Annotated in this window: 49 protein-coding genes and 1 pseudogene (1 of these 50 running past the window's edge); 26 read left to right on the forward strand and 24 right to left on the reverse strand. The window is 60.0% G+C overall.

Features of this window, described 5'->3' with window-relative positions; translation table 11 throughout:
• The 3 genes in view from ACA063_RS13245 to ACA063_RS13255 are tightly spaced (at most 2 nt apart) and all read left to right on the forward strand, a layout consistent with a single transcriptional unit that may run on beyond the window.
• Positions 1–107: the 3' portion of a hypothetical protein gene (locus ACA063_RS13245; protein WP_497666231.1), read on the forward strand. Its footprint begins 16 nt before the window's first position; only the last 107 of its 123 coding nucleotides appear in the window; its start codon lies off the left edge, out of view; the stop codon is at positions 105–107.
• Between the two features lie 2 nt (positions 108–109).
• Positions 110–1372 carry a HAMP domain-containing sensor histidine kinase gene (locus tag ACA063_RS13250; RefSeq protein WP_497666232.1) on the forward strand — a complete coding sequence of 421 codons (1263 nt, stop codon included), beginning with the start codon at positions 110–112 and terminating at the stop codon, positions 1370–1372.
• Positions 1369–2007, forward strand: a complete 639-nt coding sequence (locus ACA063_RS13255; protein WP_497666233.1) for a response regulator — start codon at positions 1369–1371, stop codon at positions 2005–2007. Before ACA063_RS13250 ends, ACA063_RS13255 begins: the two co-directional genes overlap by 4 nt.
• 170 nt (positions 2008–2177) lie before the next feature.
• On the opposite strand, the gene ACA063_RS13260 is transcribed toward ACA063_RS13255, so the two are convergent.
• Together ACA063_RS13260 and exaA are read right to left on the reverse strand one after the other, a co-directional pair.
• Complete coding sequence (locus ACA063_RS13260; RefSeq protein ID WP_497666234.1) at positions 2178–2825, reverse strand: pentapeptide repeat-containing protein; 648 nt, start codon at positions 2823–2825, stop codon at positions 2178–2180.
• 335 nt (positions 2826–3160) lie between these two features.
• The gene (gene exaA / locus ACA063_RS13265; RefSeq protein WP_497666235.1) at positions 3161–5053 is read right to left on the reverse strand and encodes a quinoprotein ethanol dehydrogenase; all 1893 of its coding nucleotides are present in this window, start codon (positions 5051–5053) and stop codon (positions 3161–3163) included.
• A gap of 254 nt (positions 5054–5307) precedes the next feature.
• Here exaA and pedF point away from each other — a divergent pair, with 254 nt between their 5' ends.
• From pedF to ACA063_RS13325, 12 genes are all read left to right on the forward strand, one after another.
• Positions 5308–5769: a cytochrome c-550 PedF gene (pedF, locus tag ACA063_RS13270; protein WP_497666236.1), complete on the forward strand. Its 462-nt coding sequence runs from the start codon at positions 5308–5310 to the stop codon at positions 5767–5769.
• Positions 5770–5772: 3 nt separating this feature from the next.
• Positions 5773–6651 carry a substrate-binding periplasmic protein gene (locus ACA063_RS13275; RefSeq protein ID WP_497666237.1) on the forward strand — a complete coding sequence of 293 codons (879 nt, stop codon included), beginning with the start codon at positions 5773–5775 and terminating at the stop codon, positions 6649–6651.
• Positions 6648–7409: a quinoprotein dehydrogenase-associated SoxYZ-like carrier gene (locus ACA063_RS13280; RefSeq protein WP_162440231.1), complete on the forward strand. Its 762-nt coding sequence runs from the start codon at positions 6648–6650 to the stop codon at positions 7407–7409. The genes ACA063_RS13275 and ACA063_RS13280 overlap by 4 nt, the downstream gene beginning before the upstream one ends.
• A gap of 15 nt (positions 7410–7424) precedes the next feature.
• Entirely contained in the window at positions 7425–8363 is a 939-nt protein-coding gene (locus ACA063_RS13285) for a quinoprotein relay system zinc metallohydrolase 1 (protein ID WP_497666238.1), read from the forward strand.
• 321 nt (positions 8364–8684) lie between these two features.
• Positions 8685–10463, forward strand: a complete 1779-nt coding sequence (locus tag ACA063_RS13290; RefSeq protein WP_497666239.1) for a PQQ-dependent methanol/ethanol family dehydrogenase — start codon at positions 8685–8687, stop codon at positions 10461–10463.
• Positions 10464–10903: 440 nt separating this feature from the next.
• A complete protein-coding gene (gene exaC, locus ACA063_RS13295) occupies positions 10904–12424 on the forward strand; it encodes an acetaldehyde dehydrogenase ExaC (RefSeq protein WP_162440234.1) in 1521 nt (506 codons plus the stop codon).
• Positions 12425–12680: 256 nt separating this feature from the next.
• Entirely contained in the window at positions 12681–12752 is a 72-nt protein-coding gene (gene pqqA / locus ACA063_RS13300; RefSeq protein ID WP_010455123.1) for a pyrroloquinoline quinone precursor peptide PqqA, read from the forward strand.
• A 54-nt stretch (positions 12753–12806) separates the two neighbouring features.
• Positions 12807–13721, forward strand: a complete 915-nt coding sequence (pqqB, locus tag ACA063_RS13305) for a pyrroloquinoline quinone biosynthesis protein PqqB (RefSeq protein WP_497666240.1) — start codon at positions 12807–12809, stop codon at positions 13719–13721.
• Positions 13722–13848: 127 nt separating this feature from the next.
• On the forward strand, positions 13849–14601 hold the full coding sequence (gene pqqC, locus ACA063_RS13310; RefSeq protein WP_497666241.1) for a pyrroloquinoline-quinone synthase PqqC: 753 nt from the start codon (positions 13849–13851) through the stop codon (positions 14599–14601).
• Positions 14598–15731: a pyrroloquinoline quinone biosynthesis protein PqqE gene (gene pqqE, locus ACA063_RS13315; RefSeq protein WP_497666242.1), complete on the forward strand. Its 1134-nt coding sequence runs from the start codon at positions 14598–14600 to the stop codon at positions 15729–15731. Before pqqC ends, pqqE begins: the two co-directional genes overlap by 4 nt.
• A gap of 277 nt (positions 15732–16008) precedes the next feature.
• Positions 16009–17172, forward strand: coding sequence for an alcohol dehydrogenase-like regulatory protein ErcA (gene ercA / locus ACA063_RS13320; RefSeq protein WP_162440238.1), 1164 nt, complete (start codon positions 16009–16011; stop codon positions 17170–17172).
• Complete coding sequence (locus ACA063_RS13325; RefSeq protein ID WP_497666243.1) at positions 17156–18883, forward strand: PAS domain-containing hybrid sensor histidine kinase/response regulator; 1728 nt, start codon at positions 17156–17158, stop codon at positions 18881–18883. The genes ercA and ACA063_RS13325 overlap by 17 nt, the downstream gene beginning before the upstream one ends.
• Here the strand turns inward: ACA063_RS13325 and ACA063_RS13330 are convergent.
• Positions 18884–19741 (reverse strand): annotated as a pseudogene (locus ACA063_RS13330) (aldose 1-epimerase).
• Between the two features lie 331 nt (positions 19742–20072).
• Between ACA063_RS13330 and ACA063_RS13335 the strand changes: the two are divergent.
• Positions 20073–21728: an MFS transporter gene (locus tag ACA063_RS13335; RefSeq protein ID WP_497666244.1), complete on the forward strand. Its 1656-nt coding sequence runs from the start codon at positions 20073–20075 to the stop codon at positions 21726–21728.
• The gene (locus tag ACA063_RS13340) at positions 21725–22879 is read left to right on the forward strand and encodes an HlyD family secretion protein (RefSeq protein ID WP_497666245.1); all 1155 of its coding nucleotides are present in this window, start codon (positions 21725–21727) and stop codon (positions 22877–22879) included. Before ACA063_RS13335 ends, ACA063_RS13340 begins: the two co-directional genes overlap by 4 nt.
• Positions 22880–23147: 268 nt before the next feature.
• On the opposite strand, the gene copD is transcribed toward ACA063_RS13340, so the two are convergent.
• Together copD and copC are read right to left on the reverse strand one after the other, a co-directional pair.
• The gene (copD, locus tag ACA063_RS13345) at positions 23148–24008 is read right to left on the reverse strand and encodes a copper homeostasis membrane protein CopD (protein WP_497666246.1); all 861 of its coding nucleotides are present in this window, start codon (positions 24006–24008) and stop codon (positions 23148–23150) included.
• A 3-nt stretch (positions 24009–24011) separates the two neighbouring features.
• Entirely contained in the window at positions 24012–24377 is a 366-nt protein-coding gene (copC, locus tag ACA063_RS13350) for a copper homeostasis periplasmic binding protein CopC (protein WP_497666247.1), read from the reverse strand.
• A gap of 140 nt (positions 24378–24517) precedes the next feature.
• Here copC and ACA063_RS13355 point away from each other — a divergent pair, with 140 nt between their 5' ends.
• Complete coding sequence (locus ACA063_RS13355) at positions 24518–25138, forward strand: TetR/AcrR family transcriptional regulator (protein ID WP_194693300.1); 621 nt, start codon at positions 24518–24520, stop codon at positions 25136–25138.
• A 45-nt stretch (positions 25139–25183) separates the two neighbouring features.
• Here ACA063_RS13355 and ACA063_RS13360 read toward each other — a convergent pair whose 3' ends face one another.
• The 4 genes from ACA063_RS13360 to hydA all read right to left on the reverse strand — a co-directional run bounded on the left by ACA063_RS13360 (position 25184) and on the right by hydA (position 30743).
• Entirely contained in the window at positions 25184–26203 is a 1020-nt protein-coding gene (locus tag ACA063_RS13360) for an RHS repeat-associated core domain-containing protein (protein ID WP_497666248.1), read from the reverse strand.
• A 218-nt stretch (positions 26204–26421) separates the two neighbouring features.
• The gene (gene preA / locus ACA063_RS13365; protein ID WP_497666249.1) at positions 26422–27696 is read right to left on the reverse strand and encodes an NAD-dependent dihydropyrimidine dehydrogenase subunit PreA; all 1275 of its coding nucleotides are present in this window, start codon (positions 27694–27696) and stop codon (positions 26422–26424) included.
• Positions 27697–29064: an NAD(P)-dependent oxidoreductase gene (locus tag ACA063_RS13370; protein ID WP_497666250.1), complete on the reverse strand. Its 1368-nt coding sequence runs from the start codon at positions 29062–29064 to the stop codon at positions 27697–27699.
• A gap of 239 nt (positions 29065–29303) precedes the next feature.
• Positions 29304–30743 carry a dihydropyrimidinase gene (hydA, locus tag ACA063_RS13375; protein ID WP_497666251.1) on the reverse strand — a complete coding sequence of 480 codons (1440 nt, stop codon included), beginning with the start codon at positions 30741–30743 and terminating at the stop codon, positions 29304–29306.
• 551 nt (positions 30744–31294) lie between these two features.
• On the opposite strand from hydA, the gene ACA063_RS13380 reads away from it, so the two are divergent.
• Together ACA063_RS13380 and ACA063_RS13385 are read left to right on the forward strand one after the other, a co-directional pair.
• The gene (locus ACA063_RS13380; RefSeq protein WP_497666252.1) at positions 31295–32779 is read left to right on the forward strand and encodes an NCS1 family nucleobase:cation symporter-1; all 1485 of its coding nucleotides are present in this window, start codon (positions 31295–31297) and stop codon (positions 32777–32779) included.
• 130 nt (positions 32780–32909) lie between these two features.
• Positions 32910–34193 carry a Zn-dependent hydrolase gene (locus tag ACA063_RS13385; protein ID WP_497666253.1) on the forward strand — a complete coding sequence of 428 codons (1284 nt, stop codon included), beginning with the start codon at positions 32910–32912 and terminating at the stop codon, positions 34191–34193.
• Between the two features lie 186 nt (positions 34194–34379).
• Here ACA063_RS13385 and ACA063_RS13390 read toward each other — a convergent pair whose 3' ends face one another.
• The 8 genes from ACA063_RS13390 to ACA063_RS13425 form a co-directional block, all read right to left on the reverse strand.
• Positions 34380–35768, reverse strand: coding sequence for an amidohydrolase family protein (locus ACA063_RS13390; RefSeq protein WP_497666254.1), 1389 nt, complete (start codon positions 35766–35768; stop codon positions 34380–34382).
• A gap of 13 nt (positions 35769–35781) precedes the next feature.
• Positions 35782–37137 carry a nucleobase:cation symporter-2 family protein gene (locus ACA063_RS13395; RefSeq protein ID WP_497666255.1) on the reverse strand — a complete coding sequence of 452 codons (1356 nt, stop codon included), beginning with the start codon at positions 37135–37137 and terminating at the stop codon, positions 35782–35784.
• Positions 37138–37409: 272 nt separating this feature from the next.
• The gene (locus ACA063_RS13400) at positions 37410–38447 is read right to left on the reverse strand and encodes a CobW family GTP-binding protein (protein ID WP_497666256.1); all 1038 of its coding nucleotides are present in this window, start codon (positions 38445–38447) and stop codon (positions 37410–37412) included.
• A gap of 73 nt (positions 38448–38520) precedes the next feature.
• A complete protein-coding gene (locus tag ACA063_RS13405; protein WP_497666257.1) occupies positions 38521–39159 on the reverse strand; it encodes a UbiX family flavin prenyltransferase in 639 nt (212 codons plus the stop codon).
• Entirely contained in the window at positions 39156–40541 is a 1386-nt protein-coding gene (locus ACA063_RS13410; protein ID WP_497666258.1) for a UbiD family decarboxylase, read from the reverse strand. The genes ACA063_RS13405 and ACA063_RS13410 overlap by 4 nt, the downstream gene beginning before the upstream one ends.
• A gap of 385 nt (positions 40542–40926) precedes the next feature.
• Complete coding sequence (locus ACA063_RS13415) at positions 40927–41832, reverse strand: amidohydrolase family protein (RefSeq protein WP_053158646.1); 906 nt, start codon at positions 41830–41832, stop codon at positions 40927–40929.
• 4 nt (positions 41833–41836) lie between these two features.
• Complete coding sequence (locus ACA063_RS13420) at positions 41837–42766, reverse strand: amidohydrolase family protein (protein ID WP_042559644.1); 930 nt, start codon at positions 42764–42766, stop codon at positions 41837–41839.
• A gap of 314 nt (positions 42767–43080) precedes the next feature.
• Positions 43081–43971, reverse strand: coding sequence for a LysR substrate-binding domain-containing protein (locus ACA063_RS13425; protein WP_497666259.1), 891 nt, complete (start codon positions 43969–43971; stop codon positions 43081–43083).
• A gap of 118 nt (positions 43972–44089) precedes the next feature.
• Here ACA063_RS13425 and ACA063_RS13430 point away from each other — a divergent pair, with 118 nt between their 5' ends.
• The 5 genes from ACA063_RS13430 to ACA063_RS13450 all read left to right on the forward strand — a co-directional run bounded on the left by ACA063_RS13430 (position 44090) and on the right by ACA063_RS13450 (position 49834).
• A complete protein-coding gene (locus tag ACA063_RS13430) occupies positions 44090–44554 on the forward strand; it encodes a (2Fe-2S)-binding protein (protein WP_497666260.1) in 465 nt (154 codons plus the stop codon).
• Positions 44554–46758 carry a xanthine dehydrogenase family protein molybdopterin-binding subunit gene (locus ACA063_RS13435; protein ID WP_497666261.1) on the forward strand — a complete coding sequence of 735 codons (2205 nt, stop codon included), beginning with the start codon at positions 44554–44556 and terminating at the stop codon, positions 46756–46758. The genes ACA063_RS13430 and ACA063_RS13435 overlap by 1 nt, the downstream gene beginning before the upstream one ends.
• Positions 46759–46764: 6 nt before the next feature.
• On the forward strand, positions 46765–47655 hold the full coding sequence (locus ACA063_RS13440; RefSeq protein WP_497666262.1) for a LysR substrate-binding domain-containing protein: 891 nt from the start codon (positions 46765–46767) through the stop codon (positions 47653–47655).
• Between the two features lie 239 nt (positions 47656–47894).
• Positions 47895–49391 carry a PAS domain S-box protein gene (locus tag ACA063_RS13445; protein ID WP_497666263.1) on the forward strand — a complete coding sequence of 499 codons (1497 nt, stop codon included), beginning with the start codon at positions 47895–47897 and terminating at the stop codon, positions 49389–49391.
• A gap of 194 nt (positions 49392–49585) precedes the next feature.
• Positions 49586–49834 (forward strand): DUF1652 domain-containing protein, encoded by a 249-nt coding sequence (locus ACA063_RS13450; protein ID WP_497666264.1) that lies wholly within the window; start codon positions 49586–49588, stop codon positions 49832–49834.
• A 695-nt stretch (positions 49835–50529) separates the two neighbouring features.
• On the opposite strand, the gene ACA063_RS13455 is transcribed toward ACA063_RS13450, so the two are convergent.
• The 7 genes from ACA063_RS13455 to ACA063_RS13485 form a co-directional block, all read right to left on the reverse strand.
• A complete protein-coding gene (locus ACA063_RS13455; RefSeq protein ID WP_218437474.1) occupies positions 50530–51297 on the reverse strand; it encodes an SDR family oxidoreductase in 768 nt (255 codons plus the stop codon).
• Between the two features lie 44 nt (positions 51298–51341).
• Positions 51342–52409: a phosphotransferase family protein gene (locus ACA063_RS13460; protein WP_497666265.1), complete on the reverse strand. Its 1068-nt coding sequence runs from the start codon at positions 52407–52409 to the stop codon at positions 51342–51344.
• Positions 52410–52554: 145 nt separating this feature from the next.
• Positions 52555–53520 (reverse strand): 2-hydroxyacid dehydrogenase, encoded by a 966-nt coding sequence (locus tag ACA063_RS13465; RefSeq protein WP_497666266.1) that lies wholly within the window; start codon positions 53518–53520, stop codon positions 52555–52557.
• Between the two features lie 210 nt (positions 53521–53730).
• A complete protein-coding gene (locus ACA063_RS13470; protein ID WP_497666267.1) occupies positions 53731–54171 on the reverse strand; it encodes a hypothetical protein in 441 nt (146 codons plus the stop codon).
• A 101-nt stretch (positions 54172–54272) separates the two neighbouring features.
• Complete coding sequence (locus ACA063_RS13475) at positions 54273–54797, reverse strand: DUF4822 domain-containing protein (RefSeq protein WP_497666268.1); 525 nt, start codon at positions 54795–54797, stop codon at positions 54273–54275.
• Between the two features lie 223 nt (positions 54798–55020).
• Positions 55021–55605 (reverse strand): TetR/AcrR family transcriptional regulator, encoded by a 585-nt coding sequence (locus tag ACA063_RS13480; RefSeq protein ID WP_497666269.1) that lies wholly within the window; start codon positions 55603–55605, stop codon positions 55021–55023.
• A 29-nt stretch (positions 55606–55634) separates the two neighbouring features.
• Entirely contained in the window at positions 55635–56018 is a 384-nt protein-coding gene (locus ACA063_RS13485; RefSeq protein WP_497666270.1) for a tautomerase family protein, read from the reverse strand.
• Positions 56019–56296: 278 nt separating this feature from the next.
• On the opposite strand from ACA063_RS13485, the gene ACA063_RS13490 reads away from it, so the two are divergent.
• Positions 56297–57577 (forward strand): serine/threonine transporter, encoded by a 1281-nt coding sequence (locus ACA063_RS13490; protein WP_497666271.1) that lies wholly within the window; start codon positions 56297–56299, stop codon positions 57575–57577.
• The last annotated feature ends 94 nt before the right edge of the window (positions 57578–57671 follow it).

Raw genomic sequence — 57671 nt, forward strand, 5'->3', positions numbered from 1 at the left:
CGTTGCTCCTGCCGTTCCTGTTGATCCTGAGCCTTATTGGCGTCGACAAACTTCACGGGCCGCGTCCCGTACCGTTGGCAATCATGCCCTCGTTACAGGGGCGCTAGGGATGTCGGCCCTGTGGCGGATCAACCTGTGGGTGTGCGGATTTTTCGCCTTGGTCACGCTGGCTTGTATGGGCCTGTTGGTGCATCAGGCTCTGGCCGATGTGGAGCGCGAGTTGCAATCCGCCGAAGCAGTGGTCGAGTACCTGAGTGAAACCGCCGAGCGCGATCCTGCCAGCCTGCAGCCCAGGCTGACGCGCAGCTTGCGTCATGTGCGGGTGCGCTGGCTGGCGTCGGGCGAAACGGCACGGTTGCCAGAGCAGAACGGGATTGATGGCTGGCTTGGGCGCTTACTCTTCGCTGACGCCCGGCACAGTGCGCGGGTGCTGGATTTGATGGACGGTCGACGGGTGCAGATTGCCGTGGATCCGCGTGATGAAATCGATGAAGTCTGGGATTCCCTGCAGCAATTGCTGGCGTTGTGCGGGCTGGCGTTGTTGCTGAGCCTGTTGACCATTCGCTGGGCCGTACGCCGGGGAATGGGGCTGCTCGAGGAGCTGCTGCGTGCGTTGCAGCAGGTCTCGGGCGGCCAGCTCAACGTGCGATTGCGTGCTGAAGGCGTGCCGGAAGCGCGGCAACTGGCAAGCCATTTCAACCACATGACCCAGTCGCTGGAACACGCCCGTGCCGATAACGCTCATTTGACCCGGACCCTGCTCGCGGTGCAGGAGCAGGAGCGCACGCATCTGGCGCAAACCCTGCACGATGACCTGGGCCAGTACCTGGCGGGTATTCGCGCCCAGGCCTGTTTGCTGCGACTGGTGGCGGATCAGCCGGCAACGGTGGAGCGAACCGTGCGGGATCTGGAACACAACTGCGAACACCTGCAACAGGGATTTCGTGCGCTGGTGCATGACCTGTACCCGGTGATGCTGCAGCATTTGTCGTTGGCCGAGGCCTTTGGTTTGCTGGTGGAACAATGGCAGATGCGCCAGGGCATCGAGTGCCAGTTGCGGGTCGGACTGCAGTTGCCAGCGCTCACCACATCGGACAAAACCCACCTCTATCGCCTGCTCCAGGAAGCCCTGACCAACATCGCACGCCACGCCGACGCCAGTCAGGTGCGGATTCGCCTGCAACATCGTGGCGGGCGTCTGCGCTTGCTCGTTCGGGATAACGGGCGAGGAGCACAGCAGCCGCCGCAGCCCGGTGTCGGCTTGTACTCGATGTTGGAGCGCGCCCGCAGCCTGGGGGGTGAGTTGCGGATTTTCAGTCGTCCCGGCGCTGGTTGGGCGTTGGCTTTGAACATGCCGTTGGAGGTGTCATGAATATTTTGCTGGTCGATGACCATGCGGTGGTCCGTCAGGGCTACGCCAGTCTGTTGCGGGCCTTGCTGCCCGCCATGGACGTGCGTGAAGCGGCGACGGGGGAAGACGCATTGATCCGCGTGCAGGAAGCCGTGCCGAACCTGGTGATCATGGATTTCGGCTTGCCGGGCATCAGCGGACTTGAAACCACCCGACGTTTGCGCCAGCGTCTGCCGCAACTGCGGGTGCTGTTTTTCAGCATGCACGATGAACTGCCGTTAGTGCGCCAGGCGCTGGACGCGGGGGCGTCGGGCTACCTGACGAAAAGCTCGGCCCCCGATGTGTTGATCGAGGCGGTGCGGCGCATCCTGGCCGGCCACGCATACATCGAACAGCCCTTGGCCACTCAACTCGCGTGTCACCCGCAACAGGACGCCAGCGACCCGCGCTTGCAGAGCATGACCCAGCGCGAGCTGGAGATTTTCGTGATGCTCGCCAAAGGCACTCCGGCACGGATGATTGCTGAACAACTGAGCATCAGCGGCAAGACCGTCTCCAATCACCTGACCTTGCTGAAGAGCAAATTGCAGGTCAGCTCCCACGCGGAGCTGGTGCATTTGGGGATTGATATGGGGGTGGTGAGAAAGGCGGGTTGAGCCCTGTGCGATTCTATCGCGCAATGGTCACTCTGTAGCAGCTGTCGAGCCTGCGAGGCTGCGTTCGAATGCGCAGCATTCGCCGTCCATTTTTGCGAGCGCTCCGCACTCGAACGCAGCCTCGCAGGCTCGGCAGCTGCTACAGGGATTTGTTGCAGGGATGAGATGGCTCACTTATCCCAAGTCGTCGGGCAACCGGTGCAGCCCTCCATGTTGGCATCCTGGAAATTCGCGTAATGCTGACGCGAACCGGTCAGGTTGGCCTGCTCCAGATTGCTTTCACCAAACTTGGCCTCCTGCAGATTGGCATCGCTCAGGTTGGCGCTCTTGAGGTCGGCCTTGCTCAACCAAGTCATCTCCAGGTCAGCGGCGCGCAGGTTGGCGTTGTGCAGTTTGGCGCCGGAGAGGCGGGCGAATTGCAGGTAGGCAGCGCTGAGGTTGGCGTCCTGGAACTGCGCGCCTTGGGCGAACATTCCCCAGCCCTGAATCGCCATCAAGGTGGCGCCGGTGAAATCCGCCAGCCGCAGATTGCTCTGTTGCAGGCTGGCCCGCGTCAGGTTGGCGCCTTGCAGCTGGGCTTTTTCCAGGTTGGCGAGGTCGAGTCGAGCATGGCGCAGATCGGCCCCACGCAAGTCCGCGCCGCTGAGGTTCATGTTGCGCAGGTCCTGATTACGCAGGTTCGCGCCCTTGAGATCGACGCCGGGGCACTGGCTATGATCGGTGATGGTGCAACCGTTGATGATGAGCGGCGCGCCGTCGCCGTCGTCGGCAACTACCGGAAGAGTCGCCAGCAATAAAAGCAGGGGCAGGTATTTCATGTCAGGTCCTTGAAGTCGGAAGGGCATGGGAGACACAAAGCCAATGCTGCAATTGAAATTTCTTTGGCAGGTGAGCTCCATTGGCAAGTGAGCTTTCGTGGCAAGTGGGCTTAATTGGGCAAGTGAGCTTTTGTGGCAGGTGGGCTTAATTGGGCAAGTGAGCTTTTGTGGCGAGGGAGCTTGCTCCCGCTGGGTTGCGAAGCAGCCCCCTGCATTCTTCAGTTGTATCGAGTCGCCTGGGTCGCGACTGCTGCGCAGCCGAGCGGGAGCAAGCTCCCTCGCCACAGAAGTGCTGAACACAGGCAAGCCCCCTGCGAGCACAGGGGGCAAACGGCTTACTTCTTCGCCACTTTGCTATCCCAGCTCGGGATCTTGAACACCCAGAACGATCCGCCCTGAGCCACCGGTTTCGTCAGCTCGGCCATGTCGCCACCCCACAACGGCACCGCGCCGCCGTAGCCCACGGTCACGCCGACGTACTGCTCGCCATCCTGTTCCCAGGTGATCGGTGGCGAGACGATGCCGCTGCCGGTCTGGAACTTCCACAATTCCTCGCCGGTTTTCGCATCGAAGGCCTTGAAGAAACCGTCGCCGGTCCCGGTGAACACCAGGTTGCCCTTGGTCGCCAGCACGCCGGCCCACAATGGCAACGCCTCCTTGTGCTCCCACACCACCTTGCCGGTGGTGGGGTTCATGGCGCGCAGGGTGCCGACGTGATCGTCGTACATGCGCTTGATGCGGAAACCCATGCCCAGGTAGGCCGAGCCTTTCTTGTAATTGACCTCTTCGGTCCAGTACTCCTCCTTCCACTGGTTGCCCGGAATGTAGAACAGCCCGGTGTCCTGGCTGTACGCCATCGGGTTCCAGTTCTTGCCGCCGAGGAACGGTGGCGACACCTCCACGGATTTACCCTTGGTTTCGCCCGGCAACGGCTTGGCCGGACGCTGGCCTTCGTTCTCTACCGGCCTGCCTGTCTTCAGGTCGATGTGGCTGGCCCAGGTGATGTTGTCCACGAAGGGGAAGGCGTTCTGCAATTTGCCGTTGTTGCGGTCGACCACGTAGAAGAAACCGTTGCGGTCCGCGTGACCGGTGGCTTTGACCGTTTTTCCGTCCTTGTCCTTGTAGTCGAACAGCACCAGCTCGTTGTTGCCGGAGAAGTCCCAGGCATCGTTCGGGGTGTGCTGGTAGAACCATTTCACCTCGCCGGTACTCGGATCGACGCCGACCTGGCCAGAGGTGTAGAGGCTGTCGTAGTCGTGGGGATTGCCATCCTTGGACGTGCGCGCCCAAGTGTTCCACGGGCCGGGGTTGCCGGCACCGACAATGATGGTGTTGGTTTCCGGATCGAAACTCGCGCTCTGCCAAGGTGCGCCGCCACCGTGGCTCCAGGCTTCGACCTTGCCGGTTTCGGTGGTCGGGTCGTTCGGCCACGACGGCGCCTTGACGTCGCCGGTGGTGGTGCTGTCCTTGCCGTTCAGACGGCCCATGTGACCCTCGACGAAAGGCCGCATCCAGACTTCTTCGCCGGTGTCCGGGTCGCGGGCAAACAGCTGGCCGACGACGCCGAACTCATCACCGGAACTGCCGTGGATCAACAGCACCTTGCCACTGGTTTTGTCTTTGATCAGCACCGGGGCGCCGGTCATGGTGTAGCCCGCCGCGTGGTCGCCGAATTTCTTGTTCCAGACGACTTTGCCGGTGTTCTTGTCCAGCGCGATCAGCCGTGCATCGAGGGTGCCGAAGTAGATCTTGTCGCCGTAGATGGCTGCACCGCGGTTGACCACATCGCAGCACGGACGAATGTTGTCCGGCAGGCGATGGTTGTAAGTCCACAGGCGCTTGCCGGTCTTCGCGTCGAGGGCGAACACCCGGGAATACGAACCGGTGACATACACCACGCCGTCGCTGACGATGGCCTGGGATTCCTGGCCACGCTGTTTTTCATCGCCGAACGAATAGGACCAGGCCGGCGTGAGCTTGAACACGTTCTTGTCATTGACCTGGGCCAGCGGACTCCAGCGCTGGGCGTTGGTACCCATGCCGTATTGCAGCACGTCTTTGGTGGTCAGGTGATCGTTGGCAATGTCTTCCCACGTCACGTTTTGGGTCGGGGTGGCCGGGGCAGTGGCGGCATGACTGGCAGCGCTCAGCGACAGGCTGCTCACCAGCAAAAAGGCTTGCACGGCAAGGGTCAAAGGGGAAAGGGCGGGTAGCGATCTTATTGTCATGGTTGCAGTTCCCAGTGGAGGTTTTGGCCTGCACAGGGTGGTGCTCCCGGCGTGTTGCCGGATACGGAAAAAGTCCCGCTGTTGCCGGGAAAACTTCCCAGGTGGCACCTGATTTGGGTGTGCGCCACAGGCCTTACTACCAAGGGACTAGAAAGCGGCCACCAAAGCAGCATGGGGCTGGCGCAATGCGCTTCCTAAGATGGTTGCCATAGCCTCTGCCAAGAGGTTTTGCGTGCAATCCTGAGGGCATAACAATGACAACAAAACACAACGCCTTGCTTATTGCCGGCTTGATGGCTGGCGTGATCAGCGCAGGCTCCGTCTGGGCGCACGGCAACGTCGTACCGCAAGCGGTGGAAACCCAGGGCCTCACCCCGGTCAAGGATGCCGGCGTCCAGGTCGATGCCGATGGCTGGGCGGCGGTGAACCCGTACCGCAGCTCCCCGCAGCACGATAAGGCCGTGGAAATCGGCTCTTCAGCCTACAACCAGAACTGCGCGGCTTGCCATGGCCTGGAAGCCAAGTCGGGCGGCATCGCTCCGGATTTGCGCATGCTTGACGTCGGTGACGCCGGGGATGAGTGGTTCGTCGAGCGCGTGCGCCACGGCGCGGTGCGTGACGGGCGGGTGTACATGCCGAAAATGGCTGATTACCTGAGCCAGGAAGCCTTGTGGGCAGTGCGCACTTACCTGGACACGGTCCACGTCGAGGAGTAATCCATGCGCCTGCTCGCGGTATTGATCAGTGCACTGTTGCTGTGCTGCCAGACGGCGCAGGCGCAAGTGCGAACCTATGACGAAATGATCGCCGCCGGGGAGCTGAAAGTCGCCGTCTACAAGGACTTCGCCCCCTACAGTTTCGAAGACGCCGGCCAGCCGCGAGGCGTGGACGTCGAACTTGCCGAGGCGCTCGCCAAAGCACTTGGCGTGCACCTGACACTGATCTGGGCACCGGCGGGGGAGAAGCTTGACGACGACCTGCGCGATTACATCTGGCGCGCCAGTCAGCTGCACGACCTGCAATTGGCCGACATGATGATGCGCGTGCCTTACGATCAGGATTACGCCCGCAAACGCAATGATCTGGGTGAGCTGGAAAACGCTCACGTGGTGATGTTCGGGCCTTACCAGGCCGAACAATGGCAAGTCGCTTATGACCATCGTCGACTGGACAAAGTCGGCAGCGTTGCCGTGTTTGAACAGCATCCCATCGGCGTCGAAGTCGACAGCGTACCGTCGTTCTACCTGACCTCGGTGTTCAACGGCATGCTCGCCGCTAAAACCCGCCACTATCCCGGTGTGCCCCAGGCTTTTGCGGCGATGAAGGCAGGCGAAGTCGATGCGGTGATGGCGATGCGTGGCGAGATTGACTGGCAGGTCCACGAAGCTGCCGATCCGCAGGTGGCGTTGGCGCAAAACGCCTACCCGAACATGGGCAAGCAACGCTGGGAGATCGGCATGGCGGTGCACGAAAGCAACCGGCAGCTGGCGTATGCCGTGGAAGAGGCGCTGGAAGGCCTGATTCGCGACGGCTCGGTCAACTCCCTGTATTCCCGTTACGGCCTGCGCTACGACGTACCCGAGATGTATCAACAGTGAACTGGCGAGCGAGTTGCCTGTTAGCCGTCTGGCTGCCGATCGCGGCACACGCGGCGGACATCGACCCCGGCAAAGACCCGGTACCGTCCGTGATGTGGGCGTTCTATCACAAGCAGATGCTGGGCGATGCGCCATTCGTGTTCGATGACCGGGTCAAGCTGCTGGCGCCACCGTTCGCCGAGGACGCGCGGCAAGTCCCGCTGGAAATCGACGCCCGGGCTTTCAAGGGCGACGTGGTGAAAATCCTCGCCTGGGCCGAACTCAATCCCTTGCCGAAAATCGTCGATTTCCAGCCTGTGACCGGCGTGCTGCCCTGGCTGTCGATCCGTATCCGCATTGAACAGGCCACGCCTTTGCGCGCGGCGGTGCTGACCCGGGATGGCCTGTGGCATGTCGGTTCGACCCTGATCGATGCGGCGGGCGGCGGCTGTACCGCACCGAGTGTGGTGCGCACGCAGCCGGGTTGGGAGGAGCACATCGGCGAAGTGCTTGGAGGTCGTTATCCCCGTGGCGAATTCAGTCGCGTGCGCGTGCAGGTGGCGCATCCGATGGACAACGGCATGGTCAGCGGCATCCCGGAATTCTTTATCAATCACGCCGAGTTAAGGGACCAGAACGACCAGGTGCTGGCCCGTCTCGAGCTGTTTCCCGCCGTCAGCGAAAACCCCAACCTGACCTTCGACATCGAAGGGGCAGGGCAGACGCGCCTGTTGCTGCGTGACAACAGCGGCAATGAGTTCGATGCGGCCATACCCTGACCCAAGGAGCGCGCGATGCGCTGGATGCTGTTGTTGTTCATCGGTTTGAGCTGGCCGGCATTGGCCGATCTTGAGTATTCGCTCAAACCCAGGCTCATCGCCCCGGACACCTGGTTGCTGGAAGGCAGCACCGACAATTTCGCCAAGGCCAATGGCGGCAACATCGTCAACACCGCGTTCATTGTCACCGAACGTGGCGTGGTAGTGATCGACACCGGGCCCTCCAAGCGCTACGGCGAAGCCATGCGCAAGGTCATTGCCGCGACCACCGACAAACCGGTGATCGAAGTGTGGCTGACCCACCATCACCCTGACCATGTGCTGGGCAATCAGGCCTTCAGTGATGTGCCGATTGCCGCGTTGGCGGGCACTACCGGGTTGCTGCGTCAGCAGGGCGATGCGATGGCCGAGAACATGTATCGACTCGTGGGCGACTGGATGCGCGGCACCGAAGTGGTGTTACCGACCCGGACGCTGGAGCCGGGCGTGAAAAGTTTTGGGAATCACGATTTACGCGTGCTGAGCCTGGGTGGGCACACGGGCGCGGATCTGGCTATTCTCGACCAGCAAACCGGGGTGCTGTTTGCCGGTGATCTGGTGTTTTATCAACGGGCGCTGACCACGCCAAACTCTCCTGGGCTGGCGGTGTGGCTGGCAGACATCGCGACCCTGCAGGCGTTGCCCTGGACGCTGGTGGTGCCCGGTCATGGGCCGGTGGCCACGGATGCAAAACCCTTCGGGCAGATGCGCGATTACCTGTCCTGGCTCGATCAACTCCTGCGCGACGGCGCCGCCCAGGGCAGCGACATGTCCGAGATGATCCGCAGCCCCATTCCCGAGCGTTTCGCGGGCATCAATCTGAGCCGCTACGAGCTGATCCGCAGCGTCAGCCATCTGTATCCGCGCTATGAGCGCGCGCAGATGAGCCGAGTCGATTCTACTGCCGACAAATAACTCGCTCACACGTCAACACTTGACCCGCTCACCGCAAACTCCTGTAGCAGCTGCCGAGCCTGCGAGGCTGCGTTCGGATGCGTTCGGATGCGTAGCATTCGCCAGCCATTTTGCGAGCGCTGCGCACTCGAACGCAGCCTCGCAGGCTCGGCAGCTGCTACAGGGGGCGTGTAAGTCCTGGTTTGGTCTCATCCGACCCTGTACTAAGGGACTAGCAATCTCAGCACTGCGGGCAATTGTTGCCAGGGCGGCGGCGCCCAAGAATCTGCACCTGACCGGGAAAATTTCCCGGGTATAACAAAAACTGCAGAGGTAGCCGTCATGACCCAACCCGCACGTCGCCAACCCTTCATCTTGAGCGTTCTGCTCAGTGCCATGCTGCTGTCCGGCCAGGCGCTGGCGGGCGTTACCGACCAGGACATCCTCCAGGACCCCAAAACCCCGGACCAGATTGTCACTAACGGTCTGGGCGTCCAGGGCCAGCGCTACAGCCCGCTGGACACGCTTAACGTCGATAACGTGAAGGAACTGCGGCCGGTCTGGGCGTTTTCCTTCGGCGGCGAGAAGCAGCGCGGTCAGCAAGCGCAGCCGATGATCAAGGACGGCGTGATGTACATGACTGGTTCCTACTCACGGGTGTTCGCAGTGGATGCGCGCACCGGCAAAAAACTCTGGCAATACGATGCACGCCTGCCCGACGACATCCGTCCCTGCTGTGACGTGATCAACCGCGGCGTCGCGCTGTATGGCGACCTGGTGTTCTTCGGCACCCTCGACGCCAAGCTCGTGGCCCTGAACAAGGACACCGGCAAAGTCGTCTGGAGCAAAAAAGTCGCCGACCACAAAGAGGGCTACTCGATCAGCGCCGCGCCGCTGGTGATCAACGGCAAGCTGATTACCGGCGTGGCCGGTGGCGAGTTCGGGGTGGTCGGCAAGATCGAAGCCTACGATCCGAAAAACGGCGACCTGCTGTGGTCCCGTCCTACGGTGGAAGGCCACATGGGCTACGTCTACAAGGATGGCAAAGCGATCGAGAACGGCATCTCCGGCGGTGAAGCGGGCAAGACCTGGCCCGGCGACCTATGGAAAACCGGCGGTGCGGCCCCTTGGCTTGGCGGCTACTACGACCCGGAAACCAATCTGCTGCTGTTCGGCACCGGCAACCCGGCACCGTGGAACTCGCACCTGCGTCCTGGCGACAACCTTTATTCGTCCTCGCGCCTGGCACTCAATCCCGACGACGGCACGATCAAATGGCACTTCCAGAGCACGCCTCACGACGGCTGGGACTATGACGGCGTCAACGAGCTGATCTCGTTCAACTACACCGAGGGCGGCAAGGAAATCAAAGCCGCCGCTACCGCCGACCGTAACGGTTTCTTCTACGTGCTGGACCGCACCAACGGCAAATTCATCCGTGGCTTCCCGTTCGTGGACAAGATCACCTGGGCCACCGGGCTGGATAAGGATGGCCGGCCGATCTACAACGAAGCCAGCCGGCCGGGTGCGCCGGGTACCGAAGCCAAAGGCAGCTCGGTGTTCGTGGCGCCGGCGTTCCTGGGTGCGAAGAACTGGATGCCAATGGCGTACAACAGAGACACCGGGTTGTTCTACGTGCCGTCGAACGAATGGGGCATGGACATCTGGAACGAAGGAATTGCCTACAAGAAAGGCGCTGCGTTCCTCGGTGCGGGGTTCACCATCAAGCCATTGAACGAGGACTACATCGGCGTGCTGCGGGCCATTGATCCGAAAACCGGCAAGGAAGTCTGGCGCCACAAGAACTTCGCGCCGCTGTGGGGCGGGGTGCTGACCACCAAGGGCAATCTGGTGTTCACCGGTACGCCTGAAGGGTTCCTGCAAGCGTTCAACGCCAAGACGGGTGAGAAAGTCTGGGAATTCCAGACCGGCTCCGGCGTCCTCGGTTCGCCTGTGACCTGGGAAATGGACGGCGAACAGTATGTGTCGGTGCTGTCCGGTTGGGGGGGCGCGGTGCCGCTGTGGGGTGGCGAAGTAGCCAAACGGATCAAGGACTTCAACCAGGGCGGGATGCTCTGGACGTTCAAGCTGCCGAAGGACCTGGTAGTGGCCAAGCACTAACCAGGACACCATCACTTTTGTGGCGACCACCGACCACCGACCTGTCGCCAGGACAGCCACAGACAGTGTGTCGATCACCAATCTGTGGCCAGGACAGCCATAGACAGTGTGTCGATCACCAATCTGTGGCGAGGGAGCTTGTCGAATCGTCGCACCGTCCCGCTGGGTTGCGAAGCAGCCCCCTGCATTCTTCAGTTGTACTGAGTTGTCTGGGTATACGACTGCTGCGCAGCCGAGCGGGAGCAAGCTCCCTCGCCACAAATACACTCCTGCCACAAATGCGCTCTGCTACTAAGGCCGGATCGCACCGGCGCTTTTTTCTACGACCAAATAACGAGAGTCCCCCTGCCAACGGCGCATTCGTCTGGCACGCGGGGCTCTCTACTATCGGTTCATCGCCTGTTTGCCCGACAGGCATCGACCCAGACTGAGGCCCAATCATGATCTACGCACAACCCGGAACACCCGGCGCCGTCGTTTCCTTCAAACAGCGCTATGGCAATTTCATCGGCGGCGAGTTCGTCGCCCCGGTCAACGGCGAGTATTTCACCAACACGTCCCCCGTCACCGGTGAGGCGATCGCCGAGTTCCCTCGTTCCAGTGCTGCCGACATCGACAAAGCCCTCGATGCCGCCCACGCCGCTGCGGATGCCTGGGGCAAGACCTCGGCGCAGGACCGCTCCCTGGTGCTGCTGAAAATCGCCGACCGCATCGAACAGAATCTGGAAATCCTCGCCGTCACCGAAACCTGGGACAACGGCAAGGCCGTGCGCGAAACCCTGAACGCCGACGTGCCGCTGGCCGCCGACCATTTCCGCTACTTCGCCGGTTGCATCCGCGCACAGGAAGGCGGCGCTGCTGAAATCAACGAGCTGACCACCGCCTATCACTTCCACGAACCGCTGGGCGTGGTCGGGCAAATCATTCCGTGGAACTTCCCGTTGTTGATGGCCGCCTGGAAACTGGCCCCGGCGCTGGCGGCTGGCAACTGCGTGGTGCTCAAGCCAGCCGAGCAGACGCCGTTGTCGATCATGGTCTTCGCGGAATTGATCGCCGATTTGCTGCCGGCCGGCGTACTGAACATCGTTCAGGGCTTCGGTCGCGAAGCAGGCGAGGCATTGGCCACCAGCAAACGCATCGCCAAGATTGCCTTCACCGGCTCCACCCCGGTCGGCGCGCACATCATGCATTGCGCCGCCGAGAACATCATTCCAAGCACCGTCGAACTGGGCGGCAAGTCGCCGAACATTTTCTTCGAAGACATCATGAACGCCGAGCCACAGTTCATCGAGAAAGCGGCTGAAGGTCTGGTGCTGGCGTTCTTCAACCAGGGCGAGGTGTGCACCTGCCCGTCACGCGCGCTGGTTCAGGAGTCGATCTACGAACCGTTCATGGCCGAGGTGATGAAGAAAATAGTCAAGATCAAACGCGGTAACCCGCTGGACACCGAAACCATGGTCGGCGCCCAGGCGTCCGAGCAGCAATACGACAAGATCCTCTCGTACCTGAAAATCGCTCAGGAGGAGGGCGCCGAATTGTTGACCGGCGGCGCGGCCGAGCGTCTGGAGGGTGACTTGTCGACGGGTTATTACATCCAGCCGACCCTGCTCAAGGGCCACAACAAGATGCGTGTGTTCCAGGAAGAAATCTTCGGCCCGGTGGTGGGTGTGACCACGTTCAAGGACGAAGCCGAGGCGCTGGCGATTGCCAACGATAGCGAGTTCGGCCTGGGTGCCGGCCTCTGGACCCGCGACATCAACCGCGCGTATCGCATGGGCCGGGCGATCAAGGCCGGACGTGTGTGGACCAACTGCTATCACCTGTACCCGGCGCACGCCGCGTTCGGTGGCTACAAGAAATCCGGTGTCGGTCGTGAAAACCACAAAATGATGCTCGACCATTATCAGCAGACCAAAAACCTGCTGGTGAGCTACGACATCAATCCGTTGGGGTTCTTCTGATTCCTCAAGAACACTGAAAAACCTGTGGGAGCGAGCCTGCTCGCGATAGCGGTCTGACAGTCAACATCAATGTTGAATGTACTGACCCCATCGCCAGCAGGCTAGCTCCCACACTGGTTTTGGGTGACTTGAAGATTGTGTGACACCCCCTACCAACGCACCCCGCGACTTCGTTCGAAAGTAGCATTCGGCCGCCTGGCCCGCCGTGCATTAATGGCTCTACCGGAATTGCCCGGCACAAGAAGAGGATTGACCCATGTGGAATAAACCCGCGTTTACCGATCTGCGCATTGGCTTCGAAGTGACGATGTATTTCGCCAATCGTTGATGTTCACCCGGCCAGCCGTTGTGTTGGCCGGGCCTGCCTTCTGGAGCATTGCTCATGCACATCCGTGTTCTTGGTTCCGCTGCCGGTGGTGGTTTTCCGCAGTGGAACTGCAACTGCCGCCAATGCACCGGGGTGCGCAACGCCAGCCTGCGCGCGCAGCGAAGGACGCAGTCGTCCATTGCCCTGAGCGACAACGGTGTGGACTGGGTGCTGTGCAATGCTTCACCGGATATCCGCGCGCAGCTTGAAAGCTTCGCGCCGCTGCAACCGGCTCGTCGATTGCGCGATACGGCGATTGCCGGGATCGTGCTGATGGACAGCCAGATCGACCATTGCACCGGCCTGCTGAGCCTGCGCGAAGGCTGTCCGCATTCGGTGTATTGCACCGAGCGCGTGCATGAAGACCTGAGCAGTGGGTTTCCGTTGTTCACCATGCTCAAGCACTGGAACGGCGGATTGCAGTGGCACCCTGTAGCCCTGGACCGTGAACCCTTCAGTATCACGGCCTGCAAGCACTTGCAGTTTCGGGCGATTCCACTGACCAGCAACGCACCACCGTATTCGCCGAATCGCGGCAATCCGCAGCCAGGCGACACCATCGGCCTGTTCATCGAGGACCTGCGCAGCGGCGCCTCTGTGTTCTATGCGCCGGGTCTGGGGCAGGTCGATGAGGAAGTGCTGGGCTGGATGCAGCGTGCCGATTGCCTGTTGCTGGACGGCACCTTGTGGCGCGATGACGAGATGCGCGTGTGTGAAGTCGGGCAGAGCCTCGGCAGTGAGATGGGCCATCTGGCGCAGAGCGGGTCGGGCGGCATGCTGGAGGTGCTGGAGGCGTTCCCGCGCCAACGCAAGGTGCTGATCCACATCAACAACACCAATCCGATCCTCGATGAAGACTCGGCGGAGCGCGCGCAGCTGGATCGGCGGGGGATTGAAGTGGCCTATGACGGCATGAGTATTGAGTTGTAGCGACTGGCCCCATCGCGAGCAGGCTCACTCCCACAGGGATTTGTGCGATGTACCCAAAACCTGTAGGAGTGAGCCTGCTCGCGATGAGGCCGGTCCAGACGCCGCAATGCCGATAAGGAGAACAACAATGAGCATCCCGGCAATGACCCCCACCGAATTCGAACAGGCCCTGCGTGCCAAAGGCGCCTACTACCACATCTACCACCCCTTCCATCAAGCCATGTACGCCGGCCGCGCGACCCGCGAGCAGATCCAGGGCTGGGTCGCCAACCGCTTCTATTACCAGGTCAACATCCCCCTGAAGGACGCCGCGATCCTCGCCAATTGCCCCGACCGCGACGTGCGCCGCGAATGGTTGCAGCGCATCCTCGACCATGACGGCGTTCCCGGCAGCGAGGGCGGCATCGAAGCCTGGTTGCGGCTGGGTGAGGCTGTGGGGCTTGATCGCGCGCAGATACTCTCTCAGGAATTGGTGCTGCCGGGCGTGCGTTTCGCCGTGGACGCCTACGTCAATTTCGCCCGTCGCGCCTGCTGGCAGGAAGCGGCCAGCAGCTCTCTCACCGAACTGTTCGCGCCGCAAATCCATCAGTCTCGGCTCGACGCCTGGCCGACCCATTACCCGTGGATCGATGTCGCCGGCTACGACTATTTTCGGACCCGTCTGGGGCAGGCGCGCCGGGATGTCGAACACGGATTGCGCATCACCCTGGCGCATTACGTGACCGCCGAGGGCCAGCAACGCATGCTGGAGATCCTGCAATTCAAGCTCGATGTGCTGTGGAGCATGCTCGACGCCATGTCCATGGCCTACGAGCTTGAGCGCCCTCCGTATCACACCGTCACCACGGCGCCTGTCTGGCACCGGGGGATTACCTTGTGAGCGGGGTCAGAGCGCAGCCCGGTCCACCGCTGTGGCTGTTGGCCGAGCTGACCTATCGCTGCCCGTTGCAATGCCCTTACTGCTCGAACCCGCTGGACTTCGCCCAACAGGGTGCCGAATTGACCACCGAAGAATGGATTCGCGTGTTCCGTGAAGCACGGGAAATGGGCGCCGCACAGTTGGGGTTCTCCGGCGGCGAACCGCTGGTTCGCCAGGACCTGGCGGAGTTGATCAAAGCCGCGCGGGACATGGGCTACTACACCAACCTGATCACCTCGGGCATCGGCTTGACCGAGCAGAAAGTCCGCGATTTCAAGGTCGCCGGTCTCGATCACATCCAGATCAGCTTTCAGGCCGCTGATGAAACGGTCAATAACATGCTGGCCGGCTCACGCAAGGCCTTCGCACAGAAGCTGGCCATGGCGCGAGCGGTGAAAGAACAGGGTTACCCGATGGTGCTGAATTTCGTCACCCATCGGCACAACATTGACCAGATCGCGCAGATCATCGAGCTGTGCCTGGAGCTGGGTGCGGATTTCGTCGAGTTGGCGACGTGTCAGTTCTACGGCTGGGCCGAGCTCAATCGCCTCGGCCTGCTGCCAACCCGCGAACAGTTGCAACGCGCCGAGCGCATCACCAACGAGTACCGTGAGCGCCTGGAAGCCCAGGGCCACCCGTGCAAGCTGATCTTCGTCACCCCGGATTACTACGAAGAGCGCCCGAAGACCTGCATGAATGGATGGGCCAACCTGTTTCTCGACATCACTCCGGACGGTACCGCGCTGCCCTGCCACAGCGCCCGACAACTGCCCGTGGAATTTCCCAACGTGCGCGAACACAGCATCGAGTACATCTGGACCGAGTCCTTCGGCTTCAACCGCTTTCGCGGAGATGAATGGATGAAAGAACCGTGTCGTTCCTGCGATGAAAAACACAAGGACCTGGGCGGGTGCCGATGCCAGGCGTTCATGCTCACGGGCGATGCGGAAAATGCCGATCCGGTGTGCAGCAAGTCAGCGCATCACGGCGTCATCCTCAAGGCCCGGGATGAAGCGGATGCACCGGGGCTGGGTATGGAACACCTGACCTTGCGCAACGAGAAGGCGTCGCGGCTGATCTACCGCGGGTGAGCCAGCGAGGCATCCTCGAGTCACAGCGAGCTTTTGTGGCGAGGGAGCTTGCTCCCGCTGGGCTGCGCAGCAGTCCTGAAAAGAGTAGGGCCGCTTCGCGACCCAGCGGGAGCAAGCTCCCTCGCCACAGGGACAGCATTACCCGTGGGACCGCGATTCATCTCGCAAGAGATCTGCGGTTGATTGCGGTCAGCGCTACCCATTGGTCTGATTGCATTAACCGCCGGATGGGTTAGTGTGGCTTTACCTTTCAAAACAATAAAAAACGGGCTTTCCAATGAGCCAGAGTCTCAGCCAGCTGCGTAAATTCGTTTCCCCTGAAATCATCTTCGGTGCCGGTTGCCGGCATAACGTCGGCAACTACGCCAAGACCTTTGGTGCGCGCAAGGTCCTGGTGGTCAGCGACCCAGGGGTCATTGCCGCCGGGTGGGTCGCCGACGTCGAGGCCAGCCTGCAATCCCAAGGCATCGACTACTTTCTGTATAGCGACGTGTCGCCCAACCCCCGTGTCGAAGAGGTCATGCTCGGCGCCGAGCTGTACCGGGAAAACCACTGCGATGTGATCGTAGCGGTCGGTGGCGGCAGCCCGATGGATTGCGGCAAAGGCATCGGCATTGTCGTCGCTCACGGGCGCAGCATCCTCGAGTTCGAAGGCGTCGATACCATCCGCGTGCCAAGCCCGCCGCTGATCCTGATTCCAACCACCGCCGGCACGTCGGCGGACGTCTCGCAATTCGTGATCATTTCCAACCAGCAAGAACGCATGAAATTCTCGATCGTCAGTAAGGCCGTGGTGCCGGACGTGTCGCTGATCGACCCGGAAACCACCCTCAGCATGGACCCGTTCCTGTCGGCCTGTACCGGCATCGACGCCCTGGTGCATGCCATCGAAGCCTTCGTGTCCACCGGGCACGGGCCGTTGACCGACCCTCATGCGCTGGAGGCTATGCGCCTGATCAATGGCAATCTGGTGCAAATGATCGCCAACCCGACGGACATTGCCCTGCGCGAAAAAATCATGCTGGGCAGCATGCAGGCCGGACTGGCGTTTTCCAACGCGATCCTCGGTGCCGTGCACGCCATGTCCCACAGCCTCGGCGGTTTTCTCGATTTGCCCCATGGCCTGTGCAACGCGGTGCTGGTGGAACACGTGGTGGCGTTCAACTACAGCTCGGCACCGGACCGTTTCAAGGTCATCGCCGAGACCTTTGGCATCGATTGCCGGGGCCTCAATCACCGGGAGATCTGCGGGCGCCTGGTCGACCACCTGATTGCCCTGAAACACGCCATCGGTTTCCATGAAACCCTGGGGTTGCACGGTGTCCGGACGGCGGACATTCCATTCCTGTCGCAACACGCGATGGACGATCCGTGCATCCTCACCAATCCGCGTGAATCCAGTCAGCGTGATGTCGAGGTCGTCTATGGCGAAGCCCTCTGACGAGCAACAACGGGCGCTGGCCGGGTTACTGGGTTTAGGCAGCCATTCGGCGCGCAAGAGCCATTATCCGGAACTCGCCGCGCGCCTCGACGAGCTGGAAGCCGAGCGCAATCGCTACAAATGGTTGTTCGAAAATGCCGTGCACGGAATCTTCCAGGCCAGCTTGCTCGAGGGCATGCGCGCTGCCAATCCGGCACTGGCGCGGATGTTGGGTTATCAAGATCCGCAAGAGGTGTTGTTCTCCCTGGCGGACCTGGCCAGCAACCTGTTTGTCGGCGGCGCCCAGGAGCTGGCAAACATCGGCGAGCTGCTGAAAACCCAACGCAGCCTGCACGGCTATGAAACCCAGCTGCGGCGCAAAGACGGCACCAGCCTCGACGTGCTGATGAACCTGTTGCTCAAGCCCGATCAGGAAGGTCTGGTGGAAGGTTTTGTCGCCGACATCACCGAACGCAAACTGGCCCAGGAGCGCTTGCAGCAGCTCAATGACGAACTGGAGCAGCGGGTCACTGCGCGCACCGATGAACTACTTGAAGCCAACCGCAACCTGCAGCAGCAGATCACCCAGCGCAAACAGATCGCCGAAGCCTTGCGTGATGCCCGTGACGCTGCGGAGGCGGCCAATCACAGCAAGGACAAGTACCTTGCGGCCGCCAGCCATGACCTGCTGCAACCGCTCAACGCCGCACGTTTGCTGATCTCGACCCTGCGCGAGCGCAAGCTGCCCGACATTGAGCAGGTACTGGTCGAACGCACGCACCAGGCCCTGGAAGGGGCGGAGGATTTGCTCACGGATCTGCTGGATATTTCCCGGCTCGACCAGGCCGCTGTGAAGCCGGACATCGCGCTGTATCGCCTCGACGAATTGCTCGGGCCGTTGGTGTCGGAGTTTCAATCGGTGGCCGAGGCGGCCGGTTTGAACTTGCGCGTGCACATGGGCGACTACGCGGTCCGCACTGACTTGCGGCTGATGACGCGCATTCTGCGCAACTTCCTCAGCAACGCGTGCCGCTACACCGATCAGGGCTGCATTTTGCTGGCGGCACGTCGCCGGGGCGAGCAGTTGAGCCTGGAAGTGTGGGACACCGGGCGTGGGATTGCGGCCGATCGCCTCGACTCGATCTTCCTCGAATTCAATCAGCTGGACGTTGGCCGGGCCGCCGATCGCAAAGGGGTGGGCCTGGGGCTGGCGATCGTCGAGCGTATTGCCAAGATTCTTGATTATCGGGTCCAGGTGCATTCATTGCCGGGGCGTGGCTCACGGTTCGCCATCGAGGTGCCCATGTCCCGCGAGGTGCCGTTGCCCATCAGCCTTGCAGTGCCGCAACCGGGTGCGGGCAATCCGCTGCCGGGTCGACGTTTGCTGGTGCTCGACAATGAAGTGAGCATCCTCGAAAGCATGAGCGCGTTGCTCGGGCAGTGGGGCTGTGAGGTGGTGACGGCCACGGACGAGGCTTCAGCGTTGAGCGCTTTGCAGGGACAGGCGCCGGAGCTGATCCTGGCGGACTATCACCTCGATCACGGGGTGGTGGGTTGCGAGGTGGTCAGGCATTTGCGCGAGCACTTCAGTCTGACCATTCCTGCCGTGATCATCACCGCCGACCGCACCGATCAGTGCCGGCGTTCGCTGCAGCGACTCAATGCGCCGCTGCTGAACAAACCGGTGAAACCCGGCAAGTTGCGTGCGGTGCTGAGCCAGTTGCTGGGGTGATCAGAGTGCGCGGTATTGCAGGCTGAAACCGAGCTCAGTGGTTTGACCTTGCTCCAGCAAGCGCAAGCCGGGGCGGCCCGGCAAATGGTGTGCATCGACCGGATGGCTGACCGGTTCGATGCAGAAAAAATTCAGTCCCGGTGGGCAGTAGAGCAAATAGACATCGCTGCCGGTGGCCTGGCAGTGCAACTCGTAACCCCGGTCGGGTTGCTGGATCAGGCACTGCCCGTCCCATTCGCAAAATCCGTTGTCGACCAGATTGTCGGGCAACGCCTTGAGCGACTGGAAATCCCAGTCTGCCGGTACCGCGCTGAGCCGGGTGGGCAGTTTGCTCGCGTCGCACATCCACACGTGCCCGGCCTTTGCCTGCAGGCGAGTGTCGGGGGTGCGCGGCAGGTAGGGATGCAAACCCAGGCCATGCCAAGCGGCGCGTTCGGCCAGATGGGTGACGTGCAACTCGATGCTCAGCCGACCCTCGCTCAGATGAAAGCGTTGCCGGGCGCGGTAGGCGAAGGGCGTGGTGCTGTCGAGTTGCAGCACGGCTTCATGACGCGACTGCGCAACCACTTGCCATGGCTGCTGCCAGGCACTGCCATGAATCGGCAGCGGGTCGGTGAGGCTGTTGGGTACCAGCGTGAGCTAGCCATCGGGGCAGTCGAAACCGCCGCCCGAAATGCGGTTTGACCAGGGTGCCAAAGGAAAGCAGGCGAGCTTGCCGGGCAGGCCGGTGTTCAGCGCATGGGTGTCGCTGTGCCGAAGCAGCGGCTGCCCGGTGCTGCGCACGGTCCAATTGACGATGCTGCCACCGAGCTCGGGGGCGAGGGTGAGGTGGGTAAGTTCGTCTTCGAGCTCGATCAATCTGGGTGCCTTGTCTTTTTACCCTGAGAAATACGCTAAACCCTGTAGCAGCTTGCGTCGGCTCCGGCAGCCCCTTGATGCCGGTGGTTTTTTCACCGCACGATGAGGGGGCGCTCTTGTGGCGAGGGAGTTTACTCCCGCTCGGCTGCGAAGCGGACGCAAAATGGAGAGGGTCGCTTCGCAACCCAGCGGGAGTAAACTCCCTCGCCACAGGTTCTGTGCAGGCGTTAATTACCTCTACAACCTGAGGGAGGGTTTGTGCGATGACCGTTGTGTGTGTTGTACAGGGATTTGCGGCAAACTGGCGACACATCTAGAACAAGGTTGTTAAATGGATCACTACGCCCCGCGCGACTGGCAGCCCCATGAACGGCCCAGCCTGCCCGGTTCCCCCTCGACGCCGCTGCACTCCACGCCCAAGCGGTTTGCCTTTGCGCTGGTGGGATTGCTGGTGGCGTTGACCGGCGGCCTGGGCAACTCGTTGGTGATCGCCAATCTGACTTACCTGCAGGGCGCGCTGGGGGCGACCACGGCCGAGATGGCCTGGCTGCCGGCAGCCTATGTCATGACCAACGTGTCGATGAACCTGCTGCTGGTGAAATTTCGCCAACAGTTCGGTCTGCGGGCGTTCACGGAAGTGTTTCTGGTGCTCTACGCGCTGGTCACTTTCGGCCACTTGTTCGTCAACGACCTGAACTCGGCGATCGCGGTGCGGGCGGCGCACGGCATGGTGGGGGCGGCGCTGAGTTCTCTGGGCCTGTATTACATGATCCAGGCATTCCCGGCGAAGTGGCGGATGAAGGCACTGGTCCTGGGCCTCGGGACCTCGCAACTGGCCTTGCCGCTGGCACGGCTGTTCTCCGAAGACCTGTTGCAGATCGCCGAGTGGCGCGGCCTTTATCTGTTTGAACTGGGCATGGCGCTGCTGTCCCTGGGTTGCGTGTTTCTCCTCAAGTTGCCACCGGGTGACCGCTTCAAGACCTTTGAAAAACTCGATTTCCTGACCTTCGCCATTCTCTCCAGTGGCGTGGCGTTGCTCTGTGCCGTGCTGTCGCTGGGGAGGATCGACTGGTGGCTGGAAGCGCCGTGGATTGGCGTGGCGTTGGCGGCGTCCATCGCATTGATCCTCGCGGGGCTGGCGATCGAACACAACCGCAGTAACCCGATGCTGATGACGCGTTGGCTCGGCAGTGGCGTGATGATTCGCCTGGCACTGGCGGTGGTCCTCATCCGTATGGTGACCTCGGAGCAATCCACCGGCGCCGTGGGGTTCATGCAGTTCCTCAACATGAGCAGTCAGCAACTGCATAGTCTTTATGTGGTGATGATGATCGGCAGCATCGCCGGGCTGGTCACCAGCGCCCTGACCATCAACCCCAAGCACCTGTTCATGCCGTTGATCGTGTCGCTGGCGCTGATGGCCGTCGGATCGGTGATCGACAGCCACTCGAACAACCTGACCCGCCCGGAAAACATGTACTTCAGCCAGTTCCTGCTAGCCTTTGGCGGGACCTTTTTCCTTGGCCCGACGATGGTGCTGGGGACGCGTAATGTCCTGACCAACCCGCGCAACCTGGTGAGTTTTTCCGTGTTGTTCGGTATCTGCCAGAACCTCGGCGGCCTGATTGGTGCGGCGCTGCTGGGCACGTTTCAGATCGTTCGCGAGAAATTCCATTCCAGCAACATTGTCGAACACCTGACCCTGACCGATCCGCGCGTGGCCGCACGGGTGCAGAGTGGCGGCAATGCCCTCGGTTCAGTGATCGCTGACCCGAGCCTGCGCAATCTGCAAGGCATTCGCACTCTGGCCACGGCCGCCGCACGCGAGGCCAATGTGCTTGCCTATAACGATGTGTTCATGTTGATCGCGGTGATTGCCGTGTTGACCATGATCTGGATTTCCCTTCGCGCCCTGTGGCTGATGAGCACCACCAAAAACGTCGCCTCAACGCCTCCCGTAGCCCCTAGCGGTGTTTCTTCTTCATGACCGAACCGACCACAACGACCACCAATGCCATCGCCGCGACGCCTGAAGGTGTCGAACCACCGTCCACGCCCGCCACAGAACCACGTTCATTGCGGGTGCGGGTACTTTCGTCCATGGGCTTTGCCGCCATTGCCATCGTTGGGGTGCTGATCGTGTTGTACGCCTGGCAACTGCCACCGTTCAGCAGCGCCGTCGAAACCACTGAGAACGCTTTGGTGCGGGGTCAGGTGACGATCATCGGCCCGCAGCTCAGCGGCTATGTGTACGAAGTGCCGGTGTCGGATTTCCAGTTTGTGAAGACCGGGGATCTGCTGGTGCGGCTCGACGACCGGATCTACCAGCAACGTCTCGATCAATCACTGGCGCAGCTGGCGGTACAGAAAGCAGCCCTGGCCAACGTGGTACAGCAACGCAACAGCGCGGAGGCGACCATCAAGCTGCGTCAGGCCGCCGTCGCTGACAGCCAGGCTCAGGCGCGTAAAAGTGAAGCGGATCTGCGTCGAAACAATGAGCTGGTGCGCGACGGTTCTGTGTCCAGACGCGAGCTGGACGTCACCCTGGCGGCAAACGCGCAGACCATTGCGGCCGTGGCTCAAGCCCAGGCCAACCTGGAGATTGCGCGCCAGGATTTGCAGTCGGTGATCGTCAATCGTGGCTCGCTGGAAGCGGCGGTCGCCAGTGCGGACGCCGCGGTGCAACTGGCGCGCATCGACCTGTCCAACACGCGGATCATTGCGCCGCGAGACGGCCAGCTCGGGCAGATTGGCGTGCGTCTCGGCGCCTATGTGAATTCCGGCGCGCAACTGATGGCGTTGGTGCCTCATCAGTTGTGGGTGATCGCCAACATGAAGGAAACCCAGATGAACAACGTGAGGGTCGGACAGCCGGTCACGTTTACCGTGGATGCCCTCAACCACCGTCAATTTCATGGACGGGTACAGCGCATTTCACCGGGGACCGGGTCGGAATTCGCCCTGTTGCAGGCGGACAATGCTACCGGCAACTTCGTCAAGATCGCCCAGCGCGTGCCGGTGCGTATTACGGTGAATGACGGGCAGGAAGGAAGCGAACGGCTGCGGCCGGGGATGTCGGTGGTGGTGAGTATCGATACGGCGGCGGAGGGGGATAACGATAAATCCCCCGCCCGTTAAACAGCCCTGTAGGACTGCAATGTTTACTTAGGAAGAGCTTCAGGCGAGCACAATACTGTGGCGAGGGGATTTAGCGAAACGTCGCACCGCCCCGTCCGGCTGCGCAGCAGTCGTAAAACCAGCGCACGCGATATACCTGATACGCCTCGGTCGCGGTTTTGGGGCTGCTTCGCAGCCCAACGGTGCGGTGCGACGTTTCGCTAAATCCCCTCGCCACAGAGTATGCGTACCACTTGAGTGAACTGCATGGCCCGCAGGATTGAGGTGCTCAGGCCGCGACCATCGGCGGCATGGTGCCCAGCAGCGACACTGCCGCCACGGCGCCAATCCCCAGCAACCACTCCATGAGGACGCTGCTTTTCAGCGCCCCCATGCGTTGCTCGCAATCTTTGATCCGCAGCCGGTTGAACAACGCCAGACCCAGCATCACCACGACCAGCACGACCTTGATCAACAGGATCAACGCAAAACCGGACCACAACGGCGTCGGCCAGAATTGTCCCGTGAGTACCCGGACATTGATCAGCCCGGTGATGACCAACCCCGCGACCAACGCGTAACCCACGCCACTGAATCGCTGCAGAATGGCGCTGACTGCATGACCCGTCGGTTGCCGCAGGATCATCACCAGCAACATCAACCCACCGAGCCAGATGCCGACGCAAGTCAGGTGGACGATTTGGTTGAGAATCAATAATTGCCCACTCAGACCATCGAGCATCGCGCCATGACCGACCGGCGCCAGGGTCGCCAGCAACAGACTGGCCAGGATCAGCCGAATCGGCAGGTTAGCGCCCAAGGGTGTCAGCAGCAGCGCCATCAACACCCCATTGAGCAGCAGGTGCCAGCCCCAGACCTGGCCGAAAAACGTGTTGGTCAGCACCAATTGCAAAGTCGTCGGGTCGAACGCCGCTTCCCAGTCGCCGGCCATGCTGGCGGTGATCAACAGTAACCAGCATACGCCGCTGACCAGCGCCACCGCCGTCAGCCAACGGCTTATGCTTGCCAACCGTCGATCCAGCGCCAGCGATCCCCGGTTTAACAGCAGGGGCCTGAAAACCCAGGCCCCGAACAGCATCAGCACCACGGTGAAATGCAGGAAACGACACAGCACCATCGCGCTCGTCATGAATTACTGACCCACCTTGAAGCTGTAGGCGCCTTCGCTTTTGTGGGTGTCGACGGACACGGCGTGCCATTCGACTTTATAGGCGCCGGCGGTCAACGGCGCGGCCGGCGTCACGATCAGGGTTTTTTTATCGCTGCCTTCGGTGGTCAGGCTTTTCACCGGCACGTCGGTCCCGTCTTTGCTGAGGGTGACCTTGGTGAAGGTTGCTTCGACACCTTCGGAAAACACCAGGCGCAACTCGGCAGGTGCGCTGACGGTACTGTCGGCAGCGGGCGTCTGGCTTTTCAGATGGGCGTGGGCAAACACCGACGAGGCGGCGAACAGGCTGCCGAGGAGGGCAGCGGTGGTCAGGGCTTTCTTGAGCAGCATCGTGGAATACCTCGTGGGCAGGTTCGAAAAGTTTGTCAGTTTACCTTCCGCAGGCGACCTGTACGAAGTTTCGTTTTCCCCTGTCGCCGCGACGTAGAGCGGATGCTAGTCTTGACCAACGCTGTCGTCAGGGAGCCCTCATGGGCAATCACAAGATTGAGATTCGTCGCAGTAACGTCGAAAAAATTCTGCTGGGGGCCGAAAAGGTCTTCGCCGAAAAAGGCTTCGGCAGCACCGCCATGGCCGACATCGCCGCCGAAGTGCAACTGCCGCGCTCGAACCTGCATTACTACTTCAGCACCAAGACCGAACTCTATAGCGCCGTGCTGTTTGATCTGCTGGAAGTCTGGAAGCAGGACGCCTTGTGCTTTGAAATGTTCGACGATCCGCGCGTGGTGCTGAGCAGCTACATCCGCGCCAAAATGAACCACTCCCGCAGCCGTCCCTACGGCTCCAAAGTCTGGGCCAACGAGATCATCCACGGCGCCCCGACCCTGGGCGAGGCACTGGACGTGAGCCTGTACGACTGGGCCAAAATGAAGGAAGCCAAGATCCGCCAATGGGTCGAAGACAAACGCATCCTGCCGGTGGAGCCCTCAAGCCTGCTGTACATGATCTGGGCCTCGACCCAGCACTACGCCGACTTTGATCATCAGGTGAATATCCTGAATGATCATCAGCCGTTGTCGGACATGCAGTTTGAAAGGGCGGTGCAGACGGTGACGAGTGTGATATTGCGCGGGATTGGATTGGAGCCGTAGCCTTAGCCGTTCGAGATGGGTGTTGGCTGGAAAAGAAGTTAATAGTCAATTAGTAAGCATCGAACTACTGCCGGGCTGTCTGATGTTGGCAACTTTGGTTTTATGATGATCCACGCTGAGTTTTTTGATTTGCGAAATTATGTCTTTGGAATTTCTTGCAAGGCGTTTCTTGTCGGTAGGGGACGCGACTATTGAGTCAGCTCGGTTGGTGGATAGTAAGCGGATTTGCTTCGGAGTGGCGACCGTCTGAAAACCCGGGGTTAATCTAAAGTTATCAAACTCTAACGAGACAGCTCTTGCGTTAGCATCGGCGATCGATAGGAGGGTTCCCGTCTCGAGCTTAGCAGTTTCAGGAATCGGAAAATTGCTCAGCTCTACTAATCCGGAGTCTAGCGTCTTGGCCGTAGGCGTTGTTCCTGATGTTGTTGGCTTAATTTTTCTAATCGTATTCGGGGTTGGTAGAGTAGATCTAAGTGCATCTTTGACTTTTGTCGAGGTCGAAGCAGTGCTTAATTTTGAAAATTCTTTAATTAAGCTTTTTACGTTGCCTGTCGGATCGAAAAAATTAATCGGATCCCCTCCACAATACGCATACGAATTAATCCCCCCTTTACCAAAAGGACTTAACTCATCCAAGCTGTTAAAACGCATCAACACCGGATTGAAAGCCCGTGTGCCCTGTCCCAATGGATAGTGACCGGTGACAGGGTCAGGACACTCCCCATTAAATCCAATCAAGCGACTTAAACCACTTTCTATCGGGTGATGGTCGTAAGCGGTGTAGGCCATTTGCTGCTCGGCGGTCTGCAGCAACGAATGGGCTTGATCTGTCGCCAGCAGCTTGGTTTCGTTGACCCCGGCCATACTCTCTTGCTGTGCCAGCGGTTGAGCTTCATGGCGGATGATTGTTCGTTGTGAATGTTCTTCCTTTTCGGTCACCAGGTAGTCGCCCTGGTAGAACCGTTGAGTGCTTGTCCCCTCTAAAAAGTCTGCGTTCAAGAGACGGTCCAAGCGGTTCAGGGCGTCGTAGTGGTAGCGGCGGAGTATTTTCAAGGACGAGGACATTGGCGAAGATCCATTGCCGGGGGAGTGTTGCTAGATTCGGGTATCCCCAAGACCTTGTCTACTAGCAGAACTGATAGTCAGGGTGGTGGCGTCTGGAAAAGATCGCAGCCTCGTTTCACTCGACAGCTCCTACAGGGGAACGCGTGATCCCGTGTCGGAACTCTGTAGGAGCTGTCGAGTGAAACGAGGCTGCGATCTTTTGATCTTTGATTTACCGATCAAACAGCAACGTGATACGGGTTCCTCGGGTCATGATTCCAGTCCAGAAAAGGCTTGCCGCTGTCCATTGGCACCATCTCGATGCAGTCTTGCACCGGGCAGGTGATCTGGCACAAGTTGCAGCCTACGCACTCGTCGTCGATCACTTCATATTTATGCGTTCCGTCCGCCTGCTTCAGGCTGGCCACCGCCTGATGCGAGGTGTCTTCGCAGGCGATGTGGCAGCGACCGCAGCCGATGCAGGCCTCCTGATCGATCTTCGCGATCACCTGATAGTTGATATCCAGGTACTTCCAGTCCGTGGTGTTGGCCACCGCACGTCCTGAAAAATCCGCCACGCTGGCGTAGCCCTGGCTGTCCATCCAGCGGGACAGTCCGTCTTTCATTTCCTCGACAATCCTGAAGCCGTGCAGCATGGCCGCCGTGCACACTTGAACCGATCCGCTGCCCAAGGCAATGAACTCTGCTGCATCGCGCCACGTGCCAATGCCGCCGATGCCGGAAATCGGCAGGCCCTGTGTCTGCGGGTCACGTGCGATTTCGGCGACCATGTTCAGCGCGATTGGCTTCACCGCCGAACCGCAGTAACCACCGTGGGTGCTTTGGCTGCCGACGACGGGGTTGGCGACCATGCGCTCCAGGTTGACGCTGGTGATCGAGTTGATGGTGTTGATCAACGACACTGCATCGGCACCGCCTCGATGGGCTGCGCGGGCGGCGACGCGGATGTCGGTGATGTTGGGGGTGAGCTTGACGATGACCGGGAGCGAGCAATAGGTCTTGCACCAGCGCGTGACCTGTTCGACATACTCCGGGACCTGGCCGACCGCTGCGCCCATACCGCGTTCGGGCATGCCATGGGGGCAACCGAAGTTCAGTTCGATGCCGTCCGCACCGGTGGCCTCCACCAGCGGCAGGATGAATTTCCACGACTCTTCGACGCAGGGCACCATCAGCGAAACGATCAGCGCGCGGTCCGGCCAGTCCTTTTTGACCTGGGTGATTTCCCGCAGGTTGATTTCCAGTGAGCGGTCGGTAATCAGCTCGATGTTGTTGAACCCCATCACTTCACGGTTGGCACCGAAATGCGCCGAGTAGCGCGAAGACACGTTGACCGCCGCCGGGTCTTCACCCAGGGTTTTCCAGACTACGCCCCCCCAGCCGGCCTCGAAGGCGCGGACCACGTTGTAGGCTTTGTCGGTGGGCGGCGCGGAGGCGAGCCAGAATGGGTTAGGGGATTTGATACCGGCGAAGTTGATCGATAGATCGGCCATTTACGCAGCCTCCACATTGAGCACGAGTTGGGCGTGAATGGCCTCGGCGGCCAGTTTGCCGTGTTGCACGGCTTGTACGGTGAGGTCCTGATCGAGGCTGGTGCAGTCGCCACCGGCGTACACACCGGGGATACTGGTGCGCAGCTGTGCATCGACCTCGATCCGATCGCCCTGACGCTTGAGTTCGCGGGCCAGCGGGTCGCTGAGAGCTGTGCCGTCGAAGGCCTGGCCGATGGCTTTGAAGATCGCATCAGCGGCCAGTTCAAAGGTTTCACCGGTGGTTTGCAGGCGGCCTTCCACCAGCGAGGTACGGGCGAAACGCATGCCGCGCACATTGCCGTTGGCGTCGAGTAATACTTCCTCCGGTTGCGCCCAGGTCAGCAAACGCACCTGATTGGCTTTGGCTATATCCTGCTCATGGCCGGTGGCGCCCATTTCTTCCACACCACGGCGGTACACCAGATTGACGTCACGAGCACCGAGGCGGGCCATTTGCACCGCCATGTCGATGGCGGTGTTGCCGGCGCCGAGGACAATGCAGCGATCCGCCAGCGGCAGTTGGGTCAGGTCGTCGGCCTGACGCAGTTCGCGGATGTAATCCGTGGCGGCGACTAAACCGGGGGCGTCTTCGTGGCTGAGGCCAAGTTGCTTGCTGGCGTTGAGACCCAGGCCGAGGAACACCGCGTCGAATTGCTGGTGCAGTTCGCTGAGGGTCAGGTTCTCGCCGAGTTTCTGACCGTGGCGGATCTCGATGCCGCCGATTTGCAGGAGGAAATCCAGTTCCTTCTGTGCGTAGTCGTCCACCAGTTTGTATTTGGCAATGCCGTATTCATTGAGGCCGCCCGCTTTTTCGCGCGCCTCGAAAATCACCACATCATGGCCGTGCATGGCGCTGCGGTGAGCGCAGGAAAGCCCTGCCGGACCGGCGCCCACCACGGCGATACGTTTGCCCGTGGCGGCGGCGCGTGCGAACGGGTGCTCAGTGAAGTGCGCGTTGTCTACGGCGTAGCGCTGCAGAAGGCCGATCAGCACTGGTGCGCACTCATGGTCGTTGTTGCGCACACAGGCTTGCTGGCAAAGGATTTCCGTGGGGCAAACGCGAGCGCAACTGCCACCGAGGATATTCGCCGAGAGGATTTTGTGCGCGGCGCCCTGAACGTTTTCCGCGTGAATGTTGCGGATGAACGAGGGGATGTCGATCTCGCTCGGGCAGGCATTCACGCACGGGGCGTCGTAGCAATACAGGCAGCGCGACGCTTCGAGGTGCGCCTGGCGGTCGTTGAGCGGCGGCGCAAGATCGGTGAAATGGCCGGCGAGGGCGGCCGCATTTTCATAGGGATGCGGGAGATGGTCGAGGGTCTTGATCACGGTTTTGTGCCTCACGGTTATTGAGGTGCTGCCTCTGATGGGCAGTGTCTGGATCACCTGTTCCCCTGTAGGAGCTGCCGAAGGCTGCGATCTTTTGATTTTGTTTTGTTAAGAATCAAGATCAAAAGATCGCAGCCTGCGGCAGCTCCTACAGGGGAATGCATTTCAATGTGGAGCAAGCAGGGGAATGCATTTCAATGTGGGAGCGAGCCTGCTCGCGATGGCCGAAGGCCTCGATTTCAGCGTTTCACTGCAACTGGCTGATTCAACTCAGCCCGCTTGCTCAGCAAGTCAAACACCGCCGGATACGCCGGCCGTTCGACATACCGTCCGGCACCACGCTCGGCCCGCAAATCACCGTCCGCCCAGACAACCTTGCCCTGGCTCACGGTATGGCTCGGAACCCCGCGCACGGTCTTGCCTTCGAAGATGTTGAAGTCGACCTGCTGGTGATGCGTCGCTGCTGAAATGGTCCGCGTGCCCTGCGGGTCCCACAGCACCAGATCGGCATCGGCGCCAACGCGAATCGCGCCTTTGCGCGGATACAGATTGAAAATTTTCGCGGTGTTGGTCGAGGTCAGGGCCACGAATTGCTGCATCGAAAAGCGCCCGGTATTGACCCCTTCATCCCAGAGTACGGCCATGCGGTCTTCGATGCCGGCGGTGCCGTTGGGGATCTTGCTGAAGTCATCACGGCCAGCGGCTTTCTGCTCGGCGCAGAAGCAGCAATGGTCAGTGGCGGTGGTGTGCAGGTTGCCTGATTGCAGACCATGCCACAGTGCTTCTTGATGGCCGCGCGGACGGAACGGTGGGCTCATGACGTAACCGGCAGCGGTCTGCCAGTCCGGGTGTTGATAGACGCTGTCGTCCAGCAGCAGATGCCCGGCCAACACTTCGCCATAGACTTGTTGCCCTTTGCTGCGGGCGTAGGTGATTTCGTCGAGGGCTTCCTTGGTCGAGACATGCACCAGGTACAGCGGCGTTCCCAAGGTTTCGGCGATGCGGATCGCCCGGCTGGCCGCTTCACCTTCCACCTGCGAAGGTCGCGACAGCGGATGCGCTTCCGGCCCGGTCATGCCCTGGGCCATCAACTTGCGTTGCAGGTGATACACCAGCTCGCCGTTCTCAGCGTGGACGGTCGGTACCGCTCCGAGTTCAAGGCAACGTTCGAAACTCGCCACAAGCGTGTCGTCGGCCGCCATGATCGCGTTTTTGTACGCCATGAAATGCTTGAAGCTGTTGACGCCGTGATGGCTGACCAGCTCGGCCATTTCTTCGCGGACCTGTTCGCTCCACCAGGTAATGGCGACGTGGAAACCGTAATCCGATGCCGATTTTTCCGCCCAGCCGCGCCACTGATGAAAGGCTTCCATCAAGGACTGCTGAGGGTTGGGAATCACAAAGTCGATGATCGATGTGGTGCCCCCCGCAAGACCCGCTGCGGTGCCGCTGAAAAAGTCTTCGCTAGCCACGGTGCCCATGAAGGGCAGCTGCATATGGGTGTGCGGGTCGATGCCGCCAGGCATCAGGTATTGACCGCTGCCGTCGAGCACTTGCGCACCCGCCGGAACATCAAGGTTTTCACCGATGGCTTTAATCACGCCGTCGGCGCAATAGACGTCGGCGCGATAACTTTCATCATGGGTAACAACGGTGGCGCCACGGATCAACAGAGACATTCCGAGTTCCTCGCAGGCAATGACCGACTTGTGCCGGTTCTAAATGTTTTATATGAAGCAGACGCAAACAGGTGTATTCCTGTCATCGCTGTCAGGAATAGAAGCTAGTCTGAGTTGAAGGAATGAGCAAGATTATTTTTTATAAGCTTATGACAGTTTTAACTTATTGAAAAATAATGGATTAAATCGAAAATCACCAAAATGGTACCGTCCCTCACCATTTTGACGCACTTGACAGGTTCAAAAAATAGACGAGATTTCCTATGTGAAATCAGCTGCTTGAGAAGGGTCTATGGTTAATGCGCAACACGCGAAAAAAGTTTGATGCACCAGATTGAGTCCTGACTGTTCGGACAACTTGCCTGGCATTCGGCCTGAGTGAACAGACCTGTTACCGAGGACTCAAGAGTTGTTTGAATAAAACTGATGAACTTCAGTTAGTTACCGTTTTTTTATGGATCTGCCCGATGCGCAAGCGGGGCAATCGGCATGTTTATTGATGTCGCCAGCCCCTGATGAGCAAAAATAATCAAAAGAACAGTGGAGCGGCCATGCAACAGATCAGATCGCAAGTGACCGAGCGCGACGGCTTGTTTGAGCTAGAAGCCGGCAGCGATGTCCTCGACAGTCCCCGTTACAACCACGACATGGCACCGACCAAGGTGCGCGAACGAACCTGGAACAAATGGCACATCACCGCGCTGTGGGTCGGCATGTCTATCTGCGTGCCCACGTACACCCTCGGTGGTGTGCTCACCGCCTATTTCGGATTGAGCGTGGGGGAGGCGCTGCTGGCGATTCTGTTTGCCAACATCATTGTCCTCATACCGCTGACGCTTAACGCGTTCCCCGGCACCAAATACGGCATCCCGTTTCCAGTGTTACTGCGTTCCTCTTTCGGCATCCTCGGCTCCAACGTTCCCTGCCTGATCCGGGCGCTGGTGGCGTGTGGCTGGTTCGGCATCCAGACAATGTTCGGCGGGCTGGCGATCCACCTGTTTCTGGGATCGGTGTTCGAGGGCTGGAAATCCCTCGGTGGCACCGGTGAAGTCATCGGTTTCATGGTTTTTTGGGCGCTGAACCTGTGGGTAGTGATTCGCGGTGCCGAGTCCATCAAATGGCTGGAAACCCTGTCCGCACCGTTGTTGGTACTGGTGGGCGCAGGGCTGCTGGTGTGGGCGATGCCGAACGTGTCGATGACCGAGCTGATGGCGATCCCGGCCAAACGTCCGGAAGGGGCGAGCGTGGTCAGTTACTTCGCCGCCGGGCTGACCGCGATGGTCGGCTTCTGGGCCACGCTGTCGCTGAACATTCCGGACTTCAGCCGCTACGCGAAAAGCCAGAAGGACCAGATCGTCGGGCAGATTATCGGTTTGCCACTGACCATGTTCCTGTTTGCCTCATTGGGTGTGGTGATGACCGCTGCATCGGTAAAGCTGGTGGGTGTCACGGTGTCTGATCCGGTGACCTTGATCGGTCATATCCAGAGCCCGGTCTGGGTTGCGCTGGCCATGGCGCTGATCATCATCGCCACGCTGTCCACCAACACGGCGGCCAACATCGTCTCGCCCACCAACGACTTCCAGAACATCGCGCCGAAGGTGATCAATCGCACCAAGGCAGTCATGCTGACAGGGTTGGTCGGGTTGTTGCTGATGGCGCATGAACTGCTGAAAAAGCTCGGTTTGATTGTGTCTGACGTGAGCCTTGAGACGGTGTATTCCAACTGGCTGCTGGGCTATTCCAGCCTGCTGGGACCGATTGCCGGGATCATGGTGGTCGACTATTTCCTGATCAAGAAACAGCAACTGGACCTGGCAGGTTTGTACCGCGATGACGTGTACCCCGCGTGGAACTGGAACGGCTTTATCGCATTTGGCGTGCCCGTGGTGTTGACGCTGCTGTCGCTGGGCAGTGATGCGTTCAGCTGGTTCTACAGCTATGGCTGGTTCACCGGCTCGGCACTGGGCGGCTTGATTTATTACGGGTTGTGCTCGTTGCGGCCCAGTCCGTCTATTGCGAAATCTGCGGTGTAGGTACAGGCCTCATCGCGAGCAGGCTCACTCCTACAGGTCATACGCGTTTCACTTGTAGGAGTGAGCCTGCTCGCGATGAGGCCCTCCAGCGCATTCGAGAACTATCAGAAGATAAACTGAGGAGATCACCATGAACGCTGCTGTAGACGTTCTGCAGTCCACCCATCAGCACATCGACCGCGACCGCCTGTGGCAGTCGCTCATGGAACTGGCCCGGCTCGGCGCCACGGTCAAGGGCGGCGTCTGTCGCCTGGCGCTGACCGACCTCGACCGCCAGGCCCGGGACATTTTCGTCCGGTGGTGCGAAGAGGCTGGCTGCACCGTCAGCATTGATGCCGTCGGCAATATTTTTGCCCGCCGCCCCGGCCGGAATCCCGATCTTCCCCCGGTGATGACCGGCAGTCACATTGACACCCAGCCCACCGGTGGCAAGTTCGACGGCTGCTTCGGCGTATTGGCCGGCGTCGAAGTGCTGCGCACACTCAACGATCTCGGCGTGGAAACCGAAGCACCGCTGGAAGTGGTGGTCTGGACCAATGAAGAAGGCTCGCGCTTTGCCCCGTGCATGATGGGGTCCGGCGTGTTCGCGGAAAAATTCACCCTTGAAGAAACCCTGGCCAAGGTCGATGCCGAGGGCGTAACGGTCGGCGAAGCGCTTAATGCCATCGGCTACGCCGGCCCGCGCAAGGTCAGCGGGCACGCGGTGGGTGCATATTTTGAAGCGCACATCGAGCAAGGTCCGATCCTTGAAGACGAACGCAAAACTATCGGCGTGGTCATGGGCGCCCTCGGGCAAAAGTGGTTCGACCTGAAATTGCGTGGCGTCGAAGCCCACGCCGGTCCGACCCCGATGCACCTGCGCAAGGATGCTCTGGTCGGCGCATCCATCATCGTCGGCGCCGTCAACCGCGCCGCGCTCGGCCATCAACCTCACGCCTGCGGCACGGTCGGGTGCCTGCAGGCGTATCCCGGCTCGCGCAACGTGATCCCCGGTGAAGTGCGCATGACCCTGGACTTCCGGCATCTGGAGCCGGCCCGTCTGGATTCGATGATTGCCGAAGTCCGCGAGATCATCGAGACCACCTGCGAGCAGCATGGCCTGACCTTCGAACTCACACCGACGGCGGATTTTCCGCCGCTGTACTTCGACCAGGGGTGTGTCGAAGCGGTACGCAATGCGGCCCAAGGGCTGGGCTTGTCGCACATGGATATTGTCAGTGGAGCGGGACACGACGCGATCTTCCTGGCTGAATTGGGGCCGGCGGGAATGATCTTCGTGCCCTGTGAAGGCGGGATCAGCCATAACGAAATAGAAAATGCCGCACCGGATGATCTGGCAGCCGGGTGTGCGGTGTTGTTGCGGGCGATGCTGGCGGCTTCTGCGGCGATTGCGAAAGGGCAACTGGCCGCTTGAAGATCACCGTAACGGGCATCGATTAGCGCGGTACAAAACCCCTGTAGGAGCTGTCGAGTGAAACGAGGCTGCGATCTTTTGATGTTGTTTTTAAAAGCCAAAGTCAAAAGATCGCAGCCTCGTTTCACTCGACAGCTCCTACAGGTCCTGCAGGTCCTACAGGGTGCAGAACAGGGGCACAGTGGATTAGTCGTCGACGTACATCAATTGCTGCACGCCTTCCCAGGCTTCGGCGCGCATGCGCTCGAGGTCCAGGCCCGGGATCACGCCGTCATCCACCACGACTCGTCCACCGACCAGGCTGTAGCGCACGGCAATCGGTTCGCCTGCGACCACGGGTGCGACGGCGATGTCGTGGAAGCCGAAGAAGCGTGGGTGGTCCAGGCCATAGATCACCAGGTCCGCCGCTTGCCCGATCTCCAGCGTGCCCACCGCACCGAGTCCCAGCACCTGCGCGCCGCCGGCCGTGCCCCAGTGGATGACGTCTTCTGCCGTGGTCGCCGAAGCCCCTTGTTCCGCCCGATGAATCAGCCATGCAGTGTTGGCTTCGCCGACCATGCTCCCGGACTCGTTCGACGCCACGCCGTCCACGCCCAGGGAAACGGGCACGCCGGCTTCGACCATCTGTGGGATCGGCGCGATCCCGCTGCCCAACCGCGCATTGCTCACCGGGCAGTGGGAAACACCGGTGCCGGTTTGCGCCAGCATGCGAATTTCGCCGGGCTGCAGGTGCACGGCGTGGGCGAACCAGACGTCGGGGCCGAGCCATTCGTGTTCGGCGACGAATTCCACAGGCAGGCAGTTGTATTTTTCCCGGCAGAAATTCACGTAGTTCTGCGTCTCCGACAGGTGCGTGTGCAACCTCAGGCCGAGGCCTCGTGCAGTGTGCGCCAGTTCCCGCAGCAAGGTCGGTGGCAGCGAAAAAGTCGGCGTGGTGGGGGCTACCACGACCCGGCGCATTGCGTCCGGGATGTCCTGGTGATACGTCGATTTGAGTCGCTCGATGTCGCCGACCATCTGGTCCAGCGTCTCCGGTTGCAGTGCGGTTTTCGAGAACCCCGGGTGGGCGCTGGCGGACTCCAGCGCACCGCCGCGGCACAGGACAAATCGCAGGCCGAATTCGTCGGCCATGTCGAACAGCAGGTCCCCGGTCTCGGTGGTGCCGTGGGCGTGATAGAGGTAATGGTGATCGGCGCAGGTCGTCACCCCCGAGAGCAACAATTCGGCCATGCCCAACCGTGCGGCGATGCGTGACAACTGTGGCGTGAAACGGTTGAGACGCGGGTAGGGCACACTCGCCAACCAGCCTTGCAGGTCTTCGTTCAAGCCTTCAGGCACGGCTTTCAGGAGGTTCTGGAACAGGTGATGGTGAGTGTTGATCCAGCCCGGATACACCAGGCAGTGTCGGGCGTCGATGACGCGCTCGCCGGGTTGCGCCTCCAGTCCGGTGGCCATCTCGGCGATGCGCCCGTTGACCACGCGGATGTCGACGTTGCCGGCCCGGGCACGCGCTCCCCGCAGGCCGGTCATCACCGCCAGCGGGTTTTTGATCAGGATATTTTGCAGTTGAGTCATGGGGCTTCTCCAGTCAAAGGCTGTGGGAGGCGGGTTTGGTGGCGGCGCTGTCAGGAACGCTGACGCCGTTGAGCGAGGCGTTGAGCAGCACCGACACCAGGCAGGCGATCACGACACTGCTGTGCAGGAACGGCTGGCTCCACTCAGGAAGTTGCTTGAACAAGGCCGGGGCCAGCACCGGCACCAGGGCGGCAGCGATGGTGAAACCGACAATCAGCACGTTGTAGCGATTGCGTTCGTAGTCGACCTTGGCCAGGGTCTGGATACCGGCTGCGGCGACCACACCAAACATTGCGATCCCGGCGCCGCCGAGAGCCGCGGTCGGCATTGAAGCGATGATCGCCCCGGCCTTTGGCACCAGCGCCACGGAACACATCAGCAACCCGCTGATCGCCACCACCCAGCGACTGCGCACGCCGGTAAGAATCACCAGGCCGACGTTTTCCATGAAGGCAATGAACGGGAACGCCGCGAACATGCCGGCGATGGTGCTCGCCAGGCCGTTGGCGCGCAGGCCGTTGATCACCTGTTTGTCTTCCACGGGTTTATCGACGATGTCGCCGATCGCGACGAACAACCCCATGGATTCGACCATCTGCACGATCATCACCACCACCATGGTGGCGATCGGGATCAGGCTGAAGGTCGGCAGGCCGAAGTAGAAGGGGTAGGGCACGGTGAGCCAGGGTGATTCCTGCACGCTGCTGAAACTGCCCATGCCCAGTCCATAGGCCAGCGCGGCCCCCACCAGCATGCCCACCAGCACCGCCATGTTGCGCAGCATCGGGCTGCCATAGCGGTTGACCAGCAGAATGGTCAGCAACACCACGGCGGCCACGGCAAGGTACGCCGGTGCGCCGAAATCGCTGGCATGGCGCCCGCCGCCGACCCACTCATAGGCAATCGGAAACAGCTGCAAGCCGATTACGGTGACGATGCACCCGGTGACCACCGGCGGAAAGTACCGCCGCAATCGCCCCACGAAAGGCGCGACCAGCATGGTGAAAATCCCCGCGCCGATCACCGCTCCGCAGACCCCGGCAAATCCCACCTCCGGGTTGCTGCCGATGGCGATGACCGGGCCAACGCTGCTGAACGCAACGCCCTGAAGGATCGGCAGGCGCACGCCGAATTTCCAGAAACCTACGGTTTGCAACAAGGTGGCGATGCCCGAACAAAACAGCGTGGTGCTGATCAAGACCACGGTGTCCGCCTGGGACATTTTCAAGGCGCTGGCGACGATCAACGGCACGGCGATGGCGCCGATGTACGAGACGGCCATGTGTTGCAGGCCGAGGGTGAGCATTTGTCGGATCGGCAGAACCTGGTCTACCGGATGGAGGGGGGTTGTTGTGTTGGCTGACGACATGGAGAAACACCTCTTGCTGTTTTTATGCTGTAGAGAGGGGTATTCGTTCTGATGCCCGGCAATCAAAAAACACGGCAGATGATGCGTACCCTGTGGCGAGGGAGCTTGCTCCCGCTGGACTGCGCAGCAGGCCCTTCCTTTATGGGGCCTCTTCGAGGCCCAGCGGGAGCAAGCTCCCTCGCCACAGGGTGAGTGCCACGTTTGATTGATCAGCACCGATCATTCGTACTCATGTGCCCGGACCCGCCATCCACCGGCTCCGATGCCTTTGTTCAGCCTGCCAGGCAGGCGGCAAAGCCCTGGTTCAACGCCGCGCGGTCCAGGTCGCGGCCGATGAATACAATTTTGCTGGAGCGCGGTTCGGTGCCCCACGAGGTCGATGCGCGGAACTCGACCAGGCTGTGCACCCCTTGCAGTACATAGCGCTGATCCTGATCCTTGACCGCCAGCACACCTTTCATGCGGTAGAGATTGTCGGCCTGCTCGGTGCGCAGTTCGCTGATCCAGCGGTGGAACGCGCCGAGGTTCACGGCTCCGTCGACGGCGATCCCGACCGACGAAACACTCGGGTCGTGGTCATGATCCAGATCGTGATGATGTTCTTCGGCGTGGTGGTCATGCTCCGAGCCGATTTCCATGAGTTTTTGCGTGGATTCGAAGGCGCCGATGCCGAGGATTTTCGTCAGGTCGATCTCGGCGTAGCTGGAGGTCACCAGCTCCGCCGTCGCGTTCAAACCCCGGATTTTTTCACTCAGCGCAGCCACTTCGGCGGCGCTGACCAGATCGACTTTGTTGATGACGATCCGGTCGGCGCAAACGATCTGGTCCACGGCCTGGTTGTCCACGCCATCGAGCTTCAAGTCTTCCAGGTGTTGGGCGATGTGTTTGGCATCGACCATGGTCACAATCGCATCCAGCTCCACTTCATCGGCAATCGGGTCGTTGATGAAGAAGCTTTGCGCCACCGGGTACGGATCGGCCAGACCGCTGGTTTCGATCAGGATATGGTCCAGCCGCACAGGCCGCGCCACCAACTCGCGGACGATACGCACCAGGTCCTCGCGCACCTCGGCGGTACAGCACACGCAGCCGTTGACCATCTCGTAGATTTCTTCGGTTTCGGAGCTGAGCACCAGGTCGCCGTCGATGCCGACTTCGCCGAATTCGTTCTCGATTACGGCAATTTTTCGGCCGTGGTTTTCCTTGAGGATGTAGTTGAGCAGGGTGGTTTTACCGGCGCCGAGAAAGCCGGTGAGGATGGTCACGGGGATCTTGGTGTTGGGGGTTGGGGCGTTGAAGGGGGTGTTCATGTAGAGCTCCTTACCTGTGTTTTGCCGAAATGCGATCAATTGTGGGAGCTAGCCTGCTGGCGATGGCGGTGGGTCATTCAGCGACGATGGCGACTGATTTACCGCCATCGCCAGCAGGCTGGCTCCCACAGGGGATTTGTGTGACTGATGGATCTCGCCAGCGCAGTGCGGTGCCGGCGTCGAGGCCAAACAGGTCGAGAACACGGCCAAGGCTGTGATCGACCATTTGTGCAAGGTTTTGCGGGCGGGCGTAAAAGGCCGGAACAGGCGGGGCGATGATCCCGCCCATCTCGGTAACGGCGGTCATGTTGCGCAGGTGCGCGAGGGTCAGCGGGGTTTCCCGGGCCATCAGCACCAGGGTGCGACGTTCCTTCAGCGTCACGTCGGCAGCGCGGCCGATCAGGCCCGATGACGTGCCGGTGGCAATTTCCGCCAGGGTGCGCATCGAGCACGGCGCCACGACCATGCCCAGGCAGCGGAATGAACCGCTGGCAATCCCGGCCGCGACATCGTCAGCACGGTGGTAATGACTCGCCAGGGCGGTGACGTCCGCCAGTTTGTAGTCGGTTTCATGGGCCATGGTCAGCAGTGCGGCGCGGCTGATGATCAAGTGGCTCTCGACATTCAACTCCGCCAACAACTCCAGCAGGCGCACACCGTAAATGAACCCGGACGCGCCACTGATGCCGACGACGATGCGCTGGCGATTCATGATGGGTAGCTCGCGAGCAGGTTGCGTGCGCGTTCAACCACGTCCTGATCCAGTTGTGCCTTTATTCCGTCGAACCCGGAACCGCGGGTGGCATCCAGGCCCATGCGCGAGGTGGTGCCGTTGACCGAGGATGAGGGGTCCAGCGGGCTGCCGGGCAAACCGTCGATGACGAAGATGTCCTGGTGGGGCTGGAAGTGTGTGGCCAGCGCCCACAGCACCTGACTGTCGTCGGTAATGTCGATGTCGCTGTCCACCGCGATCACGGTTTTCAGGTACGGGTCCCACCCCAGCAACGCCAGCATGATCTGCCGGGCCTCGCCGTCACGGCTCTGGTCCAGTGCGACATAGCAATGGAAGTGGGTGCCGGAATTGGGGTAGTGCACGGCGGTGACTGCGGGGAAGCGCGCCTTGAGTTTTTCGCTCATCTCCGCTTCCCGGGGCAGCCGCGCAAGGGTCAGGTGTTCGGCGTAACGGCCGCCCACCACGTCCACCAGCCAGGCATCCTTACGCCGCATCAGGGTGTCGACGCGCAGCACGTTGTTGGTCGAGCGGTCAGAAGAATAGCCGCTGAATTCCCCGAACGGACCTTCTTCGGCGTAGGCCGCAGGATCGATGGCGCCTTCCAGTACGAACTCTGCGTAGGCCGGTACACCAATGCCGTAACGCGGGGTCTTGACCAGTTCCAGCGGTGCGCCAAACAGGCCGCCAGCGACCGCGCGCTCATCGCTGCCAAACGGCAACCGCGCAGCAGCGGCCAGCATGAACAGGGGATGGGCGCCGACGACCATGGCAACGCGTAACTCCTCGCCGCGTTCCCGGGCGGTTTGCAGCATGCGCCAAAGGTGGCCCCGGGAATGCAGGCTGGTGGCGAGGGCCTGACGGGCGTGGCGCATCGAGCGGTGGTAGCTCATGTTGGCAATGCCGCTGACCGGGTCTTCGGCAATGATGATGGCGTTGGTGATGTACGGACCGCGGTCGCTGTCGAAGTGCTTGAGCATCGGCAGCAGCGCCAGGTCCACCGCTTCGCCCTCGAAGATTTCGTCCAGTACCGGGCCGGTTTCAACGTAGCGCGGCGGGATCGGATGGTTGGCGCGGGCCTGGAAGGTTTCGTGCAATTGCGCCGGATTCACGCCGAAGAGACGGGCGATGCGGGTCCGGGAGGCGAACAGGTTGGTGGCGACCGGAACGCCGAGGGTGCTGACGTTTTCGCAGATCAGCAGCGGATCGCGGCCCTGTGCGGCCAGGGCATCGACCAGGGCGGTGACATCCTGATCGGCAGAAAGCGTTTCAGAAATGGTCAGCACATCGTCCGGATACTGCCGGCGATAGGCGTCGATGAATGCGTGAAAGTCCTGGGTATCGCCGAGCGTAGAGAGGGTCATGCTTTCACCTCGTAAAAAGCAGGCGCGCAGGGTTGAGGGCGACGCTCGATCGACAAGCCGTTGGCCCGCCGGTCGATCGAACGCCGATTCATCTTCGCGCCTGTAAAGTCGCTGTGTTGTTGCACTGTTGCCTGGGAGGCTGTGGACCTGTGGACCTGTGGACCTGTGGACCTATGGATCTATGGATCTATGGACCTGTGGGCCTTTGTGGCGAGGGGATTTATCCCCGTTCGGCTGCGAAGCAGTCGTAATACCGGTAAACGCGGTCGACCTGATACAACGCGTTTGCTGGTTTTAGGGACGCTTCGCGACCCAACGGGGATAAATCCCCTCGCCACAGGATTTCCTCATACCCAATCCTTCATCGACCAGGGTTATGAGTTAACTAAAGGTAAGTCGTGGTCAGTCGGATGTCCGCCTCGATCAGGTCCTTGGGTGGCGGCGTTGGTTCGATGCCGCACAACCGGGCGATGTTGTTGCCCAGGTAATCCTCGAGGTGATCTTCATCGATGCCCAAACCCTGTGGCGCTGGCGAGCACAGCACCTCCAGTTCACGCAGCCACATCCCCGGTTCGTTCGGCGGTGAGTCGGTGCCGAAAACGATCTTGTTGCGTGGCAGGTCCTTGGCGAATTCGACGATTCGCGACTGGAAGCACCAGCCGGATTCGCAGTACACGTTCGGCGTGTCCATGGCCATCCAGAACGCTTCGAACGAATAGTTGCCACCGGTCTGGATACCGAAGTGACCGATGATGAAGTTGACCATCGGGAACTCGCGGATGATCGGATAGAACATCGTCGGAATGGTGTACGGGCCGTCACCGGTGTGGATCAGCACCACGATGTTGTACTTGGCGCAGACTTTCATCGCCGGGCGCAGCCAGTCCAGGGCGCGGTCCGGGCGGTAGCCGTGCATGTTGGCGTGCAGCTTGAGCATCTTGAAGCCGTATTCCTTGATGTGGAATTCCAGCTCCGCCGCACCGTTTTCCGGTCCCCAGCGCGGGTTGAAGTTGAAGTTACCGATGAAGCGGTCCGGGTATTTCACGCACAGTTCGGCGACGTAGGACATGTAGTCACGCACGCCCTCGCGGCCCCGGCGGTTGCCGTCGCGATAACCGGTGTTGCCCGGTGGCGGCTGGATGAAGCCCATGTCGATGCGCCGGGGTTTGCCGTTGATCATGTACGGGCCGTCCATCAGCTTGAGCATGCGCTCGCCGGTGAAGGGTTCGCCGGTGTGGCGCCAGGCCTCGTCGACCAGGTTGGTGGGGTGCAGATGGGTGTCGATAATCATCGGTTCAGCTCCTGGCCAGTTGAGTGGTGACGGGGCGCTTGAGCTGCGCCTCTGCTTCGGAAACGGAACGTGGCGGCGGGGTCGGTTCGAGGCCAATCATCCGGGCGGTGTTGTTGCCCAGATACTCCTCGAGGGTGTCTTCGTCGAGGTTCAAACCCTGTGGCGGCTCGTGGCAGAGCACTTCCAGCAGACGCAACCACATGCCCGGTTCGTTCGGCGGGGTATCGGTGCCAAAGAGGATCTTGTGGGTGGGCAGGACCTTGGCAAACTCGACGATCCGCGATTGCAGGCACCAGCCCGATTCGCAGTAGACGTTGGGCAGCTCCATCGCCCATTGCATCGGTTCGAAGACGTAGACGCCACCGGTCTGCACGCCGAAGTGGGCCATGATGAAATCGACGTTGGGGAACTCCTTGATCATCGGCACCCATTCCGACGGGATGCTGTAGGGCCCGTCACCGGTGTGCAGCTTGACCGGGATCCCCAGCTCGGCACATTTCTCGAAGCACGGACGGACCCAGTCCAGCGCCCGGTCAGGACGGTAGGCATGCATGTTGGCCTGCATCTGAACCATCTTGAAACCGTGTTCCTTGACGTAGCGCTCGATGGCTTCGACGCCGTTCTCGACGCCGCAACGCGGGTTGTAGACAAAACAGCCGATGAAGCGGTCCGGGTAGGTCTGGACCATTTTCAGGGTGTAGGCCATGTAGGCGTCGATGGACTCGCGACCGGTGAGGTCACCGTCGGTCCAGGTGTAAATGGTGTTGCCCTGTGGCGGCTGGATGAAGGCTTTGTCGATGCGGCGAGGTTTGCCGTTGACCATGTACGGGCCATCCATCATCTCCAGCAGACGCTCGCCGGTGAACGGGTCACCGTCATGCCTCCAGGCGAGGTCCACCAGGTCGGTGGGATAGCAGCTGATATCGATGATCATTGAAGTCGATCTCCTGATAGCGGGGAAGGGAACCTTGCGGTTCACAGCAGTCGCATCCCGGGCAATCGGCCATTTCTATGCGCAATGACTCACGCATTCCCTCGCCTGGTCGCATCCGGCTCGGGACGCTGGCTGCTTGGGGAGGAGTATTGGAAGGGGGGTAGGGGTTCGTACAATATTAATTGGGCGAGGGGTTGATATGTGTTCGATATGGGGCAGGGTTTTGTGGTGGTTTTGCCGGCCCTATCGCGAGCAGGCTCACTCCTACAGGGAAATGCATTCCAACTGTAGGAGCGAGCCTGCTCGCGATGGCGTCACACCAGTGTTCGCTGAGCCAACTGTTTGATCGCCTCAACCACCGGCGCCACCCGCTCTCCATGCCCGAGCGGCCACACCGCATACAGGTTGTAATGCGCCGGAATTTGCGCCTCGTTCAGCGCCACCAGTCGCCCGCTGCGCAGTGCATCCGCCGCCAGTAATCCCCGAACCAGACCCGCACCGACGCCAGCCTCGGCCGCCGCAATCAGGTTTGCCGCATTATCGAAAACCACTCGTGCCGCCGGTTCGGTCGGGGTCATTCCGGCGGCGTCCAGCCATGGAATCCATGACCTGCGTGTGTACCCCAGCAGTGGCAATTGCAGGATCTGGGCCGGCGTGATCGGAACTTGCACACCATGCCGCTCAAGCAGTGCCGGCGAGGCCACGGCACTGACGCTGTCGCCACAGATCTGCGTCATCTCGCAGTCCTCCCAATCGCCATACCCGTAGCGCAACGCCAGGTCCACCCGTTCGAACGAGCTGCGATCCGAGCGCGGCATCGACAGCAGCACCACCTCGTGGTCGGGCAAGAGTCCCAGCAGCTGCGGCAGGCGCGGATTGAGCCAGCTCTGGGCCAGTTCGCTGTCGACATCCAGGGTCAGCCGTTGCGCCACGCTGCGGTTTTTCACCGAGGACAGTGCCCGGTCGATCTGTGCCAGTCCATCGGACAACACGCTGGCGAACAGTTGGCCGGCGTCGGTCAGGTTGCTGCCGCCGCCTTCGCGCACGAACAGGGGCTGGCCGATGAAGTCTTCCAGGGAGCGGATTTGCTGGCTGATGGCGCTGTGGGTCAGGTCGAGTTTGCGCGCGGCGCTGGAGAAACTGCCGCTGCGGGCGGCCTGAATGAATGCACTCATGGACTGCACCGACGGGTATCGCTTGTACATGCTGTTAGTCCTACTTACACAACGTGGCAGAAATCGTCGCTGGCCCGATGTTGCGCAGGCTTCCAATAATCGATCACCAGGCCTGCACAAAGACGGGCCGCTCTCTTGGAGCCTGACAATGATCGAATTCACGGTAAACGGCGAACGACGCGAGCTGGTAGAGACGTCGCCCTCCATGCCCTTGTTATGGGTATTGCGTGACCACTTGAAACTCACGGGCACCAAGTTCGGTTGCGGCATGGGCCTGTGCGGTGCCTGCACCGTGCACCTTGACGGTGTCGCGGTGCGTTCGTGCCAACTGCCGGTCGCCGCCGTGGCGGGGCACAGCATCACCACCATCGAAGGCTTGTCAGCGACCGAACAGCATCCGCTGCAACTGGCCTGGGTTGCCGAAGATGTCCCGCAATGCGGTTACTGTCAATCCGGTCAGATCATGTCGGCGGCAGCGTTGCTCAACACCGGGACGGCGGTCACCGATGATTCGATCCGCAACGCAATGTCCGGCAACCTGTGCCGTTGCGGCACCTATGGACGGATCAACAAAGCCATCAAGCGCGCCGCCAATGCGCCGAAGGAGGCGTGATGAGCTTCACTCAAGGTGAGTTGCCCCGCAGACTTTTTCTCAAGCAAACCGCAACCGTTGCTGCCGGTCTGGCCATCGCGTTTTACCTGCCTTCAGGCACGGCGGCCAGCGACCCGAAAGCGCCAGCACCTGCCGCCACATTCGAGCCGAACGCCTGGGTTCGGGTGTTGCCCGATGGCACGGTGAAACTGGTGGTGCACAAGCACGATTCCGGGACCGGCACCCAGACGGCATTGGCGGCCTGCGTGGCGGAGGAACTGGACGTCAATCCGATGACCGTGCAGGTAATTACCCCGGAGAATCCGTTCTTCGACACCTACATTCACCCGGTCTGGAAAGTCTTCTCCACCGGCGGCAGTACCAGCGTTTCTCTGGAGTACGATCGCTTGCGCATGGCCGGAGCCACGGCTCGGGCGCTGCTGATCAGCGCTGCCGCAAAACAGTGGAAGGTCAACCCTGACAGTTGCACCACGCAAGAAGGTTGCGTGGTTCACAGCGCCAGCCAGCGCCGGCTCGGTTATGGCGAACTGGTCGGGGTCGCCGCGCATTTGTCCGCCCCGACCCACGTCACCCTGAAGGACCCGGCGCAGTTCAATTACATCGGCAAACTGCGGCATAAACGTGATGCCGCGGCGAAGGTTTGCGGGCGATTCAAGTACAGCATTGATGTGGTGTTGCCCGAGATGCTGGTGGCCGTGATCGAGCGCACGCCGGTGGTCGGCGCGAAGGTGGTGTCGGTGGATTCGGCGGCAGCGATGCAGGTGCCGGGCGTGCATAAAGTGATCGCGATTCCAGGGCGGCCGGATGTGTTGGGCGGCAATCAGGAAGGCGTTGCGGTGTTGGCCGAGAACTACTGGGCCGCGCAGCAGGGGCGTGCGGTGCTCAAGGTGCAGTGGAGCGATTCTCCGTTGGCCAGGTTCGACAGTGATGAACTGGCTGCCGCACAAGCGTTGGCCCTCGATGACACGCACGCGCAGCGGGTGTCTGCCATGAAGGCCGGCGATATCGATGCTCAATGGCCGACGGCGGCGAAGCTGCTCGAAGCCGATTACCGCATGCCCTACAAAGTGCAAAACCCGTTGGAGCCGGTGTGCATCACCGCACAGGTTCAGAACGACGGGATCACCTATTGGGGTGGCGTGCAGGTGCCGTCTTCGGCATTGGAAGCAGCGCACACCGTGTGCAACATCCACAAGGACAAGGTCACGATCAACGAGTTGGTGTCCGGTGGCAGTTTCGGTGCGCGAGAGGCCAAGTACTGGTTGTTCGAAGTGGCTTACCTTGCGCAACAGGCGAAGGTGCCGGTGAAGTTGATGAACAGTCGCGAAGATGAAATGCGCTCGCTGTTCATGCACCCGGCTACCTTGCATCGAGCCAAAGGCGCGCTGGATGCCCAGGGGCATTTGACGGCGTTGCGACTTGAGGCGGTGTCGCCCGCGTCGCCGGAACAGTGGGAACCGGGCTATTTCGAGCGCCCCGATCACATGGACTACAGCACCACCGAGGCCATCACCGCGTGGGACTTTGCGTACCGTCCGGCGAACCTCGATCTGGTGTGGGTCAAGCACGAAAGCCAGGTGCCCAGCGGCTGGTATCGTTCGGTGAGTTTCATCCCGAATGTTTTCGCCGTCGAAAGCTTCATGGATGAGCTGGCCCATGGTGCCGGGCAGGATCCGCTGACCTTCAGGCTCGCCCACATGCAAGAGCGGCCACGGCATGTCGCGGTGCTGAAAAGTGCCGCCGAGCGTGCCGGTTGGGGGCAGTCGTTGCCGGAAGGTACGGCGCTCGGTATCGCCACCAACCAGGGTTACACCAGTTTTATTGCCGTGGTCGCGCGGGTGTCGAAAAAGGACGGCGTGGCTCGCGTGGAGAAGCTGACCTGCGTGGTCGATTGCGGCCTGGCAGTGTCACCGGGAGGCGTCGAAGAGCAAATCTACGGCGGTCTGATGTGGGGGCTCGGCCACGCGCTATTCGACCGCATGGACATCAAACAGGGCAGGGTGGTGCAGAGCAACTTCCATGACTACCGGGTGACGCGCATGTCCGACATGCCGGCGGTGGACATCCTGGTGATGGACGGTGAGCCGAGCAAGCCCGGTGGCGTCGGTGAATTGGGCAGCCCATCGGTGGCGCCGGCGATCGCCAACGCCTTGTTCCGCCTGACCGGCGTGCGTCAGCGTTCGACGCCTCTGACCTTGGGATAAACCGCCATGGACCTGCGACTGTTGCGCTATTTCATGGCGCTGGCCGAAGAGCTGCATTTCGGTCGGGCGGCCACGCGGTTGCACATTTGCCAGCCGCCGTTGAGTCAGCAGATTCGTTTGTTGGAGGATGAACTCGGTACACCGTTGTTCGAGCGCAGTCACCACCGGGTCGAGTTGACGGCGGCCGGACAAATGCTCAAGGAACAGGCGCCGCTGGTGTTCGAACAACTGAACCGCGCCCTCGACCTGACGCGTCAGACTGGTCGCGGGCAATTGGGAGAGCTGGAGATCGGCATGATCAGTTCGGTCATGGTCGGCGTATTGCCTCGTGCGTTGCACCTGTTTCGCGAGCGCTATCCGCAGGTCAACTGGCGCCTGCATGAGATGACGCCAGCGGCGCAGGTCAAGGCGCTGAAGGAAAAGCGCATTGATGCCTGCGTGTTTCGTGTGGGTTACGACGACCCGTTGCTGCGCAATGAGCTGCTGATCTATGAGCCGATTCGCGTGGTAATGCCCGCTGACCATCCCTTGGCGGCGCGGGAGGTTTTGGCGCCGATGGACCTGGCAACCGAACCCTTCGTGGCATTGGAGCTCAAGCAGTCGAGGTTTGCGGATTTTCTGTATCAGTGCTGCATCAAGGCCGGGTTCACCCCGCAGATTCGCCAGCAGGTGATCGAGGTACAAACGCTGCTCAGCCTGGTGCGTGCCGGGTTCGGCGTGGCGCTGTTGCCTGCGTCTATTGAGCAGTTGGCGCCCGCAGGACTGGTGTTTCGTCGGTTGACGCCGGCATTGCCGGAAGTGCCGTTGTACGCCACGTACCGCGCCGACGATGAATCGCCAGTGCTGAAGCTGTTTCTGGATACCTTGCGGGAGTTGGTGTTGCAGGAGCGTACGTGAGCCCCACACAACACAAATACTGTGGCGAGGGAGCTCGCTCCCGCTCGGCTGCGAAGCAGTCGTAATTTACCTTTTACTAAGAAAATGCAGGGGGCTGCTTCGCACCCCAGCGGGAGCAAGCTCCCTCGCCACAGGGAAGCCGTTTATCCTGGGAATGTTCGCTGCACTATCGCAAGTCGCTGAGGTCGACATCTTCACTGAGCACCGCAAGTCGGTGCAGACACATAAGTGGAGATCCAATGAGCCAGGACGTCCTGACCACCGAAACCAATCGCCGCCAATTGCAGCAGATCATCGCCGGCCTGTCTGATGGCGTGATCCTGCTGGAGCTTGACCAGACCATCCTATGGGCGAACGAAGCTGCACTGACCATGCATGGTGTGGGCAGCATCAGCGATCTGGGCGCCGATTCCACGGAGTACGCCAAGCGTTTTGCCTTGCGCTATCGCAATAACCACCCGGTCGCCGTCGAAAACTACCCGATCAACCGCGTTGCGCGTGGCGAGACCTTCGGTGACGTGCTGGTTGAAGTGACCCCGGTCAACGACGAAGAACGCGTCTGGGTACACAACGTGCGCAGCATGGTGCTGACCGACAGTGCCGGCGACCCTGAGTCGCTGGTGCTGATCATGGACGATGTGACGGAATGGGCCAGCGCCGAACAGCGGTTCGAAAAGACTTTCCATGCCAATCCTGCGCCGGCAGTGATCTGCCGTCTCAGCGATTTGCGTTATATCAAGGTCAACTCGGGCTTTTTGGAGATGACCGGTTACACCCGCGATCAAGTGATCGGTGCTTCGACCTATGAGCTGGATATCCTGGAGGGTGCCGAAAAGAAGGACCTGGCCATCGCACGATTGCGTGAACACGCGACCATTCCGCAAATGCAGGCTGAATTGAAACTCCCTGAGGGCGGTAGCAAACAGGTAATCGTTGCCGGACAGCCGCTGGATTTCAACGAAGAGGACTGCATGCTGTTTTCCTTTGTCGATATGGAACCCCGGCGCAAGGTCGAGGTAGCGCTGCGTCAAAGTGAAGAGCGGTTCGCCAAGGCTTTTCGCCTGACTCCGGTACCGATCCTGGTGTGCGGCGCCAGCGATCAGGTGGTGATGGATATCAATGAAGCCTTCCTCGACACGTTCGCTTATCCCAGTGAAGAAGTGCTGGGCAAGACCCTCTCGGAAATCGGCTTTATCCATGAAAAGGGCGCTCAGGCACGCCTGTTTGCCGCCTTGGAGAAATCGGCCAGCCTGGACCGCATCGATGTCAGCCTGCGTAAGAAAAACGCCGAGCTGATCGACTGCGCCGTGTCGGCTGACACCGTGAACATCCAGGACAACCCTTGCTACCTGCTGGTGATGATGGACATCACCGAGCGCAAACGCACCGAGTTGGAGCTGGTGGCGGCGATCGAAGAAGTGATGAAAGACGCCTCATGGTTCAGTCGCACGCTGATCGAGAAGCTTGCCAATGTGAAAAGCGTCAATTCGCCGAAACTCCTCAGTGCGTCTTTTACTGATCTGACGGCGCGCGAGCGTGATGTGCTGGAGTTGATCTGCGAAGGCCTGGCTGACAAGGAGATTGCTGCGCGACTGAAACTGGCGCCCAACACGGTGCGCAATCACGTATCGACCATCTATTCGAAGCTCAATGTGCACAGCCGGAGTGAGGCGATTGTCTGGGCGAGGGAGCGTGGGTTGTTTTCGGGTGAATGGAGAACCAAAGGACAGCGATAGGGTGCAAATGCACTACTCGAGGGGGTGCAAATGGACGTGTCGTGGGAGAGCCGCTGCTCGTAGCCTGTATGGATGTGACATGGGTGCTCACGACCCGGGTCGCGTTCTTGTGAACCAGCTGAAGGAACCGCAGTATTGACAACGAACACAGCCGTACGCCGGTCAATGTTGCGCCGCTGCCGAGGTGAACTCTTATGATTTCTCTAGTGCAATTGCGTATCGAACTGGAGCGGAGTTTTTCGCCGTTGGCCTGTGATTGCAGTTTGACGGGTGACAACTCGTTAACCGTGAAGCTTTACCATCCCGCATCAGGCCAGGTGGACCTGGTGGTCAGTGGATTGAGCCTGCACAACCTCAGAACGCCCAATGCGGTGGCGGCGCTGATAGAAGAACTGCGCTACGAGCTTGAAAGTAACAATCTGCATCAACTCGGCCCTTTGTAGTCACAAAGTGGCCATTTACTGGCATTGAGCGCTGGCTAGGCTATAAGGAAAGCGAGGGTATTATTTTCTGTGACCGGTCCGCGACTTCGCGGTGTTGTCGTCGTGTCGCGGAAAGTGTCGATTACTTACCGCGGGTCAGCCTATGAACAGTCTTGGAAAACGTATTTCTTCGCCGCTGTCGCTTGTCCTTTGCGCACTGATTTTGGCGGGTTGTTCCAGTCCGCCACCACCGCCACCTCCCGCGCCGCCACCGCCGCTTGAACGCACCTGTGAAACAGCACAAAGCACTGAGGTGCAGGGTGATATGCGCGGTGATGGGCAGGTGACGCGTCAGACCGAATTGACGCGCTGCATTACTCAGTAAACGGTTGGAATACATTTGTTGTTGGAGTGCATCCACGTGTTGGAATGCATTTGTAGTTGGAGTGCAGCCACGTGTTGGAATGCATTTGTTGTTCGAATGCATCCACGGTTGAATGGCATCTCCTGTTTAAACGCATACCCCTGTAGGAGCTGCCGCAGGCTGCGATCTTTTGATCTTGTTTGTCGTTGAAGATCAAAAGATCGCAGCCTGCGGCAGCTCCTACAGGGGTATGCGTCAAAACAACCATCGGGGTATGCGTCTAAAACAACCGGCTTACGCGCTAAAAACAACCGGCGTACGCGTTAAAACGACAGCGGTGTACGCGTCAGGATCAGGACAGGAAGCCGCCGTCGACGTTCAGCGATACGCCCGTGGTGTAGCTGGAAGCATCGCTTGCCAGGTACAGCACCGCCCCCGCCATTTCACTCGGATCGGCCACACGCTTCAGGGGGATCTGCTGCAGCGCGGTATTGAGAATGGCCTCGTTTTTCACCAATGCAGACGCAAACTTGGTGTCGGTCAGACCCGGCAGCAGCGCATTGCAGCGGATGCCGAATTGCGCGCATTCCTTGGCGAAGACCTTGGTCATGTTGATCACGGCGGCCTTGGTCACCGAATAAATGCCCTGGAACACACCCGGTGAAACGCCATTGATCGACGCGACGTTGATGATGCTGCCGCCGCCGTTCTCGCGCATCAGCTTGCCGGCTTCCACCGACATGAAGAAGTAGCCGCGAATGTTCACGTCGACGGTTTTCTGGAAGGCGCTGAGGTCAGTGTCCAATACGTTGCAGAATTGCGGATTGGTCGCGGCATTGTTGACCAGAATATCGAGACGACCGAACTGTTCCTTGATACCGGCGAAGACCTGGCTGATCTGCTCCATTTCGCCGATGTGGCAAGCGACCGCAGTGGCTTTGCCGCCCGCGGCGATGATCGCGTCGGCGACGTGTTGGCAACCGTCGAGCTTACGGCTCGAGACGATCACGTGGGCACCTTGCTGGGCCAGCAGTTTGGCGATGGCTTCACCGATACCGCGGCTGGCGCCGGAGACGAAAGCGATCTTGCCATCGAGGTCGAACAACTGAGTCTTGGACATGGAATTCCCTTGTAAAAAGTCTTGTTATTGGGCCTGAAGCGTTATCAAAGGCTGGATTTCTGGATGACCTGCAAGCTCATCTGCTCCAGCAGTTTGTTCATGTGAATGAACTGCGCGAAGCGTTTGTCCTGGGTCTGACCATGGTAGAAGCGGTAGTAGATCTGTTGAACGATACCGGCCAGGCGAAACAGGCCGTAGGTGTAGTAGAAATCGAAATTGTCGATCTGGATGCCTGCACGCTCGGCGTAGTAGTCGACGAACTCGCGGCGCGTGAGCATGCCGGGCGCATGGCTCGGTTGACGGCGCATCAGTTGGACCGGTGCGGGATCACTGGCTTCGATCCAGTAGGCGAGGGTATTGCCCAGGTCCATCAGCGGGTCGCCGAGAGTGGTCAGTTCCCAGTCGAGCACACCGATGATCTGCATCGGGTTGTTCGGGTCGAGGATTACGTTGTCAAAGCGGTAGTCGTTGTGAACGATGCTCGACGTTGGGTGATCGGCGGGCATCTTGTCATTAAGCCAGGCTTTCACCACTTCCCACTGAGGGGCATCCGGGGTGAGGGCTTTTTCGTAGCGATCGCTCCAGCCGCGGATCTGCCGCGCCACGTACCCTTCGGGTTTGCCGAGATCACCCAGGCCATAGGCCTTGTAGTCGACCTGGTGCAGCTCGACGAACTTGTCGATGAAGCTCTTGCACAGGGTTTCGGTATTCGCGGCATCCAGTCCCAGTTCCGGGGGCAGTTCAGAACGCAGGATAATGCCCTTGACCCGTTCCATCACATAGAACTCGGAACCGATCAACGATTCGTCGGTGCAGTGCACGTAGGCTTTGGGACAGTACGGGAAGCCGTCACGCAGCTGATTGAGAATGCGAAACTCGCGGCCCATGTCATGCGCGGACTTGGCCTTGTGGCCAAAAGGTGGCCGACGCAGGACAAACTCCTGCTCGGGGTATTCCAGTAGGTAGGTGAGGTTTGAAGCGCCACCCGGGAACTGGCTGATACGAGGCAAGCCGCTCAAGCCAGGAATGTGGGCCTTGAGGTAGGGGTCGATAAGGCTGGCATCGAGTTCTTCGCCGGTGCGAGTACGGGTGGACTGGTCAGTAAGCGCCATGCTTATCCCTTCTGCTTATTCTGGTGGGCCTGAAACTAGTGGCTAATCTAATGCGCACCCCCGGCACTCACAACCACCAACCGCCCTTATAGGTGAGCGTGTTGCCGGGCGATCATTGTTTTTGATACATCTGTTTGAATTGCGCTTACAGCACCGCGCTGCTCAGGGCCGTCGGCAGGTTGATCGGCGTCAGCACGGGCTCGCCCGAGAAGAACGCCACCAGATTGCGACCCACCAATTCCACGGTGCCTTGAGTGGCTTCCGGAGACAGCCCGGCGACATGCGGCGTGAGGATCACATTGGCCAGGGCTTTCAGGGCATCCGGGACGTGGGGTTCATTGTCGAAGACGTCCAGCGCTGCACCGGCGATCCTGCGTTGTTCAAGGGCGCTGATCAGGTCTGCGGTTGCAAAGACACTGGCACGGGCAATATTGACGATAAAGCCGTTCGGGCCCAATGCATCGAGCACTTGCCTGTTAATTAGGTGCCGGGTGCCTATGCCGCCGGGTGTCGCGACCACCAGGAAGTCCGATGCGCGTGCCAGCTCGGTTGGGGTGGAGCAAAAATCGTAAGGCACGTCTTTGCGGTGTTGCCGGTTGTGATAGCTCACCGTCATGTCGAAGCCAAGGGCGGCGCGTTTGGCGATGGCCATGCCGACGGCACCGAGGCCGAGAATGCCCAGGTGTTTGCCTGCCAGGGAAGGGCGCATGATCTTCGGCCACTCGCCCCGGCGCACTGCAGAATCACAGCGGGGGATATCGCGTACCAGCGACAGCAGCATGGCCATGGCGTGGTCGGCAACCGAGGAGGCGTTGACCCCGGCGCCGTTGGTAACGGTGATGCCCCGGTCAGCAGCGGCTTGCAGGTCGACGTGTTCATAACCGGCGCCGATCACGCAGATGATCTTGAGAGCCGGCAGTGCGGCAATTTCATCGGCGTATAAACCCAGCGGGCCACGGGTCAGGACTGCGTCGATTTGAGCACCGTGGCGGGTGATGGCTGCTGCGCGTTCGGCAGGTGTCGGGGCCAGAATCAGGTGAAAGCCCTGGTGTTCGAGAATCGGCAGGTAGTCATTGATGGTTTCAACCAGTATCAGAACGGTTGCGGGCATTACTATGCTCCTGTGGTCGTAGGCGTGTCGGGCGTCATACGTCGTTTCAGAGTGCTGATTACAGAACCACTTGGCAATGGTGGTTATCGCCTCATCGGTGTTTTTCAGTCTGGCCTGCTTCGCGCAAGAAGCAAATTTACGACTCAGGTACCTGCAAGGGTTTCGACGTCATGGCGCAGCACACTGCAAATGCAGTGTGCTGCTTTAGTGTCACTGGGTTGTTAGCGACTGGTTAGCCTTGTTTTGTTCCGCCAGTGCGATGGCTTTGAAATCATAGGTCGGGTAGAACTCGGTTCTGTAGGTTCCCCACGCCGTATTTTCGAGCGCAAGGTTTACTTCTGCCAAACGAGAGGCTGGAAGTCGCAGTGTGACGACTTGGCCGATGCCCATCATGATGTTCCAGCTGACAACCTCGACTCCCGCGGGAGGGAATGTCTTATAGAAGCCTTGTCGGGCAAGCTGAGCTTTGAGTTCGCCCAGGGGTCTCGATTGATCATGTTTTAAAAAAACAGTCAGCATGACCGCATTTTCTGGCGTTGCTGCGGCATTTTTAGCGGCGGAGTTTGTGGTGGTCTGGGCATTAACCGCACCGCAGAAGGCCGAAGAAACAATGAGCGTAGATACCAGCAATGTTCTGATTGTTTTCTGCACGGTGAATCTCCATGTTTGAATTTGGCAGGAGGTTGTTCAGATGAAGTTACAATTCGGGGTGAGACCCGTGAGGGAAAATACTCTAAAGACGATCAATTTGTTTAATAAGTGGCAGCTGTGCCCGGCTTAAGTGCGGAAGTTGTTTCTACTGTTCCAGTGTAAGGAGCATGAACGACATGGATGCGCACAAGCGGGTTGTTTTCTACCATGTCGCGGGGCACTTCGCGAGAGTAAGTAAACTCATTTTTATTCAGTGTTTCCAGCCGCCTGACCACTGTCTTGGTCGGCCCGACATCGGGTACCAACACGTGGGTTTTATGATCGCCGGTGATAAAGAAGTACCCGCCACCTCCATTGTCGTACTTTGATTTTCCTGTGTCAGTGTAAAAAAACTCATAGCGATTGCGATCCGGGTCCCACGTCGATATTCCAACCACGCCTGGATAATTGGCTTTCACGTCCGTCTGGGGCGCGCCCTCGATATACACCTTAGTGGTCAGCCATCGAGGAGAGTAGGCCAGGTCCCGAATATCAGCCGTGGCGGGCGCTTGTTGTGCAAAGCTGCCGAGTGGACATAACAGTGCCGCGAGAAGCAGGCATTTGAACGTCATCGTTTTTTTATGCATGGAACTATCGCCTTCTCAGATTGATTGATTGCTGCTTTTTAGGCGTAAACATTCAAGGCGAAAAAATATAGTCCGAGAAGACGAGTTGCTCAATAGCGGATGGCTGCTTGTTACAATTAAGTGTTTATGTTTAAAGTAATGCGCTGTATTGATTTTATATGTTTTGTCTGTAGGGCTATTCCTACTTATATAAAGTGATAGATCATGTTGCTTGAAGAGTGCTTCAAGCCTGGCTCAGAAAACACCGTGCTGCCTCGAGAATTTCATCGGATAACGGTTCGCCCCGAGTGGCTCGGGCCAGGGTGAGTGCCCCCACCATTAACGAATACTGCACTAGCGCCTGCTGTCGATCCTGAGCGTCGTCGCCGGTTTCCTGCAACGAGCCAAAAATTTGTAGCAATTGGTTGAGTCCTTCATTGAATGTCTTACGCAATCCGCTATCGACGGCTTCGTGGCACATGTCCCCGGCAAAGGCCACCACTGGGCAGCTGTCACCCGGGTTGTCACGACTGGCGGTTGACAAATAAGGCTCAATAACGGCGCGGCGGGCAGTGTCGTTATCCGCACTCTCAGCGATGCTGGCTTGCCAACGTTCACCCGATTGCTGGAATGCGCGACCACTGGCCTCCCGCGCCAAGGCTTCCTTGGACTCGAAATGGCCATAAAAGCCGCCATGGGTCAGGCTTGCAGCGGCCATGACATCGATGACGCTGATTCCGTGCAGTCCCCGCTCACGGAACAGGCGCGTGGCGGAATCGACGATGATTTCGCGGTTGAGATCAGCTTGTTTGCGGGAAACACGGGGCATTGGCGGCTCACGGCTATAGAGGTGGGGAATCAGAGGGCGTACTGGGCAATTCCGTTACCGAATGACCAGTTTTCTTTCTTCACTTCCACCAGATTAATGAATACATCCTCCCGGCGCACCGCCAGCTCGGTATTAAGGTTGTCGACGATGGTCTTGTAGAGAAGCTTTTTCAGGTCGTCGGAACGGCCTTCACTCAGGGTGATCTGGATCATCACCAGATTGTCGGTGCGGTGGATGCCCAGGTACTGCGGATCGAAAATGAAATGATCTTCGTCGTGTTCGTTCAGGACCTGAAAATTATCGTTCTCCGGCACAGATATGGCGCTACGCATCGCGGCATAAATCTGCTGACCAACACGTTTGGCGAAGGTGGGGTCCTGATTTTTTTTGATGTCGACGCGAACCAGTGGCATGGGATGACTCCAGTCAATTGTCAGTCAAATCAAAATACATGATGGCGGACCTTTATCAAGCGGGGAATGACGGGTCGTCTTTAAGGCAATAAGGCTCTGTAGGCGGGTAATTTCGCGTACATCATCTGATCCGTACAACCACTCCTCAGCTAAGTCTTTGCTTCTGTTCATTAATCCCGGACAATCGCGCCCCTGTTTCGGCCAGGGCGCTGCCTGTCGGATTTTTCCGACTCGTCCTGACCGGGTAGCAACTGACCGGAATGCGGAGATCCCACCGGATGAATGATCAGGCCAATAGCGTCGACGAACGCTATGTAGCGGCGAAACCCACCAGCCTCGAAGGCTGGAATCGCCATGACACCACCTGGATGCTGGGCCTGTTTGGCACTGCCATTGGTGCCGGTACGTTGTTTTTGCCCATCAACGCAGGGCTGGGCGGTTTCTGGCCGTTGCTGGTGCTTGCGGTGCTGGCGTTCCCGATGACGTTTTATGCGCACCGTGGCCTGACCCGCTTCGTGTTGTCCGGGCGTGAAGGTGCCGACATCACCGAAGTGGTTGAAGAGCACTTCGGCATCAAGGCTGGCGCGCTTATTACATTGCTGTACTTCTTCGCGATCTTCCCGATCCTGTTGATCTACAGCGTGGCCCTGACCAACACCGTGGGCAGTTTCCTCGAGCATCAACTGCACATCATGCCGCCACCTCGCGCCGTGTTGTCGTTGGTGCTGATTCTTGGCCTGCTGGCCGTGGTGCGCTGCGGTGAACAGGTCATCGTCAAGGCGATGAGCCTGATGGTCTATCCGTTTATCGTTGCGTTGCTGTTCCTGGCAGTGTTCCTCATTCCGCACTGGAATGGCGGCATCCTGACCACCGCGTCGACGCTGCCTGAGCCGTCGGCGCTGTTGCACACGCTGTGGCTGGCCATTCCGGTAATGGTGTTCTCGTTCAACCATTCGCCGATCATCTCGGCGTTCGCCGTGGATCAGAAGCGCCGCTACGGTGCACATGCCGAAGAGCGCAGCTCGCAGATCCTGTCGCGTGCCCATGCGTTGATGGTGGTCATGGTGCTGTTCTTCGTCTTCAGCTGTGTGTTGACCTTGTCACCGGCGCAGCTGGCAGAAGCGAAGGCGCAGAACCTGTCGATCCTTTCGTATCTGGCTAACCATTTCAGCAATCCGACCATCGCCTTTGCAGCGCCGTTGATTGCCTTTGTGGCCATTTCGAAGTCGTTCCTGGGGCATTACATTGGTGCCAGTGAAGGTCTCAAGGGCCTGATCGTGAAAAGCGGCAAGCGTCCGGCGCCCAAGACTCTGGATCGTATGACCGCTGCGTTCATGTTGGTCGTGTGCTGGATCGTTGCAACGCTCAATCCCAGTATTTTGGGGATGATCGAAACCCTTGGCGGGCCGATCATTGCGGCGATTCTGTTCCTGATGCCGATGTACGCGATCCGCAAGGTTCCGGCGATGGCGCGGTACCGTGGGCAGGCTTCCAATGTGTTCGTGACGGCGGTAGGTCTGGTGGCGATTTCGGCGCTGATTTATTCGTTGAGTGCGTGATCGTCCGGCCTGCTCGCGCAGTGCCTGAATGACAGTTACAGTGGCCGCTGCAGGCGATACCTGCAGCGGTTTTTTTTCGCCTGGAGACAGCGGA

This window comes from Pseudomonas sp. LBUM1643 (assembly GCF_059716215.1).

Bases quoted from the DNA above. Each gene is read 5' to 3' on its own strand.
- ACA063_RS13440 (WP_497666262.1), top strand. From the start codon at position 46,765: ATGGACCTGCGACTGTTGCGCTATTTCATGGCGCTGGCCGAAGAGCTG.
- ACA063_RS13480 (WP_497666269.1), bottom strand. From the start codon at position 55,605: ATGCCCCGTGTTTCCCGCAAACAAGCTGATCTCAACCGCGAAATCATC.
- ACA063_RS13390 (WP_497666254.1), bottom strand. From the start codon at position 35,768: ATGACTCAACTGCAAAATATCCTGATCAAAAACCCGCTGGCGGTGATG.
- copD (WP_497666246.1), bottom strand. From the start codon at position 24,008: ATGACGAGCGCGATGGTGCTGTGTCGTTTCCTGCATTTCACCGTGGTG.
- ACA063_RS13355 (WP_194693300.1), top strand. From the start codon at position 24,518: ATGGGCAATCACAAGATTGAGATTCGTCGCAGTAACGTCGAAAAAATT.
- ACA063_RS13255 (WP_497666233.1), top strand. From the start codon at position 1,369: ATGAATATTTTGCTGGTCGATGACCATGCGGTGGTCCGTCAGGGCTAC.
- ACA063_RS13275 (WP_497666237.1), top strand. From the start codon at position 5,773: ATGCGCCTGCTCGCGGTATTGATCAGTGCACTGTTGCTGTGCTGCCAG.
- ACA063_RS13405 (WP_497666257.1), bottom strand. From the start codon at position 39,159: ATGAATCGCCAGCGCATCGTCGTCGGCATCAGTGGCGCGTCCGGGTTC.
- exaA (WP_497666235.1), bottom strand. From the start codon at position 5,053: ATGACAATAAGATCGCTACCCGCCCTTTCCCCTTTGACCCTTGCCGTG.
- ACA063_RS13490 (WP_497666271.1), top strand. From the start codon at position 56,297: ATGAATGATCAGGCCAATAGCGTCGACGAACGCTATGTAGCGGCGAAA.
- ACA063_RS13465 (WP_497666266.1), bottom strand. From the start codon at position 53,520: ATGCCCGCAACCGTTCTGATACTGGTTGAAACCATCAATGACTACCTG.
- ACA063_RS13325 (WP_497666243.1), top strand. From the start codon at position 17,156: ATGGCGAAGCCCTCTGACGAGCAACAACGGGCGCTGGCCGGGTTACTG.
- ACA063_RS13250 (WP_497666232.1), top strand. From the start codon at position 110: ATGTCGGCCCTGTGGCGGATCAACCTGTGGGTGTGCGGATTTTTCGCC.
- ACA063_RS13430 (WP_497666260.1), top strand. From the start codon at position 44,090: ATGATCGAATTCACGGTAAACGGCGAACGACGCGAGCTGGTAGAGACG.
- ACA063_RS13380 (WP_497666252.1), top strand. From the start codon at position 31,295: ATGCAACAGATCAGATCGCAAGTGACCGAGCGCGACGGCTTGTTTGAG.
- hydA (WP_497666251.1), bottom strand. From the start codon at position 30,743: ATGTCTCTGTTGATCCGTGGCGCCACCGTTGTTACCCATGATGAAAGT.
- ACA063_RS13415 (WP_053158646.1), bottom strand. From the start codon at position 41,832: ATGATTATCGACACCCATCTGCACCCCACCAACCTGGTCGACGAGGCC.
- ACA063_RS13410 (WP_497666258.1), bottom strand. From the start codon at position 40,541: ATGACCCTCTCTACGCTCGGCGATACCCAGGACTTTCACGCATTCATC.
- ACA063_RS13395 (WP_497666255.1), bottom strand. From the start codon at position 37,137: ATGTCGTCAGCCAACACAACAACCCCCCTCCATCCGGTAGACCAGGTT.
- ACA063_RS13290 (WP_497666239.1), top strand. From the start codon at position 8,685: ATGACCCAACCCGCACGTCGCCAACCCTTCATCTTGAGCGTTCTGCTC.
- ACA063_RS13485 (WP_497666270.1), bottom strand. From the start codon at position 56,018: ATGCCACTGGTTCGCGTCGACATCAAAAAAAATCAGGACCCCACCTTC.
- ACA063_RS13260 (WP_497666234.1), bottom strand. From the start codon at position 2,825: ATGAAATACCTGCCCCTGCTTTTATTGCTGGCGACTCTTCCGGTAGTT.
- ACA063_RS13400 (WP_497666256.1), bottom strand. From the start codon at position 38,447: ATGAACACCCCCTTCAACGCCCCAACCCCCAACACCAAGATCCCCGTG.
- ACA063_RS13455 (WP_218437474.1), bottom strand. From the start codon at position 51,297: ATGTCCAAGACTCAGTTGTTCGACCTCGATGGCAAGATCGCTTTCGTC.
- ACA063_RS13460 (WP_497666265.1), bottom strand. From the start codon at position 52,409: ATGGCGCTTACTGACCAGTCCACCCGTACTCGCACCGGCGAAGAACTC.
- ACA063_RS13335 (WP_497666244.1), top strand. From the start codon at position 20,073: ATGGATCACTACGCCCCGCGCGACTGGCAGCCCCATGAACGGCCCAGC.
- ACA063_RS13435 (WP_497666261.1), top strand. From the start codon at position 44,554: ATGAGCTTCACTCAAGGTGAGTTGCCCCGCAGACTTTTTCTCAAGCAA.
- ACA063_RS13360 (WP_497666248.1), bottom strand. From the start codon at position 26,203: ATGTCCTCGTCCTTGAAAATACTCCGCCGCTACCACTACGACGCCCTG.
- ACA063_RS13425 (WP_497666259.1), bottom strand. From the start codon at position 43,971: ATGTACAAGCGATACCCGTCGGTGCAGTCCATGAGTGCATTCATTCAG.
- ercA (WP_162440238.1), top strand. From the start codon at position 16,009: ATGAGCCAGAGTCTCAGCCAGCTGCGTAAATTCGTTTCCCCTGAAATC.
- ACA063_RS13420 (WP_042559644.1), bottom strand. From the start codon at position 42,766: ATGATCATCGATATCAGCTGCTATCCCACCGACCTGGTGGACCTCGCC.
- ACA063_RS13450 (WP_497666264.1), top strand. From the start codon at position 49,586: ATGATTTCTCTAGTGCAATTGCGTATCGAACTGGAGCGGAGTTTTTCG.
- exaC (WP_162440234.1), top strand. From the start codon at position 10,904: ATGATCTACGCACAACCCGGAACACCCGGCGCCGTCGTTTCCTTCAAA.
- preA (WP_497666249.1), bottom strand. From the start codon at position 27,696: ATGGCCGATCTATCGATCAACTTCGCCGGTATCAAATCCCCTAACCCA.
- ACA063_RS13285 (WP_497666238.1), top strand. From the start codon at position 7,425: ATGCGCTGGATGCTGTTGTTGTTCATCGGTTTGAGCTGGCCGGCATTG.
- copC (WP_497666247.1), bottom strand. From the start codon at position 24,377: ATGCTGCTCAAGAAAGCCCTGACCACCGCTGCCCTCCTCGGCAGCCTG.
- ACA063_RS13475 (WP_497666268.1), bottom strand. From the start codon at position 54,797: ATGCATAAAAAAACGATGACGTTCAAATGCCTGCTTCTCGCGGCACTG.
- pqqC (WP_497666241.1), top strand. From the start codon at position 13,849: ATGAGCATCCCGGCAATGACCCCCACCGAATTCGAACAGGCCCTGCGT.
- pqqB (WP_497666240.1), top strand. From the start codon at position 12,807: ATGCACATCCGTGTTCTTGGTTCCGCTGCCGGTGGTGGTTTTCCGCAG.
- ACA063_RS13385 (WP_497666253.1), top strand. From the start codon at position 32,910: ATGAACGCTGCTGTAGACGTTCTGCAGTCCACCCATCAGCACATCGAC.
- ACA063_RS13340 (WP_497666245.1), top strand. From the start codon at position 21,725: ATGACCGAACCGACCACAACGACCACCAATGCCATCGCCGCGACGCCT.
- pedF (WP_497666236.1), top strand. From the start codon at position 5,308: ATGACAACAAAACACAACGCCTTGCTTATTGCCGGCTTGATGGCTGGC.
- ACA063_RS13445 (WP_497666263.1), top strand. From the start codon at position 47,895: ATGAGCCAGGACGTCCTGACCACCGAAACCAATCGCCGCCAATTGCAG.